Source organism: Luteimonas sp. TWI596 (genome assembly GCF_039674105.1).
In the GTDB taxonomy this organism is placed as follows: Bacteria; Pseudomonadota; Gammaproteobacteria; order Xanthomonadales; family Xanthomonadaceae; genus Luteimonas.
In genome coordinates this window covers 1-57,671 of the sequence record NZ_JBDJMU010000004.1, presented here as the reverse complement: position 1 = coordinate 57,671, position 57,671 = coordinate 1, and the positions used below count along the sequence as shown (strand labels likewise).

The window sequence follows — 57,671 nt, the reverse complement described above, 5'->3', positions numbered from 1 at the left end:
TGGGCGATGCTGCGTCCGGTCGCCCAGCCCGAGCCGTTCGAGCAAGGTCCGGGCACGAGCGTGGCGCGCTGCGGCATCGGTGCCGACATAGACGGCCGGCAGTTCGACGTTGCTCTGCGCGGACAGGTCGGCAAGCAAGTGGTAGCGCTGGAAGATGAAGCCGAAACGCTCACGGCGCAGCGCGGCCAGTGCGTCCGGCGCCAAGTCACCGGTTTGCTGGCCGGCGATCCGGTAACTGCCTGCGCTCGGGCGATCCAGGCAACCGAGGATGTTCATCAGGGTCGATTTGCCCGAGCCCGAGGCGCCGACGATGGCCACCATCTCGCCGGCGTCGATGCGCAGGTCGATGTCCTTGAGCACGGTGACCACGCCTTCGCCGGCAGGAAACTCCCGGCGCAGGGCACGCATTTCCAGTAGCGCAGCGTTCATGCTCAAAAGCCCATCAGGCCGGGGTCGGCCGTCACGGTCTCGGGCTTTGCCTCGCCGATGATCACTTGCTCGCCCGGTTCCAGCCCGGCCAGGACCTGCGCTTTGGCGTTGGTGCGCAGGCCGATTCGGACCTGCCGCTCGGAGACCTGGCCGCGCGGGTCCATCACCCGGACGCGATGGGTGTTCTCCGCCACCTGCTCACCCAGCGCAGCGGTCGGCATCAGCACCGCCCGTTTGACCGCGGCGATCTGCACCGAGACCTGCGCGGTCATCGAAGGCCGCAGCGTGCCCTCCGGGTTGGGCACGTCGAACAGCGCGTCGTAATAGATGGCCTTGGCGGTATTGGCCGTGCCTGCCGCGGATGCCGCACCTCCCACCTCGTTGACGATGGACTCGGGGGCGGGCTCGATCTGCTGGATGCGTGCCTGGTAGCGTTGACGGCGATTGCCCAGCGTGGTGAACCACACCGTCTGGCCGGGCTGAATCTTGTCCACGTCGGCCTCGGCGATCTGGGCGCGCACCGTCATCACGTCCAGCTTGGCCAGCATGACGATGGTCGGCGTGGACTGGAACGAGTTGAGGGTCTGGCCCTGCTTGGTGACCACCGCCACGATGACGCCGTCCATTGGCGCGACGATGCGGGTATAGCCCAGGTTGATGCCTGCGGTCTCGACCTGGGTACGCGCTTGTTCGAGCTGCGCCTGTAGCGAGGCGATCTCCGCACCGGCGGTATCCAGCGCGGCCTTGGCGGCCTCATGGTCAGCGCGCGAAGTCGCATCGGCCGCCAGCAGTTCCTGCTGACGCTGGAAGGTGAGTTGCGCTTGCATCAGCGCCGCTCGCCGCGCGGCGAGCTGGGCTTGCAGCGCGTTCACCGACGCCTCGGCGTTGCGCAATGCGATCCGCTGCGGCTGGGCATCGACTTCGGCGATCAGATCTCCGGCCTTCACTTTCTGGCCCAGCGCCACGTGTAGCCGCTGGACCTGGCCCGACACCTGGGCGCCGACGGCGACCAGCTCCTTGGCGCGCAGGCGGCCGACCGCCAGCACCGTCTGCTCCAGGTCGCCCACAGTGACCGCGGCCGTGGCGTGCTCGACGGCCGGCTGGGCATAGATTCGCCACAACACGATGCCCGCGATGACGCAGGCAGCGACCACGGCGCTGACGGCCCATTTGCGATTCAAGATCATGTGTCCTCTCGTGGAGGCGCTGCGCCGTGGCCCAACCTGGCGCACACGGCAGCGCCCGATGCTCGAAGCACGGAAGGCTGACAGCGCCGAGTGGCGAAGCATTGGCGATCGTGTGGAGATTGGATGGGGACGGCTGGATGCCGCCAGCGCGCCGCCGGGCTAGGGCGGCCGCGTGCCCCCTGATTCTTGGCATCCAATCTCAGGGGGGAGGTTCAAACATCGCTTGCAACGCGACAGGCCCTTGGTGTGCGCGTGCTTGTGGGGGAGGGCGGGGGTGGGGCAGCGGCCCCGCTTCTCCGTGAATCGCGACGTTCCGGTGCCCATCGGCGCAGACGCTGGCGCTCCATCTTCCGATCTCGGCCGTCCGATGTTGGGCGACCGCGCTGCACCGTTCCGCGCGCGTTAGCGCCTTAACGTCCCAGTGCAGGCTCAACCCTGCCAGGCGCGAAAATCGGCGGCCAGGTCCGCGACAGACACGCTGCCCAGATGGGCCTCGAACTGCTGTTGCGCATGGGCCAGCGCATGGGCGGTGGCCGCGTTCGCGGCGCGGGCCAGCAGGCAGGTGGTCTGCTCGTCATCGCTGCCGATGGCGAACAGCGTGGGTGCACCGAGCGCGCGGTAGATCTCGAGCAGCGAGACGTCGGTCAGTGGCTTGGCGAGCGACCAGCCGCCGCCATGCCCTTTGACGGAGACCACGATGCCGGCCTCGCGCAGTCCCCCCATCGTGCGGCGGACCACGGACGGATTGGTGCCCAGCATCTGGGCAATCAACTCCGAGGTCGCCGGGCCCTCCATGTGCTCGAGATGCAGCAGCGCGTGCAGGACCCGGGGCAGACGGCTGTCTCGACGCACGGTGTGACTCCTTCTGTAACAAATGAACGCACGAGGGTTGACGCTCGCACACTTACGGTACATCGTATGTTACATGACATCCTCAAGCCGACATGCAGCGCCCCCCGAGGGGGGACACGCCGAAGACACCGCACGCGCTTTTTGGGAGCGCATCTACGCTGGCAGGACCACACCGCCGAGTGGGCGGCCGTCCAAAGTGTTGACGCGCTTTGCCGAAGGAGGCACGCCGGGGCGCGCCTTGGAACTGGGCTGCGCCCGCGGCGATGATGCGATCTGGCTGGCGCAGCGCGGCTGGATGGTCACCGGGGTCGATATCTCCGAGACGGCGCTCGAAGCGGCGCGAGTCGCGGCCAGCGCCGCGGGCGTGGCCGGCCATGTCCAGTTCGAACGTCACGACCTGGGCGAACGCTTCCTGCCAGGCACGTTCGATCTGGTGACGGCGCTGTTCCTGCAGTCGCCGATGCCCTTTGGCCGCACCCAGGTGTTGCGCCGCGCCGCGCAGGCGGTCGGGGCAGGGGGCTTGCTGCTGCTCGTCACCCATGGCTCGCGCGCGCCGTGGTCGTGGAGTGCGCCGGACACGGTGTACCCGAGCGCCGCCGACGAACTGGCCGCACTGGCACTGGCGCCAGCGCAGTGGCGGGAGGTGTTCGTCGGTTCGCTTTCGCGTACGGCGTTCGGCCCGTCCGGCGAGCAGGCGAGCGTGCTCGACACGATCGTGGCGATCGAGCGTCGCTGAGCATGTTCGAACCGGCGCCGCGTCGATGACGGGATCCATCAACTTTGTGCGCGTTGTCCTGGCCTCGCTGTTCGGGGTCGCGCCGGCGTCGACCCACACGCGATTGCATTGACGACATCTCTGAGGACACCGCGATGACCGACTCCAATCCAGGCGTGCGCGCCAGCTGTCACTGCGGTGCGGTGGTGATGCAGTTCAACCACGCACCCGTCGAGGTCATCGACTGCAACTGCAGCCTGTGCCGGCGCTACGGCGTGCTGTGGGTCTATTACGAGGCCGCCGACATCGCCGGGCTGCCGGTGGACGGTGGCACCGACACTTATGCCTGGAACGGGCGCCATGTCGACTTCCACCGGTGTCGGACCTGCGGGTGTGTCACCCATTGGGCGCCGCGTGCCTCCAGCCGCACGCGACATGGCATCAATGCCCGACTGCTGGCGCCCGAGCTGCTGGCGCAGTTGCGCGTCCGCCATAAGGATGGGGCGGGCTCGGGGAAGTACCTGGACTGATGCTCGATCGCGGCGAGGGGCCGCCCTCGGCCTTGGGCATGCCGGCTCCGGTCATTGCGGGCGTGACCAATGGCACCTGTGACGCCCCCGCGCCGGCCGAAGAATCCGATCTTCCCGTCGGAGTCGCCCATGGCCGTCCGCTACGCAGTTCTTCCTGGCCTTCTTGCTGCGCTGCTCGGCCTCCACGCGACGACGGCGACTGCGCAGACGTCCGCTGCGTCCGCCGCACATGCAGACAGCGCGCCGATCGACGCCGAGATCCAGCGCCAGATGGCCGAGGGCCACTTGGTCGGGGTTGCCGCCGCGGTCATTCTGGATGGCAAGGTGGTGTGGCGGGGCGGTTATGGCCAGGCCGACCTGGAATCGGGGCGCCCGTTCACCCCCGATACCGTGATGAACATCGCCTCCATCAGCAAGACCGTCGTAGGCGCGGCAATGATGCGGGCGCAGGAGGAGGGGCGGTTGTCGCTCGATGCCGACGTGAGCGACTACCTGCCATTCGCGGTCCGCAACCCGCATCATCCGGATCAGCCGATCACGCTGCGACAGCTGGCGACCCACACGTCCAGCATCAGCGATCGTTGGTCGCTGTATGCCACCAGCTATCACTTCGGACGCGACGCGCCGCAGCCCTTGGGAGAGTTCCTGCGGGGATATCTGGTCGCCGGCGGGGCAGACTACGCGCCCGAGAATTTCCTGTCCGCGGCCCCGGGCGCGGCGCGTGACTACTCCAACATCGGGGCCGGCCTGGCCGGCTACATCGTCGAGCGCGTCACGGGCGAGCCGCTGGCGCGCTACACGCAAAGCCGCTTCTTCGAGCCGCTGGGCATGCACAGCACGCGTTGGCACTTGGCCCCCGCCGGGTCGACGCCAGACGCGACGCTGTACCTGGCGCAGGACGAGATGGCGATTGCGATCCAGCCCTACACCGTGACCACCTGGCCCGATGGCGGCCTGCGGACCTCGGTCGAGGATCTGTCGAAGTTCTTCATCGCGCTGCTCAATCGCGGACAGGGGAACGAAAATCGCGTGTTGCAGCAGAACTCGGTGGACGAGATGCTGCGCCTGCAGTTCACGCCCACCCACAAGCCCGGCAATGTCGACATCGCCGAGAAGAACTCGGGCTTGTTCTGGCAGACCAAGTTCAACACCAAGTATGTCGGGCACGGTGGCAGCGATCCGGGCATGAAGACCGAGATGCTGGCCACGCCCGACCTGCGTACCGGGATCATCTTCTTCACCAACACCGCGGGCGCGGACACCGAGAAGGCCTATGTCGGCATTCTCAAGGCCCTGCTCACCCATGCGGAGGCGCTGCGTCACGGGCAGGCGCATTGATGCGCTATCCATGGCGTGGATGACGCCTATCGATTGCAGCGGGCTGGTTGGATGACGGGGCGGCGCCTACGATGGGGCATCCCTTCTCCAGAGCGTATTGCACATGTCTCTGTCCAGGACGCCGCTCACGGCCGCGCTGCTGCTGGCCGCCGCGTTGTTCCAGGTTCCCGCCATCTCCGCCCACGCCGATCCCCCGTCGCAGGTGCTGCAGCAGCAGGCCGGCGGCTATCGCGTGCGTGTCGGCGAGGTCACCGTGACCGCATTGACCGATGGCACGGTGGCGCAGGATCTGCACCAGTTGTTGCAAGGCACGACGCCGCAGGCGATCGACGATCTGCTGATGCGCAATTTCGAGCGCAATCCGATCGAGGCGTCCATCAATGTCTTCCTGGTCGAACTGCCCGGCCATCGCGTGCTGGTCGATACCGGCGCCGGGCAGGCGTTCGGGCCTGGCAATGGCGGCCGTCTGGTCGAGAGCCTGGCCGCCCAGGGCCTGCGCCCGGAGGATGTGACCGACGTGCTGCTCACGCACGCCCATTCCGACCATGCTGCCGGGCTGGTGCGCGATGGCGAGCGCGTCTTCCCCAACGCCGTGGTGCACATCGGCAAGCCCGACGTGGACTTCTTCTTCGACGATGACGCCCGGCGCGAGAGCGGCTACGACGCCCAGTACTTCGAGGGTGCCCGGATGAGCTTGAAGCCGTACCTCGAGGCCGACCAGGTGGTCACCTTCTCGGGCACCCAGCAAGTGCTGCCGGGCATCACCGGTACGGTGCCCCCCGGGCACACGCCCGGGTCCGCGTTCTATCGCCTCGACAGCGCCAGCGAAAGCGTGACCTTCGTGGGCGACCTGATCCATGCGGCGGCCGTGCAGTTCCCCGAGCCCGGGGTCACGATCGCCTACGATCAGAATCCTGCCGGTGCGGCTGAGGTGCGTCAGGCGCAGTTCGCCATGTTCGCCCGCGAGCGCAGGCTGATCGCCGCGCCGCATCTGCCGTTTCCGGGCATCGGCCACGTCCGGGCTGCTGCAGGCGGTGGCTATGATTGGGTACCGGTCACCTAGACCAATCGTCAGGCTCCCTAGCGTTGTCGATGCGCGCCGCCTTGCCCTCCGGTCTGGACATGGACCTGCTGCTGACGCTCGATGCGTTGCTGGTCGAGCAGAACATCACCCATGCCGCGCAGCGACTGGGCATCAGCCAGCCGGCGATGTCGGCTCGGCTGGGGCGGTTGCGGCAGGTGTTCGATGATCGGCTGTTCGTCGCGGCGCCCAGTGGCCGCGGTGTGGTGCCGACGCCGCGGGCGCTGGCGTTGCGGCCGATGCTGGACGATGTCCTGAGCGGCCTTGCAGAGCTGGTGGCGCCGGCGACGTTCGATCCTCGAACCAGTCAACGGACCTTTGTCGTTGCGTTGCACGAGAATCCGGCCTTGATGCTGGGATCGGACCTGATCAACCGCTTGCGGGCGCAGGCACCGCAGGTGCGCATCCGTTTCGCGCTGCCGGACATGCAGGTCCTGCCGGGGCAGATGGAGCGCGGCGAGGTGGATGTGTTCGTCGGGCTCAGCGATGTCGCCGAGCACGGCTGGGTGGGGCGGCGGTTGTTCAGCGACACATTCCTCACCGCCCAACGCAAGGGGCATCCACGCGGTGGACGCAAGCCGAGCCTGCCGGCCTTCTGCGCAGCGGCGCATCTGGTGGTCTCGTCCGCCGGCGATCCGTTCTCCGGTGTCGTGGATACGGCGCTGGCCAAGCTGGGCCGTCGCCGCCAGGTCGTCATGTCCACCGAAAGCTACGCGACGGCGCCAGCCCTGGCGGCCACACCGACCTGCTGTGCACGCTGCCCGGGCGCTTGCTGCAGCGCTTCGGTGCCTCGTTGGACCTGTTCGCACCGCCGCTCGCGTTGCCCCAGTTCACGATCAGCGCCGACTGGCATCCTCGCAGCCGCGAGGACGCTGCCAGTGTCTGGTTCCGCAAGCTGTTGTTCCAGGCGGCGGGTGCGACCTCGAGCGGCTGAAAGACCGGTGAGTTTTAGTTGAAATCCAGGTATTTTGCGTTTACCCTGAATCCAGCTAAATTGCATTTACCTCGATATCGGGTATCACGATGCCGACCATGCCTCATCCCTTGCTGACGAGTGCGCAACTCGGGGCCCTGCTGCAGGCCGCGCGTAAAGCGCAGGGGCTGACCCAGGCGGCGCTGGCGTCGAGGCTGGGCCTGAGCCAGTCGCGAGTGTCGCACCTTGAACTCAATGCGCACGAGATGAGCGTGGCGCAGTTGCTTGCCTGGTGCGCGGCACTGGGCCTGGAGTTGGGTATGGGGCGGCGGGGCGCCCCTGCATCCTCGTCGGCAACCACGGACTGGTGAGATGGGACGTCGATCGCACAGCCGCAGCTTGTCCATCTGGACCAACGGTGTCCGCGTCGGCAGGTGGACCATCCCCGCGCGCGGGGAGATGGAGCTCCAGTACGACGCCGACTGGCGTGACGCCGACGTCGGCCGACCACTGTCCTTGTCGCTGCCGTTCACGCTGCAGAACCTGCCACTCAAGGGCGAGAAGGTCGCCCATTTTTTCGACAACCTGTTGCCTGACAGCGACGCCATCCGGCGCCGGGTGGCCGAGCGCTTCAGGACGGGCTCGACCGAACCCTTCGACCTGCTCAAGGCCGTCGGCCGTGACTGCGTAGGTGCTGTCCAGCTCCTGGACGAGGACGAGGCGCCCATCGGTTTCGATCGAATCGAGGGGACATCCCTGTCCGAGGACGCGATCGAGCGGCACCTGATCGAAACCGTGTCGCCATCAGCGTTCGCGGCGGCGCGAGACCCAGATGCAGACTTCCGCATCTCGCTGGCCGGCGCGCAGGAGAAGACGGCCTTCCTGTGGTGGGATGGGCAATGGCTGGCCCCGCGTGGCGCCACCCCGACGAGCCACATCTTCAAGCTTCCGCTTGGTCTGATGGGGGGGCGGCGCGCGGACTTCAGTACCTCTGTCGACAACGAATGGCTGTGCCTGCGCTTGCTCAAAGCCTACGGATTGCCCGTGGCCGAGGCGCGCATTGCGACATTCGGCCGCCAGCGCGTGCTGGTGGTGACACGCTTCGACCGGCGCGTCGCCCCCGATGGCCAATGGCTGATGCGTCTGCCGCAGGAGGACTTCTGCCAGGTCGAGGGCTGCTCGCCTTTGCGCAAGTACGAGAACGAGGGCGGTCCAGGGCTGAAGGCGTTGTTTGGGACGCTGCGGCAGTCCGTGAATGCCGAGGCCGACATGAAGACGTTGATGGCCGCGCAGGTGCTGTTCTGGTTGCTGCGTGCACCCGACGGCCATGCCAAGAACTTCAGCCTGCAGCTTCTGCCTCGCGGCCGCTTCCAACTGACGCCGCTGTACGACGTGATGTCGGTCTACCCGGTGCTTGGCGATGGTCCGAACCAGTGGTCGCCGTATGACATCAAGTCGGCGATGGCGTTGCTCGGCAAGAACCGGCATTACGCCATGCAAAGCATTCAGCGCCGGCACTTCAGTAGCACCGCGCAACAGGTCGGCTATGCGGCGACGGCCGAGCCGATCATCGAAGACCTGCTCGCGCGAACGCCAGCTGCCATCACTGAGGTGCAAGCCGATTTGCCGCACGACTTCTCGCCGCGCGTCCTCGACGCCATTCTCGGCGGGCTCGAGCAGGCAGCCAGATCGCTCGGTGAGATGTCGCCGTAAGACGCAGATCGTGTGCGCGTTCAAAACGTGGTGGCCGCGTCGGCGATGCGGATCGAGGTGTCGAAGCGTCCATGTCATCGGGGCGGGGCCCCAGGAGATGGCTTAAGTCCTTACTTACTCCAAGCGGATCAGACCGTCTGATCTGACGTCTGCGGCCGTGTGCATGACGGTCGATGTGTTTCGAGCGCTCGCATCCAGCAGTCTGTAGAGCCAGAACGCCTCGTCCTGCCAGGTCTTGTCGCGCAGCTGCCGCGCCGACAGTCCGGTCACCCGCTTCACTTCGCGCCCCAGATGGGATTGGTCGCTGTAGCCCGCGTTCGCCGCGACTGTGGCCAGATCCTGTGCGTGGCGAGCGGCCTACTCGAAGGCGCCCTCAATGCGGGCATACAGATCCAGATCGCGTTGGCTCTGTCCGGTCAGATGCTTGATCCGGCGCTGCACCTGGCGCATGCCCACGCCGAGTCGGGTGCGTGCGCCCCGCGCAGTCAGTGAGGTGAGCCAACTGCGGATGCCCACAATGTCAGTGGCCTGCTGGGCGTCCTGCCACAGCGGCGTCAAGCGGGCTTCCAGCGCGTCGAGCGGTGCATCGGAGGCGCCGATGCCCGACAGTGCGGCCAGCGCTTCAGCGGGCAGCACCTGTTCGGCAGGGATGACGGTGTCCACGTAGTCCTGCAGTCGGATACCCCATAGCCGCGCCAGCGCATCGGGGTAGAAGCTGACCATCAACGCGTGGATCGGGCCGGGCGACCAACTGGCGGCGGGCTTGCGGAACGGGCCGGCGAACACGAGGGTCGGCAGCGGCTCGGCGCGGACCTGGACGGGCGCGCCGCCCTCGATGTCGACCATATGCAAGTGTCCGTCGAGGATCCAGGAGACGGAGGGCAGGGGCGAGGCGGGATACATGTTGATCCGCTCGGCGGATGTGAGCGCCAAGCCGCGCGTGTCCCGCTCGATCGCGATATGGACGCAACCGGTCAAGGCAGAGGGCGGGAGGTGCAACCGGGCCGCTTCCGACGGCCGCCCGACGTGTCGCTTGCGTTCTATACCGGCGCTTCTCATGCCTTCGACAATCCCAACGTCATCCACCGGACCTGTCGAGCAAGACGCCATGACCAGAACCGTATTCCAGGGGAAGCTATCACATCGATTGCGGAGCGCCTGGGTGCTGCTGACCACCTCGTTAACGGTGCTTGCGCGCCGGGCGATCGGCAAACCATTGGTGGCCGAGTGGTCGGTGCCGTTTGAAATCGGGACGTTGTTCTATCGCCGCCAATTCAACCACGCCTTTTCGCTGGACCAGATCGCAGAGGGGCGCGCCTACTTCGACAGTTGCTTGACGATTGCCGGCTCGCCGCCGCCCGTGGACATTCGGCAGAGCGGGGCAGGCGAGCCGCCCGGTGCGTGGTTCACCCCGAAGGGGTACACGGGCGCGCTGACGATGCTGTACTTCCACGCGGCGGCTATACCTTTCATGCGGCGGTGACGCGCAACTTCATTGCGATGTTGGCGCATAGGCTGCAGGTGCGGATCTTCTCGCTGGAATACCGGATGACGCCTGAGCACGCGCATCCGGCGCAGCTCGACGATGCGCTTTCTGCCTACCGGCGTCTGGTGACGACGGGGATCGCGCCGTCGGACCTGATCCTCTGCGGCGATTCGGCGGGTGGGCATCTCGTGCTGATGACGCTGGCTGCGCTGCGCGCGGCGGAACTGCCGCAGCCGCTGCTGGCGATCGCGATCAGTCCGTGGACCTACATCGGGCGATTGGGCGAGAGCCAGTTTGGAAACGACCGCTACGACATGGTGCAGGGCTATCAGACCCTGCAGTACGGCAAGTGGTTGAAGGGCGGTGCGGACTACACCGATGCGGCGCTTTCGCCGATGGGACAGGACTTCGGCGGCACTGCGCCGCTGTACATCCAGGCGGATGACAAGGAGATTCTGGTGGACATGATCCGGGCGTTCGCCAAGCAGGCCGTCGGCCAGGGGGCAGGCGTGCGCCTGGATGTCTGGGCGCACATGACCCACGAATTCCATGCCTACGGCGACACCGAGCCGGCAAGCCGGCATGCCATTGCGCGCATGCGGCAAGCGATGGACTGGGCGGTGGCACAGCGTCGTGCCGATGGTGCGCGCCCGCACGGCGACACGACGCAGGATCATGCATTTGCCGAGGCGGGCCAGACGGGTGGGGGTCTGTTTCCGGCGGTTGACGAGACCGAGGTCGATGCCTGGCCCGACGCGCGCTCGACGGCACCGGCGAAATAGCGCTGCGTCGTCTCGCATCGACGTGCCTCGTTGTCTTGCCGGGCTCGGATCGACTCAACGATGCAGCGACCGCAATACCTTCGCCAATGTCTTGACCCCGGCTTCGAGCTCCTGCGGCGCATGGGCGGCAAAGCCCATCAGAAAGCCCGATGTGGGGGCCTCCGAAGCACAGAGCGTGCTCAGGCCGAGCAGGTCGATGCCTGCGCGTTGGGCGGCGTCCACGGCCTCAGGCTCGGACAGGGCGCGGGCGAACACGCAAGGCATCTGCATGCCGCCGCCCGGGACCCGGGGTTCCAGGTCATCGGACAGATGTTTGCGGACCAGCGCGGCCAGGCGGTCCCGCCGTTCGGCATAGACGGCGCGCATGGTGCGCACATGCGCGCCGAAGTGGCCGCCTTCGATGAAGCGGGCCAGCGTGAGCTGAGGAATCGGAGCGCTGTGGCCGTCGAGCAGGGTGCGGGCCGCGGTCATCGGTGCGACCAGGGACGGGGGCAGCACCATGTAGCCGATGCGAAGGCCGGGGAACAGCGATTTGGTGAAGGTGCCGATGTAGAGCGTGCGTTCGTGCGGATCGAGCCCCTGCACACAGGCGGTCGGCTTGCCCGCGTAATGGAATTCGCTGTCGTAGTCGTCCTCGATGATCCAGCCTTGCTGGTCGCGTGCCCAGTCGATGATCGCCAGGCGGCGGTCCAAGGCCAGCGTCGCGCCGGTCGGGAACTGATGCGAGGGCGTCAGGAACACCGCCCGCGCGGGGGCGCCGGGCTGCCGGCTGGCTTCGAGCAGGGGGGCGACCTGCAGGCCGTGCGCATCGACCGGTACGGGCACGCATTGCAGGCCCGCGGCCTCGAATGCCTTGCGGGCGCCGTGGTAGCCGGGGTCTTCGAGCAGGATCCGCTCGCCGGCATCGAGCAGCAGCGTGGCGCACAGGGTCAGGGCTTGCTGGGAGCTGGTCAGCACCAGTACGCGATCGGGCGTGGCGCGCGCGCCGCGTTCGAGGTTGACGTAGTCGGCGATGGCCTGCCGCAGCGGTGCCATGCCCTGGGCCGGGCTGTGCAGCAGCGCGCGGGTGCCGTACGCCTTCAAGACCTGGCGCTCCAGACGCTCCCAGGTCTGCAGAGGGAAGTTGCGCGTTTCCGGCACGCCGGGCGCGAATGCGCGTGGCGCCGGGAAATCGCGCACGCCGCCGCGCTGGAACAAGGCGCTGCCGCGTTGGCTCAGGCGCGGGGCGGTGCGGTCGGTGCGCGCGCGGCGCGCCTGGCCACGGCCGGGCAGGCGCTGCGCGCGTTCGGACACGAAGCTGCCGCTGCCCACGCGCCGTTCGATGAAGCCTTCGGCGTGCAGTTGGCCGTAGGCAGTCTCGACGGTGTCGCGCGAGACCCCGAGCGATGTCGCCAAGGCCCGCGATGCCGGCAGCGGCCTGCCCACATCGAGCATGCCGTCGAGGATCAGTTGGCGCACCGCGCGTTGCACGCGCAGGTGCAGTGGCAAGGCGCGCTGCGCGGGGTCGCCGATCGCGGCCTTCACCGACTCGAGCTGGGCGTGCTTGAACAAATGGTCTGCTCCATCGCCGGAAAGTGGCTGGGCAAATCGGGCCATTCTGCGCCTATAAATGCAGGCCGCAAGTGTCTGTCGTTTCAGGAGTCGTCCGTTCCACATGGCCCATGCCCCCACGTCTGCGTCCGTTCGCTGGAAGGACCTCCCGCACCCGGTCATCGCCGGGCTGATTTCCGTGATCGTCAACTACGGCGGCACCTTCATCCTGGTGTTCCAGGCGGCCAAGAGCGCTGGACTGAGTCCCGAGCTCACGGCCTCGTGGGTCTGGGCGGTCTCCATCGGGGTGGGCGTCACCGGCATCGTGCTGAGCTGGACGACCCGCGAGCCGATCATCACCGCCTGGTCGACGCCGGCCGCGGCGTTCTTGGTCACCGCCTTGGCCACGACGCCGTACGCCGAAGCCGTGGGCGCCTACCTGATCTCGGCCGCTGCCTTCGTGCTGCTGGGCGTGTCGGGGTGGTTCGAGCGTGTGATCCGGCTGATTCCGCCGGGCGTGACCGCCGGCTTGCTGGCCGGCATCCTGCTGCAGTTCGGCATTGGCGCCTTTGCCGGTGTGAGCCTGGACCCGCTGCTGGCGGGCGTGCTGATCGTCGCCTACCTGGTGCTCAAGCGGGTGTCGCCACGCTATGCGGTGGTGGGCATCCTGGTGTTGGGGCTGATGGTCCTGCTGTTGCAGGATCGGGTCGATGTCTCCGGGCTGCGTCTGGCGTTGGCCGCGCCGGTGTTCACGATGCCGGTGTTCTCGTTCAACGCCTTGTTGAGCGTCGCCTTGCCGCTGTTCTTGATCACGCTGACCGGCCAGTACATGCCGGGCATGCTCGTGCTGCGCAACGACGGCTTCAAGACCAGCGCCAATCCCATCGTGACGTTGACGGGCTTGGGCTCGTTGCTGATGGCGCCGTTCGGCTCGCACGCCTTCAACATCGCCGCCATCACCGCGGCGATCTGCACGGGCCGTGAGGCCCACGAACAGCCGTCCAAGCGCTGGATCGCCGGGGTGGCCGCAGGCGTGTTCTATCTCCTGGTCGGGGTGTTCGGGGTGACATTGGCGACGCTGTTCATGGCGTTTCCGGCGACCTTCATCGCGACGCTCGCCGGTCTGGCCTTGCTGGGCACCATCGGCGGCAGCCTGGCCAGCGCGATGGCCGAGGCCAGGACCCGCGAAGCGGCGCTGATCACGTTCCTGGCCGCGGCGGCCAACATCAAGCTGCTGGGCATCGGCGGGGCGTTCTGGGGCCTGGTGATCGGGCTGGTGGCCTACGCGGTGCTCAACGGCCGCTTGCCGCGGGCCGAGCCGACGGCCGCACCCACGTCGATGCCTTTGAATGGGAGGTCCCCCTGATGTCGTCCACGTTCGACACGCCCACCGGCCACGACCAGCACGGCCGCTATCCCGAAGCGACCAGCGTCGAGGACTTCCGCCGCAACTTGGCGACGGTGCATGCGCGCATCGAGGCCGCCTGCCGCCGCGCGGGCCGCGACCCGGCGACGGTGCGCCTGTTGCCGGTCAGCAAGACCAAACCCGAGGCCAGCCTGCGTCTGGCGCATGCGGCCGGGTGCCGGTTGCTGGGCGAGAACAAGGTGCAGGAAGCGCACCGCAAATGGGAGGCGATGCAGGATCTGACCGACCTGCACTGGTCGGTCATCGGCCACTTGCAGACCAACAAGGCCAAGCTGGTGGCGCGGTTCGCCAGCGAGTTCCAGGCGCTCGACAGCCTGCGCGTGGCCGAGGCGCTGGAACGGCGCCTGCAGATCGAGGGCCGCTCGCTGGATGTCTACGTGCAGGTCAACACCTCGGGCGAGGCCAGCAAGTACGGGCTCGCGCCGGGCGAGGTGCCGGCCTTCCTCCAAGCGCTGCCCGCGTTCTCGGCGCTGCGCGTGCGCGGCTTGATGACCTTGGCGCTGTTCTCCAGCGACGCCGAACGCGTGCGCCGGTGCTTCGTGCTGCTGCGGGGGCTGCGCGAGCGGCTGCGGCAGGACGCGCCTGCCGGCATCGCGCTCGACGAGCTGTCGATGGGTATGTCCGGCGATTTCGAGATCGCCATCGAGGAAGGCGCGACCGTGGTGCGGGTGGGGCAGGCGATCTTCGGTGCGCGCCCGATGCCCGACAGCTACTACTGGCCCGATGCCGCAGGCACCGAGGCGACGCCGGCATGAAGACGGCGTTGGCCATCCGCCATCTGGGCTTCGAGGACCTGGGCACGCTGGCGCCGCTGCTCATCGCCCGCGGCTACACCGTGCGCTATCTGGATGCCGGCAGCGAACGCCTCTGCACCGAGGCCGTGGCTGCGGCCGACTTGCTGGTGGTGCTGGGCGGCCCGATCGGCGCCTTCGACGAGGCGACGTATCCATTCCTCGCCGACGAGCTCAACGTCGTTGCCCAGCGGCTGCAGTACGCTCGGCCGCTGCTGGGCATCTGCCTGGGCGCGCAATTGATCGCCCGCGCGCTCGGCGCCGATGTCGCCAGCATGGGCCACAAGGAGATCGGTTTTGCGCCGCTGATGCTGACGCCTGCGGGCGAGGCGTCGCCGCTGGCGGCGCTGGGCGATGTGCCGGTGCTGCATTGGCATGGCGACCGCTTCGAGATCCCGGTCGGCGCTGTCCGCCTGGCGGGCACCGAGGCGTGCGCCCATCAGGCCTTCGCCATCGGACGGCACGTGCTGGCGCTGCAATGCCATCTGGAGGCCGAGCCGCAGCGCATCGAATCCTGGTTGATCGGTCATGCCTGCGAACTGGCGCAGGCCGGTCTCGATCCACGCGCCTTGCGCGTCGAGGCGCACGCCTTGCAGAGCGCATTGCCGTCGGCGGCGCGGGCGGTGTTCGCGGCCTGGCTCGACGCGCTCGAGACCGATGACGCGGCGGACGCGGCACGATGACCGCAGCCGGCTCGCCAGGCCTTCGGCCGCTCGCCCTGGACGTGGTCTCGGTGCAGTCGCAGGTGGTCTACGGGCGGGTGGGGAATGCGGTCGCGGTGCCGACGCTGGATGCACTCGGACTGGCGGTGGCCGCGGTGCCGACGGTGGTCTTCAGCAATACCCCGCATTACCCGACGATGCACGGCGGTGCGCTGCCGGCGGACTGGCTCGAGGGCTACTTGCAGGATCTGACGGCGCGCGGCGCGCTGGCGGGCCTGCGGGCGGTGCTGCTGGGCTACTTGGGCAATCCGCAGCAGGCTGCGGTCGTGGCGCGCTGGGTCCGGGCGCGTCTGGCAGAACGCGCGGCCCTGTGTGTCGTGATCGACCCGGTGATCGGCGATCACGACCACGGCGTCTATGTCGACGCCGGTCTGGTCGAGGCCTACCGCCGGGATCTGCTGCCCTTGGCTGACGGCGTGACCCCGAACGGGTTCGAGTTGGCGCAGCTGACCGGACGGTCCGTGCACGACGTCGACAGCGTGATCGCCGCTGCACGGGCGCTGCTGACCGGCCACACGCAATGGGTGGCGGTGACCAGTGCCGCCCCCGACACCTGGGCGGAGAACGAAACCCAGGTGGTGCTGGTCACGCGCACCCGGGCCGAGGTGATCGCACATCCGCGCATCGGCATCACCCCCAAGGGCACCGGCGACCTGTTCTGCGCGGCGCTGACCGGGCACTGGCTGCGCGGGCGGGGCCTGCGGGACGCGACGACGCGGGCTTGCCGGCATGTCGTCGAGGCGCTGCGGCGGACCGAGCAGGCGCAATGCGCCGAACTGTTGCTGCCGTTGCCGGGCCACCTGCGTGGCGACGCCACGCTCTCGCCACGTCGGCATACGACCGCGGTCGCGCAGCAGGCGCGCCAGCCCACGGACACCCGCGCGCCCGCGCGCGCCTCCTCATTCCCCACGCCATAGGCCATTGCCATGTACGACGCCACCCTGACCCTGACCGAGTTCGACCCGGAGCTCGCCCAGTCCATCCAGCACGAAGCGCGCCGGCAGGAAGACCACGTCGAGCTGATCGCCTCCGAAAACTACGCCAGCCCGCTGGTGATGGCCGTCCAGAACTCGGTGCTCACCAACAAGTACGCAGAAGGGTATCCGGGCAAGCGCTACTACAGCGGCTGCGGCTACGTGGACGTCGCCGAGCGTCTGGCGATCGAGCGCGTCAAGGCGCTGTTCGATTGCGACTACGCCAATGTCCAGCCACACGCAGGCGCGCAGGCAAACGCGGCGGTGTTCCTGGCGCTGGCCCAGCCAGGCGATACGGTCATGGGCATGAACCTGGCCCAGGGCGGTCACCTGACGCATGGCAATCCGGCCAACTTCTCCGGCCGGCACTACAACATCGTGCCGTACGGGCTGGATCCTGAGACCGGGCTGATCGACTACGACGAGATGGCACGCATCGCGCATGCAACGCGGCCCAAGCTGTTGATCGGCGGCTTCTCTGCGTATTCGCGCCACAAGGATTGGGCGCGGATGCGGGCGATCGCCGACGAGGTGGGAGCGATCTTCTGGGTGGACATGGCGCATGTCGCCGGCCTGGTCGCCGCGGGCGAGTATCCCGACCCGCTGCCGCACGCCCATGTGGTGACCAGCACGACCCACAAGACGCTGCGCGGGCCGCGTGGCGGCCTCATCCTGGCCAAGGGGCAGGGCAGCGAGCTCTACAAAAAGCTCGACTCTGCGGTGTTCCCCGGCACCCAGGGCGGGCCGTTGATGCATGGCATCGCGGCCAAGGCGGTCGCGTTCAAGGAAGCGCTGCGCCCCGAGTTCAAGACCTATCAACGCCAGGTGGTGACCAATGCCCGCGCCATGGCCGCGGTGCTGCAGCAGCGCGGCTATACGATCGTCTCGGGCGGCACCGACAACCATCTGATGCTGATCGACCTGTCCGCTAAGCCCTACACCGGCAAGGACGCGGACGCGGCGCTGGCCGATGCCTACATCACCACCAACAAGAATTCGGTGCCCAACGATCCGCGCTCGCCCTTCGTCACCTCGGGGCTGCGCATCGGCACGCCCGCAGTGACCACGCGCGGCTTCGGTGTGCCCGAATGCGAGCAGTTGGCCGGTTGGCTGTGCGACGTGCTCGATGCGCTCGAGATCGGTGACGATGCGTCAGCGAGTATCCGCGACCACGTGCGCACGCAGGTGGTGACGCTGTGCCGGCGCTATCCGGTGTACGGCTAAGCCGGTCGAGCGCCTCACGCGTGCGCTGCGCGGCGCCGCACGTGCCCTCTTTCTGTCAGGAGTTCCTCCATGCCTTCTCTCCGTTTGCCCTACCAGACGCTTTCGCCCGAGGCCTATCGCGGACTCGGGATCGCGAAACTGGCCCTGGACAAGAGCCCCTTGGGCAAGCCCCTGGTCGAGCTGGTCTATCTGCGCGTCTCGCAGATCAATGGCTGCGCGTTCTGCCTGGAGATGCACGCCGCGGCGCTACGCGCGGACGGCATGCCGCAGGCCAAGCTGGACGCGCTGGCGGGATGGCGGGTCAGTGCCCATTTCAGCGAGCGCGAGCGTCTGGCGCTGGCCTGGACCGAGGCCTTGGTGGACGTGGCGCGCAGCCATGCGCCGGATGATGATTTCCTGCCGCTCACGTCCGTCTTCAGCGACGCCGAAATCTCCGACCTCAGCTTCGCGGTCGCGCTGATGAGTGCGTTCAACCGTCTGGCGATCGGCATGCGGCAGTAGCAGCACGGCATCGGCCGGGTTGGGGCACCCAGGCCGCCCGGATTGCTGCCTCCCTGACATTGCTGCTGGCCTATGATTGCGTTTGGCTCACGCATCAACCGCCCATGGCACGCCCTGACCTCAACCTGCTGCTGGCCCTGGATGCGTTGCTGGAGGAGGGCAGCGTCGTCGGCGCCGCGCGGCGCATGCATCTGAGCCCGCCGGCGATGAGCCGGACGCTGAGCCGTATCCGCGATGCGCTCGGCGATCCGGTCTTCGTCCAGGTCGGGCGCAGACTCGTGCCCACGCCCAAAGCGCTCGCGATGCGCGAGCAGGTCCGCATCGCGCTCGATCATGCCACGCAGGTGTTCGCGTCGGATGCGGCGGTCGACCTGGCGTCGCTGGACCGGCGCTTCAACGTCCGCGCGACCGACGAGTTCGTCAGCATCCATCTGGGCCGGCTGCTCGATGCGATGGCCAAGGAAATGCCGCGGGCGATGTTGCGGTTCTCGCCCGAGAGCGACGACATCGATGAGGAGGCGCTGCGCAGCGGTCGCATCGATCTGTTCGTCAGTGCATCGCGCACGCTGGGGGCGGAGATCCGCGTGCAATCGTTGTTCACCACGACCTTCGTCGGCGTGGCGCGCGCCGGGCATCCGATCTTCGATGAGGAGATCACCGCCGCCCGGTTCGCCCGTTGGGAACACATCCATGTGTCGCGGCGCGGCAAGGACCACGGCCCGGTCGACGACGCGCTGCAGGCGCAGGGCCTGCGCCGCCATGTCGCGCTGGTGGTGCCGAATCCATACACGGCGTTGTTCGCCTTGCAGGATTCGGATCTGCTGCTGTCGTTGCCGCGGCACCTGGCCCGCACCGCGCAGGCGGCGGGCTTGCGCCTGCGTGTATTCGAGCTGCCGGCGCCGATGGAGACGGTCTTGCTGACGCAGGCCTGGCATCCACGCCTGGACAGCGACCCGGCGCATCGCTGGCTGCGGCAGACGATCCATGCACTATGTTGCGCAATTGACCTCCCCCCCTGAAGAGGGAGGTACTGCGCCATCCAACGCGCGCATCGATCCGATCGACGTCGCAAAAGCCCCCCGCGTGCGGGGGCGGGTTGGGAGAAGGGGCATGGCGAGCGAGGAGATGGGGAGCCCTCCGCAGCGCGCGGGGGAGGGTTGGGTGGGGGGCTGGCCGGTCGATGCGTTGTCTTTGGGCTTGGTGCCAACGCCCATGCCCCCACCCGACGCCGTCGGCGTCGACCTCCGCCCGCAAGCGGGGGAGGTATTGCGCGGTCGACCTCCTGCTATGAACGGGGCGGTATTGCGCGGTCGACCTCCTGCTACGAACGGGGCGGTGTCGCGCGGTCGACCTCCGCCTGCGAACGAGGGGGGAGGTGTTGCGCGATCGATCCCCACGCGCGAAGCGGGAGGACTGCGCTGGCAGACACGCGCATCGATCCGATCGACGTCGTAAAAGCCCTCCCCCGCGTGCGGGGGCGGGTTGGGAGAAGGGGCATGGCGAGCAGGAGATGGGAGCCATCCCCCGCGCGCGGGGGAGGGTTGGGTGGGGGCGGCCAGGTCTGCTTAATGCGTGCGTCTAACGCAATCGTTGGATTGCAATCATTTCACTTTTTGAAATGACGACGCCTCCCTACAGTGCCTACCGGTCGGTCACTGCGTAGCGTCCAAGGTGCAAGCCACGCCCACATCCAAGACATCGCCACGCGTGCCCACGCGGCAGGCCTGGTTCCGGGATGCGCTCGCAAGCGGGCTGTCGGCGCTCGATCTGACCACGCCGCGTGCCGCCTACGTGATGCGCTCGTTGCTGGCCGCGGGGCTGGCGCTGGCGGTCGCCTATCGGCTCGATCTGCATGCGCCGTATGCGGCGGCGTCCAGCGTGCTGCTGGTGATCCACCCGGTGCAGGGGGCGGTGATCGGCAAAGGGGCCTGGCGGGTGTTGGGCACCTTGGCCGGCATGTTGGCGGCGTTCGTGCTGATGGGCGCGTTCGGGCAGATGCCGTGGTTGTTCCTGATCGGTTTTGGCCTGTGGCTGGGGCTGTGCGTGGTGGGCATGACCCTGCTGCGGCACTTCCGCGCCTATGCCGCGACGCTGGCGGGCTACACCGTGGGCCTGGCCGCGTACGGCGCGATGCAGCATCCGGAACTGACGTTCGACCAGGTCATCGGACGCGGGGCCTCGGTGCTGGTCGGTGTGGTGTGCCTGGCCGCGGTGTCGGCGGTGTTCAGTGCCCGCAGCGTGCGCAGCCGCCTGGCTGCGCAACTGCATCACCTGGCGGCGGCCACCGCGGGCGTGCTCGCCACGCATCCGCAGGCGATCCACCGGCGCGATGCGCCCGGCGGCAGGCCGCTGGACCCGGGCAGGCGTGCGCTCATCCTCGAGGTGTATGGCGTGGACGACCTGCTGGCGCTGGGCAAGGCCGAGTCGGCGGATCTCGCGCGTCGCGCCGGCGCGGTGCGTCAGGCGATGGTGTCGCTGTTCTCGGCGTTGGTCGGCGGTGCGCCGCCGATGGGCGGGCACGGCGGCGCCCTCGATGCGCTGCGCGCCGTGCAGCCGGACTGGGAACAGACCTGGCGGCAGGCGTGCGATGCGCTGGCGCAAGCGTCGAATGCGTCCGGTCTGGCGCAGGTCGCGCGGATGCTGTCCGGGCTGCGGGCCCGGGTGCGCGATGCGCTGGCCGCGGTGTCGCTCGAGTCGGCCAACGCGCAGGCCTCACTGACGATCGCGGGCGACCGCTTGATCGAGCAACTCGACGATTATCTCGACGCGCTTGCCAGCATCGCCCATGTCCACAGCGCACGGCCGATGACCGGCGGGGTGTCGGTGCCGTTTCACCGCGATATCGGGGCGGCGATCGAGAACGGGCTGCGCGCCCTGCTGACCGTCGTGCTCGGCGGTGCGTTCTGGATCGCGACCGGCTGGACCTACGGCCACATGATGCTGGCAGGCCTGGCGGCGGCCTGTGCGCTGCTGTCCACCGCGCCCGATCCCGCACGCGGCGCGGTCGCGTTCCTGCAGGGCACGGTGGCGGCCGCGGCGATGGCCTTCGTGTGCGTCTTCGTGGTGTTGCCGCACGTCTCCGGGCTGCCGCTGCTGCTGGTGGTCCTGGCCCTGTTCTGGTGGCCCGGCATCCACGCGACCACGATGCCGCGGCATGCCTTGGCCGGGGTCGCCTATCTGGTGGCCTTCACCAGCCTGGCGGCGGTGGACAATCCGATGCGCTACGACATCGCGCTGTTCCTCAACGGCGCGGTGGCCTGGATCCTGGCGGTGTGCTTCACCTTGTTGGGGTTCCGCACCGTGCTGCCGCGCAATGCGTCGCGCGATGTCGACCGCCTGCGCCAGCGTATCCGAGGCGACGCGCTCGCGACCTTGTCCAGCGCGCGCTCGGATACAAAAGCCTGGCAATGGCGCCAGCAACATCGCATTGCGCAACTCGGCGCCTTGCTGCGGGCGCAGCCCGAGGCGATGGACCGCGCCATCGCCGATGCGCTGGCCAGTCTGCACCTGGGCCGCGAAGTGTTGCGCCTGCGCGAATGGCTGCGCCGCACGCCGGACACCGCCCCTGCACATCGCGGGGTCGCCGTGGCACTCGCGCGCATGCGGCGACGCGCGGCCGCGCCGGCGGTGGCGGCCCGACACGCGCGACGCGCGGCCGCGTCGTTGTCGCGCGCCGCCGCATCCTCGGGCGCGGCGACGATCGAGATGCAGCGGCTGACCGGCGCGCTGCTGGACGTCGCGGCGCTGCTCGAGCGCCATGCCGATGGTGTGCCGCCACGCGAACGAGGGGCCGGCCATGTTGCATGAGGTCGCAGTGGGCGGCCTGTACCTGCCGCCATTCTTCGTCTACGCCTGCGCCGCGTTGCCGCTCTACTTAGGACTCCGCCTGCTGCTCGTGCGCTGTGGGGTGCTGCGCTGGGTCTGGCATCCGGGCCTGTTCGAATTCGCATTGTCCGTCTGTCTCGTCTCGGTGTTGATCCTCCATGTCTGATCGTCCGCATCCCGCCGCGCGCATCCTGCGCGTCGCTCTCACGCTCAGTGTCGTCATCGCGGCCTGCCTGCTGGTCGGTGCGCTGTGGCGCGCCTATGTGCTGGCGCCTTGGACGCGCGACGGCCGGGTCGCGGCCCAGGTCGTGCGCATTGCGCCAGACGTGTCTGGCCCGGTCATCGACGTCGCGGTCGTGGACGGCCAGGTCGTGGCGCGGGGCGAGGTGCTGTATCGCATCGACCCGGCGCGCTTTGCGTTGGCGCTGGCGCAGGCCGAAGCGCATGCAGCCGCGGCGACCGTCTCGCTGCGCCAGCGGGCCGAGGAGGCCCGGCGGCGCCAGGGCATGGAGCGCCTGCTGCCGGCCGAGGACATCCAGCGCGCGCAGCAGGCGCTGGCACTCGCCCGGGCCGATCTGCGGATGGCGCAGGTCGCGGTCGATCGGGCGAAGCTGGATCTCGAGCGCACGGTCCTGCGCGCGCCGATGGATGGGGTGGTTACCCGCCTGCGCCTGAGCGTCGGCGATTACGCCGCGGCGGGCCAGCCGACGATCGCGCTGGTCGATGCCGGCGGCTTCTGGATCACCGGTTACTTCGAGGAAACCAAGCTGCGCGGCATCCGGCCGGGCGCCGCGGCGCGGATTCGGTTGATGGGGTACGACGTCGAGCTTCAGGGCCGGGTGGCGAGCATCGGGCGCGGCATTGCCGACCCCAACCAGGAGGCCGATGCGCAGGGCTTGCCGAACGTGGCGCCGAGTTTCAGCTGGGTGCGTCTGGCGCAGCGCATTCCGGTGCGTGTCGAGTTCGAGCAGGTGCCGCCTGAGGTGGTGTTGGCGGCGGGCATGACCGGCAGCATCGATGTGCTGCCGGCTGACGGCGCGCCGGCCGCACGGGGGCGGCTGGTCGCCTGGCTGCAGCGCTGGCTGTGAGGCGCGCCATGCCCACGTCATCCACGTCGTGCACATCTGCGCGAGCGCGGCACCGCGGCGGGTGGTTGGCCGCGCTGCTGGCCGGCCTGTCCGGCTGCACGACGGTCGGTCCTGACTATCGCGCGCCGACGATGGCGGTGCCTGCGGACTGGATCGCGCCCGGCGCGCCTGTGCGCGACGATGATCGCGAGGCGCCAGGTCCGTGGTGGCGCACGTTCCAGGACACGCTGCTCGAATCCCTCATCACGCAGGCCTTGGCGCACAACCAGGATCTCGACATCGCGTTGGCGCGGCTGCGGCAGGCGCGGGCCGAACGCGCGCAGATCGCCTCGGCATCACGGCCCGAAGTTTCGATCGGCGGGGCGGTCGGGGCGACGCGCAGCGACGGGCGCAGCGCGCAGGCGTGGCAGTTGGGCATCGACGCCAGTTGGACGCTGGACCTGTTCGGCGGCACGCGGCGGGCGGTCGAGGCCGCCGATGCCGGTATCCAGGCGCTGGCGGACGATCACGATGCGCTGCAGGCGAGTCTGGTGGCCGAACTGGTGACCGACTACGTGGGATTGCGTGCTACGCAAACGCGGCTGTCGATCGCGCGCGACGAGGTCGCCACGCTGATCGACAGCGCGCGATTGGCCGAGCAGGCGCATCGCAGCGGCCTGGGCACGCTGGCTGATGTGGCCCAGGCCCGGGCCGAGCGCGCCACGGCGCAGGCACGGCTGCCGGTGCTGGAGGCCGACATCGCGCGCTTCAGCCATGCGCTGGGCGTGCTGGCCGGTGGCTTTCCCGGCGACTGGCAGGCCGCGCTGCGGGTGCCTGCGCCGATACCGCCCAGCCCCGCGTATGCGGCGCGCGCACTGCCTTCGGACGTGATCCGCCAGCGCCCGGACCTGCGCGCGGACGAACGGCGCCTGGCGCAAGCCACCGCGCAGATCGGCGTGGCCCAGGCCCAAGGCTTCCCTGCGTTTCGTATTCCGCTGGGCATCGGCACCACGGCCGGCACGATCCGCGAGCTGTTCTCGGCGGCGACGCTGGCATGGTCGGCCGGCATGCAGGGCCGCCAGGTCCTCTACGACGCCGGACGCGCGCGCGGGGCGACTGCCGCTGCGCAGGCCAATGCCGACGCGGTTCGCCGGATCTACGAGCGCGACATCCGCGTGGCACTGCGCGAGGTGGAAGACGCGTTGATCGCCTGGACCAGCGAACGCGAGCGGCAGGCCTCGTTGCAGTCGGCGGTCGTCGACAGCGAACAGGCGCTGGACGATGCGACGCGGTTGTATGCCCAGGGCCTGCGCGGCTATCTGCCCGTGCTCGTCGCGCAGCGCACGGTGCAGCAGGCGCGTGACGCGCAGGTGCTCGGCCGATGGGCGGAGCTGCGGGCGGCGGTTGCGCTGCACACGGCGCTGGGAGCGCAGGTGGCGGTTGCCGGGGCGCCGGCCGTCGGGGCGGACGCGTCGCTGGCGGCCTCGGCAGCGCGATAAGTTGCGGGCCGCCCTGCGCTCAGGCGCGCGGGGACGGCGCCGGGTCCGAGACGCCCGCCGCGCGCAGGCACACTTGGCGGATCGAGGCGACCAGTTGCGACGGGCCAGCGGTTTTCTCGCGCAGGATCGGCGCGACCGGCCCGACCAGCGCCTCGGTGAACGCACCGACGATGCAGGCCGCGGTGACGTCGGCGTCCTGGGCCGGGAACTCGCGGCGTTCGATGCCGGCGCGCAAGATGTCGCGGAACACGTCGCCGAAGCGCCGGCGGCCGCGGATACGCTCGGCATCGACTTCCGGATCGACCGGTTCGGCGATGAAGGCGTAGGCCAGGGCGGGGCCGGCGAGGGCGCGGCGCACGAAGGCCTCGATCGCCGCGCCCAACTGATCGCGGGCGTCGGCGTGGCCGTCGGCCGCCGCGCGCAGGACCACGATTTCGGCATCGATCGCGGCGGTGAGCACTTCGACGAACAGTTCGGCCTTGGACGGGAAGTAGCGATAGATCAGGCCGGTCGAGACCCCGGCCTCGGCCGCGACTGCGGCGACCTGCGCCTCGCGGAAGCCGCCGACCGACACCAGGGTGCGCGCAGCCTGGACGATCCGCTCGCGGTTGCGGGCCATCCGTTCTTCCATCAGATCGGAGCGTCGGTAGCTCAAAATTGTGATCCTTGGTTCAATTTGTGAATCCTAGTTCAATTCTTGTCCGGAACCCGCTAGGCTGTGCGTCCGGACCCAACTGCGACGCTTCGCCGCACGGTCCGCGCCCCGGGGAACCTTGGAGTCCAGCATGCGTATTCCGTCCATCGATTTCCAACTCGGCGAAGAGATCGAGATGATCCGTGAGTCCGTCCAGGACTTTGCCGCGCAGGAGATCGCGCCGCTCGCCGCCCACGCCGACGAGACCAATCAGTTTCCCCACGCGCTGTGGCGCAAGCTCGGTGGGCAGGGGCTGCTGGGCATCACCGTCGAGGACGCCTACGGCGGCACCGGCCTGGGCTACCTGGCCCATGTGGTCGCGATGGAGGAGATCTCGCGGGCCTCGGGCGGCATCGGCCTGTCCTACGGCGCGCACTCCAACCTGTGCCTCAACCAGCTGCGCAAGAACGCCAGCGAGGCACAGAAGCACCAGTACCTGCCGAAGCTGTGCAGCGGCGAGCATGTCGGCGCGCTGGCGATGAGCGAGCCGGGCGCGGGCTCGGACGTGGTCGCGATGAAGTTGCGCGCCGAGCTGCGCGGCGACCGCTACGTGCTCAACGGCAACAAGATGTGGATCACCAACGGGCCGACCGCCGACGTGTTGGTGGTCTACGCCAAGACCGACCCTGCGGCCGGCCCGAAGGGCATCACCGCCTTCATCGTCGAGAAGGGCTTCAAGGGGTTTTCGACCGCGCAGAAGCTCGACAAGCTCGGCATGCGCGCCTCCGACACCTGCGAACTGGTGTTCGAGGACTGCGAAGTACCGGTCGAGAACGTGCTCGGCGAGGTCGGCGGCGGCGCCAAGGTGCTGATGTCGGGCCTGGATTACGAGCGCCTGGTGTTGTCGGGCGGCCCGCTCGGGCTGATGGCCGCCGGCCTCGATGTCGTCCTGCCCTACGTGCACGAGCGCCACCAGTTCGGCGAGGCGATCGGCAACTTCCAGCTGATGCAGGGCAAGATCGCCGACATGTACGTGGCCTTCAATGCCTGCCGCGCCTATGTCTACGCGGTGGCCAAGGCCGCCGACGCCGGGCGCATCACCCGCCAGGACGCCGCGGGCGTGATCCTGTACGCCGCCGAGAAGGCCACCTGGCTGGCCGGACAGGCGATCCAGGTGCTGGGCGGCAACGGCTATATCAACGAGTACCCGGTCGGCCGGCTGTGGCGCGACGCCAAGCTCTACGAGATCGGCGCCGGCACGTCGGAGATCCGGCGCATGCTGATCGGCCGCGAACTGTTCCGCCAGACCAGCTAAGAGGAGCGCGTCGATGGCTGTCCTGCAGAGCCGGATCGATCCGGCCAGCGAGAATTTCCAGACCAATGCGGCCGCGATGCAGGCGGCGCTCGACGACCTGCGGGCGACCCAGGCCCGCATCGCGCAAGGCGGCAGCGAGGCGGCACGCGAAAAGCACCGCAAGCGCGGCAAGCTCCTGGTGCGCGACCGTATCGATGCGCTGATCGATCCGGGCGCGCCGTTCCTGGAGGTCGCGCCGCTGGCGGCGCTGGGCCTGTACGGCGACGACGTGCCGTGCGCCGGCGTGGTGGCCGGTATTGGCCTGGTCAGCGGCGTGGAATGCATGATCGTCGCCAACGATGCGACGGTGAAGGGCGGCACCTATTACCCGGTCACGGTAAAGAAGCATCTGCGCGCGCAGGAGATCGCGCAGCAGAACCGTCTGCCGTGCATCTATCTGGTCGATTCGGGCGGCGCGTTCCTGCCGATGCAGGACGAGGTGTTCCCCGACCGTGATCACTTCGGCCGGATCTTCTACAACCAGGCCAATCTGTCGGCGCAGGGCATCCCGCAGATCGCCTGTGTCATGGGCTCGTGCACCGCCGGCGGCGCCTACGTGCCGGCGATGAGCGACGAGACGGTGATCGTCAAGGCGCAGGGGACGATCTTCCTCGGCGGCCCGCCGCTGGTGAAGGCCGCGACCGGCGAGGAAGTGGATGCCGAGTCGCTGGGGGGGGCCGACGTGCACACGCGCGTGTCGGGCGTGGCCGATCATTTCGCCGAGGACGACCTCGATGCGCTGGCACGCGTGCGCGACATCGTCGCCTCGCTCAACTGGCGCAAGCAGGGCGAGCTGCGGATGCAGCCGCCCGAGGATCCGCTGTATCCGGCCGAGGAGCTCTACGGCGTCATCCCGGCCGACACCCGCAAGCCCTACGATGTGCGCGAGGTCATCGCGCGGCTGGTCGACGGCTCGCGCTTCGATGAGTTCAAGGCGCGCTACGGCACCACGCTGGTGACCGGTTTCGCGCACCTGCACGGCCACCCGATCGGCATCGTCGCCAACAACGGCATCCTGTTCTCCGAGAGCGCGCTCAAGGGCGCGCACTTCGTCGAGCTGTGCGCCAAGCGTGGCATCCCGCTGCTGTTCCTGCAGAACATCACCGGCTTCATGGTCGGCAAGAAGTACGAGAATGGCGGCATCGCCCGCGACGGCGCCAAGCTGGTGACTGCGGTTGCCTGCGCGAAGGTGCCCAAGTTCACCGTGGTGATCGGCGGCAGCTTCGGCGCCGGCAACTACGGCATGAGCGGGCGCGCGTATTCGCCGCGCTTTCTGTGGATGTGGCCCAACGCGCGGATCGGCGTGATGGGCGGCGAGCAGGCTGCCGGCGTGCTGGCGACCGTGCGCCGCGACGGCATCGAGGCCAAGGGGGGCAGTTGGTCGGCCGAGGACGAAGAGGCGTTCAAGGCGCCGATCCGCGCGCAGTTCGAGCAGCAGGGGCATCCGTACTACGCCAGCGCCCGACTGTGGGACGACGGCATCATCGATCCGGCCAAGACCCGTCGCGCGCTGGCGCTGGCGCTGTCGGCGGCCATGAACGCCCCGAACGAAGACACGACGTTCGGCATCTTCCGGATGTGACCGGGCGCGACGAGGACACGCAATGACCGACACACCGAACATCGCGATCGCGCGTCAGGGCGCCGTGGCGACCCTGTGGATGGATCGCCCCGAGCGCCACAACGCCTTCGACGAACACCTGATCGACGCGATCGATCGTGGCCTGCAGACGCTGGGGGCCGACGATGACGTGCGCGTCGTCGTGCTGGCCGGCCGCGGCCGCAGTTTTTCCGCAGGCGCAGACCTCGACTGGATGCGCCGCGCTGCCGACTACGACGTCGCCCGCAACCACGATGAGGCCGAGGCGCTGGCGCGCATGCTGCGACGCCTGGCCGAACTGCCCAAGCCGACCATCGCACGTGTGCACGGCGCAGCGATCGGCGGTGGGCTGGGCCTGGTCGCCGCCTGCGACATCGCGATCGCCAGCGACAAGGCCGTGTTCGCGACCTCGGAGGTCAAGTTCGGCCTGATCCCGGCCACGATCGGGCCGTACGTGCTGCGCGCGATCGGCCCGCGGCAGGCGGCTCGCTACTTCCTGACCGCCGAACTGATCCAGCCGGCCAAGGCCCGCGACATCGGGCTGGTGCACGACGTCGTCGCCGACGATGCGCTCGATGCCGCGGTCGACACGCTGGTGCAGGCGCTGGCCCAGGGCGGCCCGAAGGCGCAGGCCGAATCCAAACGGCTGATCCGAGACCTCGACGGCCAGACCATCGGCGATGCCTTGATCGCCGACACCGCAACACGCATCGCCGATATCCGTGCCACCGACGAAGCGCGCACCCGTTTGGACGCGTTTCTGTCTGCACGCCGCGCAAAGGACGCTCGATGAGCACTGAGATCTCCGAAGGCACGCTGTTCGACAAGGTGCTGATCGCCAATCGCGGCGAGATCGCCTGCCGGATCATCGCCACCTGTCGCCGTCTGGGGATCCGCACGGTCGCGGTGTACTCCGATGCCGACCGAACCGCGCGCCACGTGCGCCTGGCCGACGAGGCCGTGCACATCGGGCCGGCGGCCGCGCGCGAGAGCTATCTGCGTGGCGATCGGTTGCTGGACGCCGCGCGCCGGACCGGCGCCCAGGCGATCCATCCCGGCTACGGGTTTCTGTCCGAGAACGCCGCGTTCGCCCAGGCCTGCGCCGATGCCGGCGTGGTGTTCATCGGCCCCAGCCCCGCCTCGATCCAGGCGATGGGCGACAAGCGCGAAGCCAAGGCGCTGATGCAGGCGGCCGGTGTGCCGGTGACGCCGGGCTATCACGGCGCGGACCAGGACCCGGCGTTGCTGCAGCGACAGGCCGACGGTATCGGCTATCCGGTGCTGATCAAGGCCAGCGCCGGCGGTGGCGGCAAGGGCATGCGCCTGGTCGAAAAGCCCGAGGACTTCGCGGCGGCATTGCTGTCGTGCCAGCGCGAGGCCGAGAGTGCCTTCGGCGACGCGCGCGTGCTGATCGAGCGCTACATCGTGCGGCCGCGCCACGTGGAGATCCAGGTGTTCGGCGACCGCCACGGCAACGTCGTGCATCTGTTCGAGCGCGACTGCTCGGTGCAGCGCCGTCACCAGAAGGTGCTGGAAGAAGCCCCCGCACCGGCGCTGGGCGAGGCGCAGCGCGAGGCGATGGCGCAGGCCGCGATTGCCGCCGCGCGTGCGGTCGACTACGTCGGCGCCGGCACGATCGAGTTCATCGTCGGCGAGAGCCGCGGGTCGGGCGACGGCACGGGCGAGTTCCATTTCATGGAAATGAACACCCGTCTGCAGGTCGAGCACCCGGTCACCGAGCTGGTCACCGGCATCGATCTGGTCGAATGGCAGTTGCGGGTGGCGGCCGGTCAGCCGCTGCCGCTGCGCCAGGACCAGATCCGGCACCGCGGCCATGCGATCGAGGCCCGGCTCTATGCCGAGGACGCACTGAAGGGGTTCCTGCCCTCGACCGGGACCCTGCAGGTGATGCAGTTCCCGGAGGCCAGCGCCCACGTGCGCATCGACACCGGGGTGGAGCAGGGCGACGCCATCAGTCCGTGGTACGACCCGATGATCGCCAAGCTCATCGTCTGGGACGAGGATCGGCCGCGAGCGCTGCAGCGCCTGCGCCAGGCGATCGACGCGGTACGCGTCGTCGGCGTGACCACCAATGCGGTATTTCTCGGGCGACTGGCGCGGCAAGCGGATTTCTCTGCGGCACGCCTGGAGACCGGCCTGGTCGCGCGCGAGATCGACAGCCTGCTGGCGCCATTGCCCGAAGCCGACGATGCGGCGTGGATGCATGCCGCGCTCGGCGTCTGGGCGCAGCGCCGCGCGGCGTCGACGGACGCAGACGCCTCGCCCTGGGCGCGCGACGGTTGGCGTCTCGGCGCGTCCGCGCCGCAGTGGATCGAGCTGTCGGCAGGCGGCCGGACCCGCCGGCTTGCACTGCACCCGCATGCCGACCACGTCGACATCGGCGTCGACGGGGGCCCGATGCTAACGGCCACGGTCGACTGGGCTGCGCCGACGCTCACCGCCACCCTGGACGGCGTGCGCGGGGCCGTCGATGTGTGGATGGCGGGGGCGCAGGTCGTGCTGTACCGCGGCGCCGAGCGGTTCGTGTTCGAGCACGTCGATCCACTGCATCGGCACACCGGCGCCGAGACCCATGCGGGCGCGGTGGTCGCGCCGATGCCCGGACGTATCGTCGAACTGCTGGCGCCCGTCGGGGCGCCGATCGCCAAGGGCACGCCGCTGCTGGTGATGGAAGCCATGAAGATGGAGCACACGCTGCAGGCACCGCACGACGGTGTGGTCGAGGCGTTTCTCGCCAAGCCGGGCGATCTGGTCGCCGATGGGGCGGTGCTGGTAGATTTCGTGACCGCTGACGAAGAGACGCCCTAATGCGCGATGTTGTCCGTGTCGTCGAGGTGGGCCCGCGCGATGGGCTGCAGAACGAGAAGGCGATGGTGCCGACGGCGACCAAGATCGCGTTGATCGATCGCTTGTCGGCCTGTGGCTTCCCGGTCGTCGAGGCCACCAGCTTCGTCAGCCCGAAGTGGGTGCCGCAGCTGGCCGACGCCGAGGACGTGCTGGCCGGGATCACCCGGCGCGAAGACGTCGCCTATCCGGTGCTGGTGCCCAACGACAAAGGCCTGGCCCGGGCGCTGGCGACGGGCGAGCGCCACATCGCGGTGTTCACCGCGGCCTCGGACGCCTTCAATCTCAAGAACACCAACATCGATGTCGACGGCTCGCTGGCGCGCCTGGCGCCCGTGGTCGAGCAGGCACGCGCGGCAGGGGTGTCGGTGCGCGGCTATGTGTCGACGGTGCTCGGCTGTCCCTATCAAGGCGCGGTGCCGGTGCGCGACGTCGTGCGCGTGGCCGCTGCGCTGCACGCGATGGGCTGCGATGAAATCTCGCTCGGCGACACCATTGGGGTCGGCACGCCGGCCAAGGCCCGCGAGATGCTGCTGGCCTGCGCGCAGGACGTCCCCATGGCGCAGTTGGCCGTGCATTTCCACGACACCTACGGACAGGCGCTGGCCAACGTCCACGCCTGCCTCGAGGCCGGCGTGCGCGTGGTCGACAGCGCGGTCGGCGGCCTGGGCGGTTGCCCGTATGCCAAGGGCGCCAGCGGCAACCTGGCGACCGAGGACCTGCTGTACATGCTCGAGGGGCTGGGGCTGCAGACCGGCGTCGATCTCGACGCGGTGACCCGGACCGCACTGTGGATCGGCGAGGCCTTGGGGCGGCGGCCGGCGAGCAAGCTCGCGGCAGTCGCACTGGCCAACCGCGCCGCCGACTGAGCGATTCGCGATGCGTATCGCGACCGGCGCGGCCTCAATGGGCAGCCCCTCGTCGCGGCGTACGCCACCGAACGGCAATGCCTGATTGTCTGATCGGAAAATCATTTGACATATCGGAGAATGGCTTGCAATCCTGCAGGCCTTGTCCGCCAGGAGCGTCTTCATGTCTGTGATCGCTGTCTGCCGCATGTCGGCGTCCGCACCGTCTGGAACGACGCGCGCGCAATGCGGGCGGGATCTGGCATGAGCGCGCCCGCGCCGATGCCGGGCCTCGCCCGCTGGTCGCTGCCGTTGCTGCTGCTGTGCGTCGCGGTGGCGGGGGTTGCGGCTTGGCGCGCGACGCAGACGCCAGCGCCGCGGCCGGCCGACATCCCGGTTGCTGAGTTCTCTGCAGCGCGTGCGCTGGTGGACCTGCGCTGGATCGCCGCCGAACCCCATCCCACCGGTTCGGCGGCGGCGGCACGGGTCCGCGACCGATTGGTCGCACAACTCGCGCAGGCCGGCCTGGAGGTCGAGGTGCAACGCACGCATGCGTTCGCCGAGTACCGCAACCCGCGGCTGCGCAACCTGCGCGGCGGCAATGTCGAGAACGTCGTCGCCGTGCTGCCGGGGCGCGACCGCAGCCTGCCCGCGGTGATGATGATGGCGCACTATGACAGCGTCGCCAATTCGCCGGGCGCGGCCGACGACGGCCTGGGCGTGGCGGTGATGCTGGAGGTCTCGCGTGCGATCGCGCGCGACGCGCGGCAGCGCGACGTGGTGTTCCTGTTCACCGATGCCGAGGAAGCCGGGCTGCTTGGCGCGCGGGCGTTCTTTGCCGAACACCCGCTGGCGCAGCGGATCGGCACCGTGGTCAATCTCGAGGCGCGCGGCAGCCGCGGTCGTGCCCTGTTGTTCGAGACCGGGCCGGGCAACGCCGGCCTGATCCGCACGTTCGCGGCCGGTGCACCGCTGCCGGCCGGCAACTCGCTGACCGGCTTCGTCTATCGCTACATGCCCAACGGCACCGATTTCACGGTGCCGGCCGAGCGGGGCATTCCCGGCCTCAACTTCGCGATCCTCGGCGGCCTGTTCGACTACCACGCCGCGAGTTCCACGGTCGACAATCTCGACCCGGGCAGCGTCCAGCACATGGGCGCGCAGGTGCTGCCGCTGGTGCGCACCCTGGCCGTGTCGCCCACCTTGCCGGCCGCCGATGTTGACCTGGTCTACAGCGATTTGCCGGGCGGGTGGATGATCGCGCTGCCGGCGTGGTCGGGCTGGGTCGTCTGGCTGCTGGCACTGTTGCCGATGGGCGTCGTCGCGCGCCGCGCGTCATGGGCCGACGGCGGCTGGCGCGGCGCCCTCAGCGGCCTGGCGCTCGTGCCGCTGACGCTGCTGTCGGTCGCACTGGCGGTCCGGCTGGCCTATCGGCTGCTCGGCGGCGGCGACGCATCACTGCTGCTCAACCGCGATCTATTGGCCGTGTTTCCGACCCTGGCCGCCGGCCTGGGCCTGCTGTCGATCGGCACGGTGCTGGTGGTGGGCGGCTTGGTCGCCGGCAGCCTGGGCCGGCGGACGTTCGCGCTGGTCGCGCTGGTCGTGGGTGTGGCCGCGTCGCTGCGCGGCGGCTTCGATCCGGTCGCGTTGGTGCTCGGCGTCGTCGTGGCCGGTCTGGGCTGGACCGTGGCTGGCACCCTGCGCCGTGGCGAGACGGTGCGCCTGGGCACCCTGGCCTTCTTCGGCCTGCTGGGCGCGGTGGTGCAGGCGCTCGCGCCGGAACTGGCGCCGTTGCTGCTGTGGCCGCTGCTGGGCGTGGGTGTGGTCGCGTGGTGCCTGCCGGCCAACGCACCGCTGCAGGCGGTGCGCGTGGCCGTGGCTGGGCTGGCGACGGTCTATGGGCTGGCGCATGTCTTCGGTCTGGCGCTGCAGGTCTTCGACGCCGTCGGCTTCGGCACGCCCGAGGTGCTGGCCGTCCCCGCGGTATGGCTGACGGCGCTGGCGCTGCCTTGGCTGCGGGTCGCCCACGGCAGGCGTGCGCCCGCAATTGCGCCGCTCGCCGTCGTGCTGCTGGCCAGCGGCGTGTTGGTCGCCGCGGCGTTTCCCCGGCTGGACCGGCAACGCTACCCGGCGCTGTCCCAGGTGATGTTCGTCGCCGATCCGGGGCAGGGCGAGTACCACCGTGTCAGCGCACTGCCACCGTCGTCGGCGTGGAGTCGCGCAGCGCTGCACGCCGATCGCGAAGCGCCGGTCCCGCGTCCGTTGCTGGCGGTGGACCTGGCCAGCGTCTGGGCGACGCCCGCGGCGCCGATCGCGGTGGCCGAGCCGATCCGGTTCGAGCAGTCGCGCGATGCGGCGACCGGCGAGGCGGTGCTGCGCGTGCAGGCGCCGGCTGCGACTCGCGACCTGCGAGTGCTGCTCAAGAGCGCGGCGGCCGTGCCCGGCGTGACCCTGCAGGGCGAGCCGGCCCCGTTGCTCGACACGCCCGATACCTGGTCGCGGCTGCGCTGGCATGCGCCGGGGGCCCAGGGGATCGAATTGCGCTGGCCGGACGATGCCGGGCCGGTCGAGATCCAGGCCGCCGCGGGTATCGATGGCTGGCCGCACGATGCCGAGCCGCTGCCGCCGCGCGCGCCGGACGTGATGCCCTGGTCCACCTCGGACATGACCTGGGTGCTCGGACAGACGCGCGTCGAGCCCTGAGGGCAGCGCGGCCGCGGGCGCGTCGGCCCCCGCGGCGCCCACCCGCCGGCCACCATGGCAGTGCGCGGGCATGCGAACGCCGGCCACGGGGCCGGCGGATCATGCGGACTTCGCTTGCCGACGCGAAGGATGCCGACGCGAAGGATGCCGGCGATACGGGCGGGCCTGCGGCGCAGGCCCGCTGTGCCGCGACACGCGGTCAGACCAGGCGGGTCAGCCAACCGTGGCGGTCGGGCGTACGGCCGTACTGGATGTCGAGCAGGTCCTTGCGGATCGCCATCGTGACCGCGCCAGGCCCGGCATCGGCATCGCCGACGCTGAAGTCGGCGCCCTTGAGCACGCCGATCGGGGAGATGCTGGCGGCGGTGCCGCAGGCGAACACCTCGGCGATCTCGCCCGAGCGCACGCCGTCGATCCATTCGGCGATCTCGACCCGGCGTTCGGTCACGGTGTGGCCGTGGTCGCGCAGCAACTGGATCACGCTGTCGCGGGTGATGCCTTCCAGGATGCTGCCGGTCAGCGACGGCGTCACCACGCTGCCGTCGCGCTGCACCAGGAACACGTTCATGCCGCCGAGTTCCTCGACGAAGGTGTTGGTCTCCGCGTCCAGGAACAGCACCTGCGCGCAGCCGTTGTCGTAGGCCTCGCGCTGGGGCAGCAGCGAGGCGGCGTAGTTGCCGCCGCACTTGGCAGAGCCGGTGCCGCCGCGGCCGGCGCGGGCGTAGTCGCGCGACAGCCAGATCGAGACCGGCTTGATGCCGCCCTTGAAGTAGGCGCCGGCGGGGCTGGCGATCACGTAGTAGGCCACGCGACGGGCAGGGCGCACGCCGAGGAAATCCTCATTGGCGATCATGAAGGGCCGGATGTACAGGCTCGACTCGCCGCCGCCTGGCACCCAGACCTGGTCGGTACGCACCAGCTGGCGGATCGACTCGACGAACAGGTCCACCGGCAGTTCGGGCAGGGCCATGCGGCGCGCCGAGTGCTGCAGGCGGCGGCCGTTGGCCTCGGGCCGGAACGTCCAGATCGAGCCGTCGGCATGACGGAACGCCTTCATGCCTTCGAAGATTTCCTGGCCGTAGTGCAGCACCGCGGCGGCCGGCGAGAACGTGAGCGGGCCATAGGGCCGCACATGCGCGTCGTGCCAGCCGTCCTCGACGGTCCAGTCGATCGCGACCATGTGGTCGGTGAAATGGGTCCCGAACCCCGGGTCGGCGAGGATCGCTTCGCGGTCGGCCTGCTGGCGGACCTGTTGCGAGGGGACGATGCGGAAGGTGTGGATCGACTCGGTGGTCATGCGCGAACTCAGATGTGCAAAGCGTGGCCGAGTGCGCGCAGCGCCGCTTCCTGCACGGCTTCGCCCAGCGTCGGGTGGGGATGGATGGTGCCGGCGATGTCCTCGAGCGTGGCGCCCATCTCGATGGACTGCACGAAGGCGATCGACAGTTCGGAGACCTGCACGCCGACGGCCTGCCAGCCGACGATGCGGTGATCGCTTGCCCGTGCGACCACGCGCACGAAGCCGTCGGTGGACTCAAGCGACATCGCCCGGCCGTTGGCGGCGAACGGGAACAGCGCGGTCTTGGCGTCGATGCCCTGGGCCTTGGCCTCGTCCGGCGACAGGCCGACGACGACGACTTCCGGATCGGTGAAGCACACCGCCGGGATCGCGGCCGGCACGAACCGGCGCTTCTTGCCGCTGACGATCTCGGCCACCAGTTCGCCCTGGGCCATCGCGCGGTGCGCGAGCATGGGTTCGCCGGCGACATCGCCGATCGCCCAGACATGACGCATCGAGGTGCGGCACTGGTCGTCGATCTTGATGGCCTTGCCGGCGAGGTCGAGGCCCAGCGATTCGAGGTTGAAGCCGTCGGTCTTCGGACGCCGGCCGACCGCGACCAGGATCTGATCGCCGTCGAGCGTGCGCTCGGTGCCGTCCGGGTCGCGGACGCGCAGTGCGCCGTCGTCCGACAGTCCCAGCACGCTGTGGCCGGTCAGCACCTGGACGCCGGACTTCTGCAGGTGGGTGGCGACCGGCTTGGTCAGCTCATTGTCGTAGGCGGGCAGGATGCGGTCCTGCGCCTCGACCACGGTGACTTCGCAGCCGAGCTTGCGATAGACGGTGCCCAGCTCCAGTCCGATGTAGCCGCCGCCGACGACGATCAGGTGCTTGGGCAGCGCGGTCGGCGACAGCGCTTCGGTCGAGGAGATCACCTTGCCGCCGAACGGCAGGAACGGCAGTTCCACCGGCACCGAGCCGGTCGCCAGCAGCAGGTGCTCGCACTTGATGCGCAGATTGCCGCCGTCGTCACCGGCGCCAGCGACATCGACGGTCTTGCCGTCGACGATCGTCGCCCAGCCCTTGATGAGCTGCGCGCCGTTCTTCTTCAGCAGCGCGCCGACACCGCCGGTGAGCTTCTTGACGATACCGGCCTTCCATTCGACGGTCTTGGCCAGGTCGATCGTCGGCGCCTGCACGGTGATGCCGAGCGGCGAGTTGCCGGCGGCGAAGGCGGCGACCTTGGCGAATTCCTCGGCGGCATGGATCAGCGCCTTGGACGGAATGCAGCCGATGTTGAGGCAGGTGCCGCCCGGGTTCACGCCTTCGACGACAACGGTCTTGACGCCGAGCTGGCCGGCGCGGATGCCGGCGACGTAGCCGCCCGGGCCGCCGCCGATGACCAGCAGCTGGGTTTCGATGGTCTTCGACATCAAGGGCTCACTCCACGAACAGCAGGGCAGGGGTTTCCAGGCGACGCCGGATCGCCTGCACGAACTCGGCCGCGTCCATGCCGTCGACGATGCGATGGTCGAACGACGAGGACAGGTTCATCAGCTTGCGCGCGACCACCTGGCCCTCCTTGAACATCGGCCGCTCGATGATGCGGTTGACGCCGACGATCGCCACTTCCGGATGGTTGATGATCGGCGTGGAGACCACGCCGCCCACCGGGCCGAGGCTGCTGATGGTGATCGTCGAGCCCGACAGCTCCTCGCGGGTGGCCTTGCCTTCGCGCACGGCCGTGGCCAGGCGCGCGATCTCGCCCGCGGTCTGCCACAGGTCCAACGACTCGGCATGCGCGACCACCGGCACCGACAGGCCCACTGCGCTTTGCGTGGCGATGCCCAGTTGCACGCCTTCGTAGCGCGTGACGACGTTGGCATCGTCGTCGAAGCGGGCGTTCATCTGCGGGTAGTCACGTGCGGCGAGGATCACCGCGCGGGCCAGCAGCGGCAGCAGGGTCAGCTTGCCGCGTTCCTTGCCCCAGCGCGTGTTGAGCTGGGCGCGCAAGGCCTCGACCTCGGTGACGTCGATTTCCTCGACATAGGTGATATGCGGAATGGTCGACCACGACTGCTGCATCTTCTGCGCGATCTTGCGGCGCAGGCCGATGATCGGGATCTGCTGCTCGCCGGTGCGGCGCGCATAGCCGCCACCGGAGGCGGCGCCGCCGACCGGCTGGGCCTTGCCGCCGGCCGCGGCGTAGGCGTCGAGGTCGGCCTGCAGGATGCGACCACCCGGGCCGCTGGCCGGCACAAAGCGCAGCTCGATGCCCAGGTCCCACGCGCGGCGGCGCACGGCCGGCGAGGCCAGCGGTTGCTCGCCGGCGGCGAGCACGCCGTTGGTCACCGGGCCGCGCGCATCGGACGTCGTCGCCGGCGCGGCACGCTTGGCAGGGGCCTGCGCGCGCGGTGTCTCGACCGCCGGCGCGGGCTTGGCGGCCTCGACCTTCGGCGTGTCGACCTTCGGTTCGGCCGGCTTGGCGGCCGCTGCCTCCGGCGCCGCGGCGCCGGCCTTCACATTGCCGGCGCCTTCGACTTCGAGCCGGATCAGCTCGCTGCCGACGGCCATCATCTCGCCGGGCTGGCCGCCCAGCGAGACCACGGTGCCGGCGACAGGCGAGGGGATCTCGACCATCGCCTTGTCGGTCATGACCTCGGCCACGACTTCGTCTTCGGCGACGGTGCCGCCGACCTCGACCTTCCAGGCGATCAGTTCGACTTCGGCGATGCCTTCGCCGATGTCCGGCATCTTGATGACGTGGTGTCCCATCGCTCAGTCCTCCAGCACGCGATGCATCGCGTCGATGACCCGGGCCGGGCCCGGGAAGTAGTCCCATTCCTGCGCGTGCGGGTAGGGCGTGTCCCAACCGGTGACGCGCTCCACCGGCGCCTGCAGGTGGTAGAAGCAGTGCTCCTGGACCAGCGCGACGAGTTCGGCGCCGAAGCCGCAGGTGCGGGTGGCCTCGTGCAGCACGATGCAGCGACCGGTCTTCTTGACCGAGGCGACGATCGTGTCGAGATCCAGCGGCCACAGGCTGCGCAGGTCGATGACCTCGGCGTCGATGCCGGCGTCTTCGGCCGCGGCCTGCGCCACCCACACCGTGGTGCCGTAGGTCAGGATGGTGACCGCCTGGCCTTCGCGCACGACGGCGGCCTTGTCCAGCGGCACCGAGTAGTAGCCTTCGGGCACCTGGTTGTCGGCATGCTTGGACCAGGCCACGACCGGGCGGTCGTGATGGCCGTCGAACGGCCCGTTGTACAGGCGCTTGGGCTCGAGGAAGATCACCGGATCGTCGTTCTCGATCGAGGCGATCAGCAGACCCTTGGCGTCATAGGGGTTGGACGGCATCACGGTGCGCAGGCCGGCGACGTGGGCGAAGATCGCCTCCGGGCTCTGGCTGTGGGTCTGGCCGCCGTAGATACCGCCGCCGCAGGGCGTGCGGAACACCAGCGGCGAGGTGAACATGCCGTTGGAGCGGTAGCGCAGGCGCGCCGCTTCGGAGACGATCTGGTCGTAGGCCGGGTAGATGTAGTCGGCGAACTGGATCTCGGCGACCGGGCGCAGGCCGTAGGCGGCCATGCCGATCGCCGCCCCGGCGATGCCGCTTTCGGAAATCGGCGCGTCGAACACGCGCTGCTTGCCGTACTTGGCCTGCAGGCCGTCGGTGCAGCGGAACACGCCGCCAAAGTAGCCGACGTCCTCGCCGAAGATCACCACGGTGTCGTCGCGCTCGAGCATGACGTCCATCGCCGAACGCAGCGCCTGGATCATCGTCATCGGCGCGCTGCCGGTGGTCTGGAGTTCGGTTTCGCTCATCTCACACTCCCAACTGCTGGCGCTGGCGGCGAAGGTGGTCGGGCATGTCCTTGTAGACGTCGTTGAACATGTCGGCCGCGCCGGGACGGTTGTCGCTGCCGAGCAACCCATGGGACTCGGCTTCCTTGAGTGCGCGCGAGATCTCAGCATCGAGTTCGCTGCGCACCTGTTCGTGCTGTTCGTCGCTCCACAGCCCGCGCTTGATCAGATGCCGCTTCAGGCGCTCGATCGGATCGCCGAGCGGGAAATGCTGCGCGTCGTCGGCGGGGCGGTACTTGGAGGGATCGTCGGAGGTCGAATGCGGACCGGCGCGATAGGTGACCCATTCGATCAGCGTCGCGCCCAGATTGCTGCGCGCGCGCTCGGCGGCCCAGCGCGAGGCGGCGTAGACGGCCAGCAGGTCGTTGCCATCCACGCGCAGCGACGGAATGCCGTAGGCGGCGCCGCGTGCGGCGAAGGTGGTGTTCTCGCCGCCGGCGATCGCCTGGAACGTCGAGATCGCCCACTGGTTGTTGACGACGTTGAGGATCACCGGCGCGCGGTACACGTGGGCGAACACCAGGGCGGCGTGGAAATCGCCTTCGGCGGTCGCGCCGTCGCCGACCCAGGCGGTCGCGATCTTGGTGTCGCCCTTGATCGCCGAGGCCATCGCCCAGCCCACGGCCTGGATGTACTGCGTGGTCAGGTTGCCGGAAATCGAGAAGAAGCCCGCGTCCTTGTACGAGTACATGATCGGCAACTGGCGGCCCTTGAGCGGGTCGGCTGCGTTCGACAGCACCTGGCACATCATCTCGACCAGCGAGACCTCTTTGGTGATCAGGATGCCTTGCTGGCGGTAGGTCGGGAACTGCATGTCGCCGTCGCGCAGCGCCAGGGTCTGGCCGACCGCGATCGCTTCCTCGCCCAGGCACTGGATGTAGAACGAGGTCTTCTTCTGGCGCTGGGCGATCAACATGCGGGCGTCGAAGGCGCGGGTCTTGAGCATCGCGTGCATCGCGCGCAGCAGCACGGCGTCGTCGATGTCGGCCGCCCACGGGCCGACCGCGTCGCCGTTGTCGTCGAGCACGCGGACCAGTTGCGTGGTCAGCGGCGCGGTCTGGCCGGCGGTTACATCGAGCGCGGGCTTGTCGACCGCGCCGGCCGGGCTGAGCTGCAGATAGGAGAAATCGGTGGCCTGGCCCGGGCGGGCACTGGGTTCGGGCACGTGCAGCCGCAAGGGGGCGGTCGTGGCCGGGGTCTGGGACGTGGACATGTCAGGAGCCTCGCTGGACATGGGACATGGAAGAACGGACATGCCGGCGGCGGGGGGCGTCGGCGAGGGCGCGGCCGATGCCCGGACGGGCGATCGACGCGAGGGGGCACGCGCGGGGCGCGTGCCGGGACGGGGCACAGGACAAGAAACGCTTCTCCCGGTCGGGGCGGGCTCGGCCCGCGGCACTCAGGCGGGCGCGGCGCGCCGCATTCCGCCAGGCGTGAAGTCTACGGCGCCGGCCGGCTATCGTAAATTTGTTTAATTCTTTACGAGGTATCGTAAAATCCGATGCCTGCCGCTGTTCGGAGTGTGACATGCAGATTCCGGCCAACCTGTCGTTGCGGCAACTGCGCTACTTCGCCGAAGCGGCCGAGTTGGGCCAGTTCTCGCAGGCGGCCCGCAAGCTGCACGTCTCGCAATCGGTGATCACCACTGCGGTCGCCCAGCTCGAGACGATGCTGGGCCTGCGTCTGTTCGACCGGATGCCGCACGGGGTCGCGCTGACCGCGGAAGGCCATCGCTTCCACCAGCACGTGCGCCACGTGCTGGACACGCTGCAGGACGCGCTCAGCGAGCCGACGCTGCTGGCCAATGCGCTCACCGGGACAGTGCGGGTCGGCGCTTCGTACACGGTGCTGGGCTACTTCCTGCCCAGCCTGCTGGCGCGTTTCAAGCGCTCCTACCCACTGGTGGAGATCGATCTGATCGACATGGACCGCGCCGAGATCGAACGCGGCGTGACCGACGGCGCGCTCGATCTGGGACTGTGCATCATCTCCAACATGGTCGAGCCCTATGTGCTCCGGCGCCAGGCGCTGATCCGCTCGCGCCGCCAGTTGTGGATCGCCGAATCGCATCCGCTGGCGCAGTTGCCGACCATCGGGCCGGCCGATGTGGCGCCGTATCCCTACATCATGCTGAAAGTGGACGAGGGCGAGGCCTCGGCGATGCGCTATTGGCACTCGGTGGGCCATGCGCCGAACGTGGCGTTTCGTACCTCGTCGCTCGAAGCCCTGCGCGGCCTGGTCGCCTACGGATTCGGCGTCAGCATCCTGTCGGACATGGTCTACCGGCCCTGGTCGCTGGACGGCCGCCGGATCGACGTGCGTACGCTCGAGGTGGCCGTGCCGCCGATGGAAGTGGGGCTGGTCTGGCGCCCCGACGCCCCGTTGTCTGCGCCCGCCCATGCGCTGCACCAGTTCCTGGTCTTCGCCTGCGACGGCTGAGCGCACTGCTGCGTGCGCGTTGATCAAGCCCTCCGCCCGCGCGTCGGCGGCTTGCGTCAGGTCGGGCAGGACCAGGCCCTTCCCACGTGTGGGGGCGGGTTGGATGGGAACGACACGTGGCTGCGACGCCACGCCGATCGGCCCATAGCTTTGGGTTATGCATGACCCAAGTATTCGCAATGGAGCCGGGCCATCGGGCCCGGTTAAGTTCCCATCAGAGAATTTCATTGCATTTTCTCGGATCAGGCCAATTCTTCGCGCGATCGGATCGAGATGTCCGCCGTGAAACCGGCCGCCGCGGGATGGACCCCCTCACTGTGTGTTTCCCACCGCGCTCCTCCCCCAAGAACCGGGTTCTGTCCGTCCTTTCAGGGGCCTCCCCACTTGTCGAGACTGAACACGATGCGCAACCACACACTCCGTCCCTCCCTGCTGACACTGGCCTGCCTCTGCGGGCTCTTGGCATCCGGCACCACGTTCCAGACATTGGCGCAGGACGCGCCCGAAGACGCCGAGGCGTCCCCGTCGGCCCCGCGCACGCTCGATGTGATCCAGGTCACCGCACAAAAGCGTGTGGAATCGCCCACTGAAATCCCGATGTCGATCAGCGTACTGGGCGAGGAAGCCCTCGACCGCCTGCAGATCAACAACGTCAACAACCTGGCCGGTGTGATTCCCGGCCTGCAGGTCAACAACCTGGGCTGGCCCGGCCGCGCGCAGGTGTCGTTGCGCGGCATCGTGCCGATGGGCAACACGGCATCGACCGCGATCTACGTCGACGACATCCCGCTGACCCCCAACGGGTCGCTGTCGGGCGGCACGTCGGGCATGTTCGATCTGCTGCCCTATGACCTGCAGCATGTCGAAGTGCTGCGTGGTCCGCAGGGCACGCTGTATGGCGCCAGTGCGCTGGGCGGTCTGGTCAAGTACGTCACCCGTCGCCCCGAACTGGACTACTTCGAAGGCCGGGCCGGTGGCACGGTCAGCGTCATCGACGACGGGGGGCACGTGGGCTACGCCGGACGCGTCTCGATCAACGCGCCACTGGCCGAGGGCAAGCTGGCAATGCGCGCCAGCTACGCCGAGCAGGCGACGCCGGGCTGGATCGACAACACCGTGCTCCAGCGCCGCGACACCAACGACGTGCGCCAGAAGGCCGGGCGCCTGTCGCTGCTGTGGCAGCCGATCGACACGCTCGAGGTGGTGCTCAGCGCGATCACCCAGCAGAACCGGGCCGACAACCTTGGCGTGGTCTCGCTCGATCCGGTGACGCTCGAGCGCTCGCTGCCGGGCTACGCCAGCGACTATCTGCTGCTGCAGCCGAGCACCATCGATGCCGATGTCTACGGGCTGAGCGTCGACTGGGATCTGGGCTGGGCCGATTTCAATGCATCGAGCAGTTGGCTCGACTCGCGCACCTGGCGCGTGCAGGACCTGTCGGCCGAGTACGTGCCGCTGCTCGGGGGCACGCCCGGTCGTGGCCCGCTGGCCTACGCGGCGCTCGACACCAAGATCGGTCTGCGCAAGTTCACCCAGGAAGTCCGCCTGACTTCCAAGGACACCAGCAGGCTGGCGTGGCAGATCGGCGCGTTCTACACCGACGAGGACGCCGACTACATCGAGTTCGGCGACGTCATGAGCGCGACCATGACGCCGGTGGCCTCGCTGTTCACCGCGGATGTGCTGACCACGTATCGCGAGAAGGCGCTGTTCGGCAATACGACCTGGAAGTTCAGCGACCGCTTCGACCTGGCCCTGGGCCTGCGCCATGCACAGAACGACCAGGTGTTCGACCAGAGCCTGGGCGGCCTGCTGGGCGGCGGACAGGCTTACAACGGCACCTCCTCGGAAAGTGTGACCACCTGGAGCGTCAGTCCGCGCCTGTTCTTTGGCGAGGACAGCATGGCCTATCTGCGGGCCGCCAGCGGCTATCGCGCCGGCAGTCCCAACCCGCTGATCGCCAATGCGCCCGATGTGCCGCGACAGGTCGACGCCGATACGCTGGTCAACTACGAACTGGGGATCAAAAGTCATCTGTGGGACCGGCGTGCCCTGGTCGAGGCTGCGGTGTTTCGCATCGACTGGGACGACATCCGTCTCAACCTGGCAACGCCCAGCGGCATTTCCTATGGCCTCAACGGTGGCAGCGCACGCAGCCAGGGTGTCGAGTTCAGCGGCTCGATCGCGGCGAGCGACGGCCTGCGCCTGAGCGGGACGCTGACCTATACCGATGCCGAACTGACGGCGTCGATTCCGGGTCAGGCGCCGGCGGGCACGCCGCTGCCGCAGGTCCCCGAGTGGAGCGGCAGCGTGCAGGCGCACTACCAGTTCCCGACCCGGGGCGAGTGGGCCTGGAGCCTGGCCGGCGCCTTGCGTTACTACGGCAGCCGTCCGCTGTCGGTGGCGGCGTCGCAGTCGATCGATCTGTCCAGCTACAGCCTGCTCGATCTGAGCGCCGAACTGGGCAGCACCGACGCCTCGTTCCGCTTCTTCGTCAACAACGTGACCAACGAAGATACCTTCACCGCGGCCAGTCGGACCCTGTTGGGATCGGCGCGTCTGACGCGCTGGAATGGCGTGATGCTGCAACCGCGTACCATCGGCGTGTCCTTCGATTACCGGTTCTGATGCCATGCCCGTTCCATCGCGCGCGCGGGTCCTGAAGTCCTTGTCGTGGTCGCTGCCCTGGCTGCTGTTGGCATGCCAGGTGCAGTCGGCCGAGCCATCGCCGGCGACGGCAGTGGCCGTCGACGGCATCGCGGCGGACGGGCCCGGGTGTGCGATCACCGCCTCGCGCGCAGGGCAGGTGATCCTGGCGGCGTCCGCGGGTCTGGCCGATCTCGATCGCGGTCGCCCGATCGACGGTGACACGCTGTTCTACGCGGCCTCGGTGTCCAAGCAGTTCACCGCACTGGCGGTCGCGCAACTGGCGGCGGCCGGCACGATCGAGTTGGACGGGGATGTGCGGCAGTACATCCCCGAACTTCCGGGCCAGTCGGGCACGATCACGCCGCGGATGCTGATGCATCACACGTCCGGCCTGCCGGACTGGCTGATGCTCGCGGCGATGGCCGGCGTCTCGGACTGGGGCGTTCTCGACCAGGCAGGCGCGGTCGGGCTGGTGACCGCGCGCCCGGACACCGCGTTCGCGCCGGGGACACGCTTCGAGTACTCCAACGGCGGCTACCTGCTGCTGGCCGAGATCGTGGCGCGCACCACCGGCTTGCCCTTCGCCGAGTATGTCCGCAGGCACATCTTCGAGCCGCTGGGCATGCGCGATGCGTTCTTCCTCGCCGGGCAACGCCCGACGGGTGCCGCCGTCGCCCACGGATACGTGCCTGCCAAGGGCGGTTTCCAGGTGCGCGACACCTATCCGCTGATCGGCGGCTCGGGCGGGCTGATGCTCACTGCGAAGGATCTGGCCCGCTACGAGTACGACATCGAGGTCGGCCATCGAGTGTGGACCGATGCGGTGCGCGAGATCATGTGGACGCCGGCGCAGCTGTCCGACGGTGGCTTTGCCGGCGTCCCGGACGGGCTGGGCTATGCGGGGGGGCTGCGCGTGGGCGAGCGCAACGGCCAGCGCGTCATTGAGCACGCGGGCGCGGCTGAAGCCTTCCGCCTGCAGTACCTGCGGCTGCCCGAGCACAGGCTGGGCGTCGCGGTGCTGTGCAACCGCGGCGACCAAGACCCGATTCCGCGTGCCGATGCGATTGCTGCGGCGCTTGTGCCCGCCGGTCTGTGGACCGAACCGGCAGTGGCCGCGGTGCATCCGGGCGAGTACGTCGATGCTGCGCTCGGCCTGCGCTACCGCGTGCCCGCACCCGAAGGCGATCGGCTTGCGGTGCGGATCTTCTCGGCGCTGACGCCTGCCGACGGCACGATGCAGATGTTCCGGCGCGACAGCAGTGGCGGCTTCATCGCCGAGGACCCGGTGCGGCCGATCCGCCTGCGCATCCCGCCTGGCGGCGCCACGCTCGAGGTCTCGATCAACAGCAGCACACTGTCCCTGCAGCGGAGTCCTCACTGATGACCAATCCCCCCAAGTCCCCGCGCCGTCGCCGGCGTTGGCTGCGGATCCTGCTGGCGGTCGGGGCCTTGCTGCTGGTCGGCGCGGTGCTCACCTTGCACCTGCAGATCCGCAAAGGCAGCTGCAGTGCCTCGCTGCCGTTCGCGGCGACGTTGCGCAACGCCGATGTCGATGGTCTGCGCATGCGCTGGTCCATCAGCGGCGATCCGGACGACCGACGTCCGACGCTGGTCATGATCACGGGGCTGGGCAGCGGCCAGGCAACTTGGGCGTCGGTGCTCGAGGGACTGCTGCGACATGGTCGTGTGTTCACCTACGACAGACTGGGCTACTGCGAGAGCGATGCCGCACCGCCGGGACCGCGCGATGTGGTGACGATGGCCGACGAACTGCACGGGCTGCTCGAGACGACGCAGATCGCGCCGCCGTATGTGCTGGTCGGCCATTCGCTCGGTGGCCTGGTGGCCGAGGCCTACGCCGCGCGCTATCCCGATCAGATCGCCGGTCTGGTGTTCGACGATGCCCGCGCCGCCGATTTCATGCTGCGCTGCCTGGATGCACTGGGCGAGTCGCGGTGTGCCGATCCGTGGTGGGTGGCGCCCCTGCTCAAGCTCGCGCCGATCCAGGCGCGCGAATTCACCGCGCTGCAGGCCAGCGAGGCGCAGGTGCGCAGCCTCGAACCTGTCTCCGGTGTCCCCGCACTGGTGTTGTCGGCCGGCGTGCTGCGGCTCGGCGACGATGTCCTGGAGGTCTGGCTCGACAGCCAACGTGGGCTGGCGTCGCGCTATGGCGCCCAGCAGATCACCTTCGAAGGCAGCTCGCACTTCCTGCATACGCAGGACCCCGCGCGCTTCGTCAGTCTGGTCGGCGCATTCGTCGATGCCTTGCCTGCGCAGGACGGCGCCGGGGCGCCGCACGGCGACTCAGAGGCCGAGCGGGGGGCCGCGCCCCTCCAGCGCGATCGAGAACTGCTTGAGGAATCCCTCGATCAGCCGTGATGGCGGACGCTCTTCGAGGAACATGCACTGCACCTTGAAGCCGAGGGCCGGAGACAGCGGCCGCCATGCAAGCCCGGGGGCGGCGAAGGCCTGGGCGGTGAACTCGTCGACGATCGACATGCCCGCGCCGCACCGGGTCAGCCCGGCGGCGATGTAGAAGGTCTGGTTGGAGACGACTTCGCGCACGCGCACCTGCAGGCGCTGCAGCTCGCGATTGAACAGATCGCCCAGCGGGCCGCCGGTCGTCATACCGAGCAGCTCGCGGTCCTGCAGGGCTTGCAATGCAATCCGCGCGCCGACGTCGGGCATGTCCGCCTCGCGGAACATCAGCACCAGCTCGCCGTCGGTGAGGTCGCGACGCTTGAGCCGTGGATGGGTGGGCGCGTCGTAGCCGATGGCGATGTCGCAACTGCGCTCGTAGAGCGCACGGAACAGGTCGTCGTGGTGCAGGGTCTGCACTTCGAAGGTGGTGTGCGGATAGCGCGTGCGGAATCGGGCAATCGCCAACGGTGCCACCTGCAGGCCCAGCGATGGCACCACCGCAAGGCGAATGTGGCCATCGGTCATGAAGCGCAGGTTGCTGGCGGTCTTCTGTAGCGAGGTCAGGCGCCGGAAGACTTCCGCCGCTTCGTTGGCCAGCGCATGCGCTTCATCGGTCGGCACCAGACGGCCGCGCACACGCCGGAACAGCGCCATGCCGAGCTGCTGCTCGGTGTGCGCCAGCACCTTGCTCAGCGCCGGCTGCGAGACGTGCAGGGTGCGCGCGGCGCCGCTGATCGAACCGGTGGTGTAGATCGCATGGAAGACTTCGATCTGGCGGAAACGCATGGTCGGCTCCGGGATTGCGATCGGCCCACCGTTCGGATCGGTGCGGCCGGCCGTGGCGGCTCAGGCGGTCAGCGGGGAGGGCGCCACCCTGGGCGGCTGCGCCGGGGCGATCGGCGTGGGCGTCCGGTCCTCGACCTCGATGCGGCGGCCGCCGCCCCACAACATGGACGCGGGTGGCTGCAGCAGGCCGCCGACCAGGTGCATGCCACCGGGGTGATCGTCGCGCAACCACAGCGGGCCGTCCAGGTCCACGAAACGCGCGTGCCGGCCGACATGCAGCGCCGGCGCGATCGCCAGCGACGAACAGCCCATGCAACCGACCATGATCTCGAAGCCCTGCGTGCGCGCGGCATCCAGCAGCGTCAGCGCACCGGTCAGGCCGCCGGTCTTGTCGAGCTTGATGTTGACCACGCCATAGAGGTCCTGCAGGCGCGGCAGGTCCTCGGCGACATGGCACGACTCGTCCGCGCACAGCAGGGTTGCCGACTGGAAGCCACGCAGGCGTTCGTCCTCGCCTGCCGGCAAGGGCTGTTCGACCAGTTCCACGCGCGTGGCCGCCAGCAGCGGCTGCATGGCCTGCAGCAGGTCGATCGTCCAGCTTTCGTTGGGGTCGACCATCAGGCGGGCCTGCGGCGCGGCATCGCGGACGGCCTGGATCAAGCGCGCCGGATCGTCTGCACCGACCTTGATCTTGAGCAGGTCGAGATGCGCATGGCCGCGCGCCGCTTCGGCCATGCGCTCGGCCGTGTCCAGACCGATGGTCTGGGCGGTCGGCAGGCAGGGCAGATCGGTCTGCCCGAGCAGCGTCGAGACCGGCACACCGCGGCGCTGCGATTCCAGATCCCACAACGCGCTATCGACGGCATTGCGCGCCGCACCGGCCGGTAGCATCCGCTGCAACTGCGCACGGTCGAGCGCGGCCGGTGGGAGGCGGGCGAGTGTTTCGACCTGCGCGATCACCGAGTCGATCGTCTCGCCATAGCGTGCATAGGGCGTCGATTCGCCGCGTCCGATGCGGCCGCCGTCGCGGATATGGACTTCGACCACCTCGGCCGTGGTGCGCAAGCCGCGCGAGATGCGGAACGGTGTGGCCAGCGGCCACGAGCGCGGGACGGCGCTCAACCAGGGAAGCATGCGTGGATCCTGTCGATGATGGCGTCAGTGCCGTGGCGCAGGGGGTCCTGCGTGGGAAGTCCGAATGCCTGCTCGATCTCTCGGCACAGACGCAGCGCGTCGGCATCGGGCAGGTCGCAGGTATTGAGGGCGATCCCGACCGCCTGCACAGCGGGATTGGTCAGGCGTGCGGCTGCGAGGTTCGCGTCCAACGTGGTGCGCAGGTCGGGCAGCGGGTAATGCGGCAGCCCGCGCATATGCGTGCGCCCCGGTGCGTGGCACAGCACGAGGGCGTCGGCCTGGGCGCCATGGAGCAGCCCCAGCGACACACCGGCAAAGGACGCGTGGAACAGCGACCCCTGGCCCTCGATGACGTCCCAGCCCCCATCGGTGCGTGCCGGGGACAGCCACTCGACGCCACCGGAGATGAAGTCCGCGACCAGTGCATCGAGCGGCAATCCGCCACCGGCGATGAAGATGCCGGTCTGGCCGGTCGCGCGGAAGTCGGCGCGCCTACCGCGTGCGCGCAGCGCCTGTGCGAGCGCGAGCGCGGTGTACATCTTGCCGCTGGAGCAATCGGTGCCGACCGTCAGCAGACGCAGGCCCGCGCGTCTCAGACCGGTGCCGACCGGGACCGCGGGCGGCGTGCGTGCATCGAACAGATGACGGCCGTTGCGCCGCGCGGCTTCGACGATCGACGGATGCGCGGTGAGCCGCTCGTGCAGGCCCGATGCCACGTTGAGGCCGGCATCCAGCGCGGCAATGACATCGGCGACGATCGCCGGTCCGAGCCGGCCGCCGGCATTGGCGACGCCCACGACCATGGTGTTGATGCCGGCGGCCCGGGCGTCGACGACGCCCATGTCCGGCAGGTCCACGCTGGTGCGGCATTGCGGTCCGCGGAACTGGGCCCGGCACCACTGCGGACGGAACTGGGCCAGGCCGCGCGCGGTCTTGGCCGCGAGTGCGTCCTGCGCATCGCCCAGATAGAGCAGGAAGGGCGGCGGCCACAGCGCGGGGGCTTCGGGATCGGGCGACATGCGGGACCTGGGCTTGCTGGCCAACACCGGACGGCCTCCATCTTCGATGGCGCGTCCTGGCCGGGCTATTGAATTCACGCCGCCGGTCTATAGCCAGGGATTATGGGTTGGTGACGACGGGCCATCCCGATCAGCCCGCACCCGGCGCGGTCGGCGGCGCGGCAGATGGCTCGAATGCATCGCCGCGACGCCTCCAGAGCTGCGTCAACGCGTATAGCAGCAGGGGCACGACATAGGTCGCCAGAATCGCGTAGGCCAGCAGGCGGTAGCCCTGCGCAATGAGCGCGACGAGTCCGATCGCGTCGGCCATGAACACCGCGCCGAGCAGGATCGCGGCGATGATCGCCGTGCGCAGGCCCGGGCCGGGTTCGGTGCCGGTGCGCTCGCGCCAGTTGATACGCAAGCGCGCATCGACCGATGCCATCAACGCCACACCCGTCTCCACCAGGGCGACCAGAATCATCAGACGGAACAGCCACTGGAACCATGGCAGCTCCAGCTTGCCGAGCATCATGTCCGACGGCAGCGGCGCGTCGGCGATATCGGGCAGGAAGGCCAGCATGCAGACGTAGAACACCATCGCCGGCACGATCGCCAGCGGTCCGGCGAGTGCACCGGCAACGACGGCATCGCGCCGACGCAGCAGGTGCCTGACGACGATCAGGGTCGAGACCGCTGCGAACACGTTGTACCCGGCGTAGGTCAGCCCATCGAGTGCCCAATGCGGGCCGAGGCCACTGCTGCCGGACATGCGTGCCATCGAACCATCGCCGAAGCGCAACAAGATCAGACACGCCGCCAGCGCGTAGACCACGTACATGAACAGCGACATCAGCTTGAACAGCCGCTCGACGGCCGTCGTGCCGGCCTGCACGACGGCCGTGATCACCACCACCAGCAGCAGCGTGCCGACCAGGCGCGGCCAGTCGAACATGGTGGCGGCCAGTTCACCGGCCGCCGCCCCGAACACCGCCAGCACGACGACGATCAGAGCCAGATAGGCGACTTCGAACGTCCACCAACCACGGCCGAGAAGATGCCGGAAGAAACTGCGGTAGTCGTAGGCGCGGATCTCCCGCGCCAGAAGGAAGGTCAATATGCATACGACGCTCCACACGACCATCGACAGGGTCATGGCGGCCAGCCCGCCCCATGGGCCCGAAGGCAGGAAGAACTCCGCCAGTTCGCGCCCGGTGGCGTAGCCGCCGCCGATGACCGCCGACTTGAAGGCCAGGCCCGGTAACAGATAGCGCTGGAACCGGCTGGCCTGCGTCGTCATCGTGCGGCGTCCGCCGATTCGAACAGGTAGAAGTCGCGGACGGTGCGTGCGATTTCGGCAATCACGCGTTCGCGTTCCGGCCGGGGCGCGTTGCTGGCCTTGACGAACGCGGCGATGACAAACTGGCTGCCGTCCGGCAGGGTGACCACGCCGACGTCGTTGACCGTGCCGCCGACGGTGCCGCTCTTGTCGGCGACCACGGTGCCTGGTGGCATGCGACCGCGCAGACGCGCATCGCAGGTCCGGCAGCGTTCCATCACGCTGGTCAGCACGCGTGTGCTCGCTTCGCTCAGTGCCTGGCCGCTGAAGATGCGCTGCAGCAGCGTGGCCATCGCCGGCGGTGTGGAGGTGTCGCGCGGGTCGTTGTCGTAGGGGGCATACGCACCCGCGCCGCGCGTGGCCAGTTCGGGGTTGGCCTTGACCAGTTCCACCACGTCGGCCTTGCTCAGACCGCGGGTGTCGACGCCGTAGAACTCCCTGAGCAGCGTGCGGGTGTCGCGATCCAGACGCTGGTCTTCGATGCCCTGACCCCGCAACCAGGCAGTCACCGCCGCGGGCCCGCCGGCCTGCTCGACCAACACGTCGGTCGCCGTGTTGTCGCTGTTGGTCATCATCACTTCGATCAGGTTATGGATCGACAGGCTGACGCCGGGATGGATGAAATGCTCGGCGATCACCAGCGAATCGACGTACTTCTCCGGTTCCACGGCGACCAGCGTGTCCAGTGCGAGCTCGCCAGCATCGACCTTGGCCAGGATCGCCGCAGCGACCGCGATCTTGAACGTGCTCGCCATCGGGTAGCGCTGATCGGCGTTGAGGTGCACCGGCGTGCCGGTCCCGTCCAGTCGCCATGCCGAGACGCCGACGGTGCCATCGATGGACGAGGCCAGGCGTTCGATTTCCTTCTCGACCACGCGGCTGTCGGCCGATGCCGACAGCGGGACGGCGCCCAGCGCGAAGGCCAGACCGAGGACGAGGGTGTTCTTCAGACTCTTCATGCGATGCAAGCCTCTACGACGTGTTCAAAACCGGTTTCAGCGCGCATCGGATCGCCCGCAGGCAGACCCAGACGCGAGGACACTTCAGCGCAGGCCGCCAATGCGGCCTCCGGACTCATGCCATGCGTGTTCAAACTGACCCCCACACAGCGGATCGCCGGGTTGGTGCGGCTGCCCAGACGCACCGTCAGGTCGATCACGTCCTCGATCGAGGGCAGGGGATAGTCGGGGTACCCGAGCACGTGGGCACGCCCGGGTTGGTGGCAGACGACGAACACGTCTGGCTGACTGCCATGCAGCAGTCCCAGGGTCACGCCGGCATAGGCGGGATGAAACAACGAACCCTGTCCTTCGATCACGTCCCAATGGTCATGCGCGGCGTCTGGACTGAGCTGTTCGGCGGCGCCGGCCGAGAAGTCCGCGACCATCGCATCCATCGGCAGGCCGCCCCCGGCGATCAGGATGCCGGTCTGCCCGGTGGCGCGGAAATCGGCATCGACGCCGCGCGCGCGCAGGCCCTTGACCAGCCCCAGCGCGGTGTACTTCTTGCCCAGGGCGCAGTCGGTGCCGACCGTCAGCACCCGCTTGCCGCTGCGCTTGCGGCCATTGGCGACCGGAATGCCCGGCGGCGGCACGCGCACGCTGATCAGGCGGCGGTCGAGCCGGACCGCGGCCTCGGCCAGTTCCGGAATGTGGGCGAGCACCTGGTGCATGCCGCTGACCAGGTCCAGGCCCTGCTCCATGGCCTCGAGCAGCGACGGGATCCAGCTCGGCAGGATCGTGCCGCCCTGGTTGGCGATACCGATCACCAGCGCGCGTGCACCGGCGGCGTAGGCCTGTGCAGGCGTCATCGACGGCAGGCCGGTACTGACGGTTGCTGCGGGCAGGGCCCACTCGCCGACGCAGTGTTCCGGCGCCCAGTCGCGCAGACCGATCGCAGTCTTGGCAAAGCCCGGTTCGGTCACATCGCCGAGAAACAGCAGGTACGGCTGCGGCAACGCGATGACCGCGTGCGCCGCGCCGTTCGAAGAAGGTGTCATCAAGGTCAAGCTCCAGTGGGGCGTGGACAGCAGGGGAGAGCAGGCACGAGGGCGCGCCTGTAGAGGCAGGAGGGGGGAGGGGGGAGGGGCTGCACGCATCGGTGGGACCGAGCGTGCAGCGGACCTCAGAAGCGGTAGTCGATCGACACGCCGACCGTGCGCGGTTGCAGCGGTACGCCGACCACCGCAACGTCGCGGTTGAACACATCGCGCACGAGTCCGGTGGACACGTAGGAGCGCTCGTCGGTCAGATTGCGGGCGTACAGACGCGCGGTCCAACGCAGATTGGTCAGCTCGGCGTGGAGGTCGACGGCGCGGTAGCTCTCGATCTCGTAGCCGCCGATGCCGACCCGGTTGCCGGTGAAGCGGAAGCCGCCGCCGACGCGCCCGTGCCAATGCGGCCCGGCCTCGAAGTCGTAGTCGATGGTGCTCGACCAGCTCAGGCGCGGCGTCAGCGGCATGCGGCTGCCCGAGGTCAAGCCGCTGGCGGGCGGCACGTCGCCCAGTTCGGAATCGGTGTAGGCGGCGTTCAACCCGACGGTGATCCGCTCGGTCGCGCGGACCAGCGCCGCAAGTTCCAGGCCCTGGCTTTTCGCGCTGCCGGCGTTGCCCATCCGCGAAATGCCGTTGACGGTCTCGCGCAACTGGATGTCGTCCCAGTCGATACGGAACACCGCCACGTCGAGCATCGCGCGCCGGTCCCAGAAGTGCGACTTGTAGCCCAGCTCGAAGTTGCCCAGCGTGTCGGAGCGCGTCATCGGCACCGAGCCCGTCACCGAGACGTTCGGGCCGCCGGGCCGGTAGCCGGTCGCATAGCGCGCATAGAGCATCGACCGGTCGTCGAGATGCCAGCGGGACGCGAGTTTCCAGGTGAACACGTTCTCGTCGATCGAATCGACCAGGTCGAGCGTGCCGCCATAGAGCGCACCGGTGGTGTGCTGCTCGAAGTCCTGTTCGTTGCGGGCGTAGCGCACGCCGGCCGACACGTCGAAGCGCGGACTGAACTTGTAGGTCGCATCGGCGAACAGCGCCTGCTCATCGTAACGGCCGGGCAGGGTGCCCGACGCGGCCTCGAACGGCAGCGGATTGCCGTCGCTGTCGTAGGGGCTGACTTTCTGACGGTTGCCGTGCTTCTCGCCGGTGAGGAAGGTGCCGACCAGCCATTCGAAGCGGTCGTCGGCCTTGGAACTGAGCCGGAACTCCTGGGTCCACTTGCGGTTGCCCAGGAACACGTCGAACTGCGCCTGACCGGCCGGCACCGCGCCCCCGGTCAGCAGCGGCCAGGCAACGCCGTAGACCAGCGTGGCGTCCTGGGTCTCGTCCATCCGCGTCTCGGAGAAACTGGTCGCCGACACGAAGTCGAGGTTGCCCAGGTCCCAGTCCAGGATCGCGGAGTGGTAGTTGGTCTCCATGCGATAGGGCGTGGGACGGAACAGGATGCCGTCGAGCTCTCCGCGCAACGGCGCCAGCGTCGTAGGGGTGAGACCGACCTGCCCGGTGTTGTCGGCGTCGACCAGCTGGTGCAGCGTCTGCAGGCGCAGGTTTACGTGGTCGGTGAGGCGCCAGGTCAGCGCCACGCGCGAGGCGAGTTGCGAATAACCGTTGCTGTCCTTGGCGTCGTCGCCGGTGAGATCGGGCTGGTCCACGTAGCCCGGCGTCACCTGCCTGGAGAAGCTGGCGCGCAGGCCGACCCGCCCCTCGACGATCGGCGCGTTGATCGCCGCGCGCAGGCCGGTGCCCAGGTCACCGGCTTCGCTGGTGGTGTTGACGTCCATGCCGGCGCGGAACTCGATCGCATCCGGATCGGCCGCCTTGGTGATGTACTTGAACAACCCGCCCATCGCCCCGGCGCCATACAGTGTGCCCTGCGGACCGCGGAGCACCTCCACGCTCTGGATGTCGTAGGGCAGCAGGTCGAGCGCGTAGGTCGTCGCACGCTGCTTGTTGGTGCTGGGGCCGATGGGCGTGTCGTCGATGTAGGTCCCGATGATCGAGCCGCCGCCCAGCGGGGCCACGCCGCGCAGGGCCATCGCGGTCTGCCCGGGCGCGCCGCCGCTGTCGACCTGGAAGCCCGGCACATAGGCCGCGAAGTCGTTGAGCCGCGTCGCGCCGAACGCTTCGAGGCGTTCCTCGCTGATCACGCTGACCCCCGAGGCCACCTCCATGACGTTCTCGCTGCGCTTTTGCGCGGTGGCGACCACGCGGTCGAGTTCCACGGCGTCGGGCGCCTTGCGGCCGGTGTCGCTGTCGGCGTCCTGCGCGAACGCCTGGGGGATCTGGCCGGCACAACACATGGCCAGCGTGGAGGCGAGAATCGAACGTTTCATCGTGCGCATGCCGGGCTCCGCAATGGACGTGATCAGGTGGGAAGAACGATCGGTTTCCAGGTCTGGCCGAGCAGACGCCGGAAGTTGCCGCCGAGGATCTGGCGGATGTGCCCGTCGCTGTAGCCGCGACGGATCAGGACCTCGACGAGGTCGTAGGTCTTGCGGGGATGGTCGAAGCCGTCGGTGTCGATACGCTCGCGGAACGCGTAGCTGGCCTTGTAGCTGGCGCGTAGCGCCGCCAACTGGTCGCTGGGCATGTCGTCGTAGCCGTGCAGGTCGGCATCCGACCCGATGCCGACATGGTCGATGCCCACCAGCTTCACGACATGGTCGATGTGATCGACCATGTGTTCGATCGTCGTGGGCTCGCGGTCACGCACGAACATGCGCACACCGGTGATGCCCATGACCCCGTCCTTGGCGGCGAGCTTGCGGATCGCCTCGTCGGTCTTGACCCGCGGATGGTCGTTGAGCGCCCGGCAATTGGAATGGGTGATCGCGACCGGGCGCGGCGACAGCTCGATCGCGTCGAGCGTGGTGCGATCGCCGCAATGGGAGACGTCGATCAGCATGCCGGACGCGTTCATCGCTTCGATGATCTGCACGCCGAAATCGCTGACGCCGCCATCGACCCGGTCGGTGGCGCCCGACCCGAGCAGGTTCTGCGCGTTGTAGGTGAGCTGGGCGCAGCGCATGCCCAGGCGGTAGAACAGGGCGACATCGTCCGGGGTGCGGAAGTGTTCGGCGTTCTGGACACCGATCATCACCGCCACCTTGCCGTCGGCCTTGGCACGGTCGAGGTCTTCCGCCTCGCCGACCAGCGTGAAGACGTGCCCGTTCCGGCCGACGAAGCCGTTCCATGCGGCCATGTAGGCGAGCGTCTCCTGGAACGCGTCCGGACCGCCGAGGCCGATGGCGTGATGCAGGGCGGTGATGCCGCTGGCCCGCATGTCGGCTGCGTCCTGGTCGCTGATGCGGATGGCCGGGTACTCGGGGCGAAAATCGATCTTGATCACGCCGAGCATGTCGATGACCAGGGACTCGCGGACGAGATCGACTGCTCGGGTGGAGTAGTCGGTGGCCACGCCGGGGATGACCGCATGGCGGCCGCGCGCGATGGCGGGAAACGCGATCGCGCCCGCAGCCAGGGCGGCCACGCCACCGAGCAGACGTCGGCGGGTCAGGACAGGGGCGTGCGGTGTGGTGGACATGGCCATCTTCCGAGAATCCCGTTACGGCAATATTTATCCTGATCAGAGAATTGTCAAGGAATATCGGACGCATTGTCCCGAAAATGCGCTGCATTGCAGCATCAGGCGCGTCGCCATCCGGGGGCGACCGCACGGCGCACAGCACGCCGACGCGGTGCGGTGGCGGGCAAGGACCGCGGGGCTAGATGTGATCTTTCAGTAGGTTGTTCATCCGGGGCATCTCTGGAAGATGGGGGTTACCAAGCCAACCCAGCCCCAGGAGCCCCGGATGAACCTGCATAAACATGCCCGATTGACGCCCCATGGTCGAGCGCTGCTCGTGCGCCGGGTCCTGCAAGAAGGATTGCGGGTGGTAGAAGCTGCGCAGGCGTGCGGTGTCAGTCCGCGTACCGCCTACAAGTGGCTCGATCGCTTCCGCTGCGAAGGGGCGGCTGGGCTGGCGGACCGCAACTCCCGGCCCGCGCGGTGCCCCCATGCGACGCCCGCATCGGTGACGGTGCAAGTGCTGGCGCGGCGGCGCGAGCGCCAGACCTATCGTCAGATCGGCGATGCGCTGGGGTTGAGTCAGAGCACCGTCGCCCGGATCGTTCGACGGGCCGGTCTCAACCGGCTCTCGGCCCTGGAGCCACCGCGTCCCCA

The 57,671-nt window shown here is 68.9% G+C and carries 50 protein-coding genes (1 of these 50 running past the window's edge); 31 read left to right on the top strand and 19 right to left on the bottom strand.

What is annotated here, in order from left to right; all coding sequences use genetic code 11:
* The 3 genes from ABE487_RS04210 to ABE487_RS04200 all read right to left on the bottom strand — a co-directional run.
* A protein-coding gene (locus ABE487_RS04210) for a MacB family efflux pump subunit (RefSeq protein ID WP_346451400.1) crosses the window boundary here: on the bottom strand, nt 1-429 show its beginning. The gene continues 1,518 nt to the left of window position 1, outside the view; only the first 429 of its 1,947 coding nucleotides appear in the window; its start codon is at nt 427-429; its stop codon lies beyond the left edge, outside the window.
* A gap of 2 nt (nt 430-431) precedes the next feature.
* Nucleotides 432-1,616 carry an efflux RND transporter periplasmic adaptor subunit gene (locus ABE487_RS04205; protein WP_346451402.1) on the bottom strand — a complete coding sequence of 395 codons (1,185 nt, stop codon included), beginning with the start codon at nt 1,614-1,616 and terminating at the stop codon, nt 432-434.
* A gap of 429 nt (nt 1,617-2,045) precedes the next feature.
* Nucleotides 2,046-2,468 (bottom strand): Rrf2 family transcriptional regulator, encoded by a 423-nt coding sequence (locus ABE487_RS04200; protein WP_346451403.1) that lies wholly within the window; start codon nt 2,466-2,468, stop codon nt 2,046-2,048.
* A 22-nt stretch (nt 2,469-2,490) separates the two neighbouring features.
* On the opposite strand from ABE487_RS04200, the gene ABE487_RS04195 reads away from it, so the two are divergent.
* From ABE487_RS04195 to ABE487_RS04165, 7 genes are all read left to right on the top strand, one after another.
* The gene (locus tag ABE487_RS04195) at nt 2,491-3,204 is read left to right on the top strand and encodes a methyltransferase domain-containing protein (RefSeq protein ID WP_346452865.1); all 714 of its coding nucleotides are present in this window, start codon (nt 2,491-2,493) and stop codon (nt 3,202-3,204) included.
* Between the two features lie 134 nt (nt 3,205-3,338).
* Entirely contained in the window at nt 3,339-3,713 is a 375-nt protein-coding gene (locus ABE487_RS04190; RefSeq protein ID WP_346451405.1) for a hypothetical protein, read from the top strand.
* Nucleotides 3,714-3,842: 129 nt separating this feature from the next.
* The gene (locus ABE487_RS04185) at nt 3,843-5,051 is read left to right on the top strand and encodes a serine hydrolase domain-containing protein (protein ID WP_346451406.1); all 1,209 of its coding nucleotides are present in this window, start codon (nt 3,843-3,845) and stop codon (nt 5,049-5,051) included.
* A gap of 103 nt (nt 5,052-5,154) precedes the next feature.
* Complete coding sequence (locus ABE487_RS04180; RefSeq protein ID WP_346451407.1) at nt 5,155-6,114, top strand: MBL fold metallo-hydrolase; 960 nt, start codon at nt 5,155-5,157, stop codon at nt 6,112-6,114.
* Between the two features lie 29 nt (nt 6,115-6,143).
* Nucleotides 6,144-7,088, top strand: coding sequence for a LysR family transcriptional regulator (locus tag ABE487_RS04175; RefSeq protein ID WP_346451409.1), 945 nt, complete (start codon nt 6,144-6,146; stop codon nt 7,086-7,088).
* A 76-nt stretch (nt 7,089-7,164) separates the two neighbouring features.
* The gene (locus tag ABE487_RS04170; protein WP_346451410.1) at nt 7,165-7,416 is read left to right on the top strand and encodes a helix-turn-helix transcriptional regulator; all 252 of its coding nucleotides are present in this window, start codon (nt 7,165-7,167) and stop codon (nt 7,414-7,416) included.
* A gap of 28 nt (nt 7,417-7,444) precedes the next feature.
* Complete coding sequence (locus tag ABE487_RS04165) at nt 7,445-8,758, top strand: type II toxin-antitoxin system HipA family toxin (protein ID WP_346451411.1); 1,314 nt, start codon at nt 7,445-7,447, stop codon at nt 8,756-8,758.
* A gap of 357 nt (nt 8,759-9,115) precedes the next feature.
* On the opposite strand, the gene ABE487_RS04160 is transcribed toward ABE487_RS04165, so the two are convergent.
* Entirely contained in the window at nt 9,116-9,736 is a 621-nt protein-coding gene (locus ABE487_RS04160) for a hypothetical protein (RefSeq protein ID WP_346451412.1), read from the bottom strand.
* Between the two features lie 184 nt (nt 9,737-9,920).
* Here ABE487_RS04160 and ABE487_RS04155 point away from each other — a divergent pair, with 184 nt between their 5' ends.
* Nucleotides 9,921-10,241 (top strand): hypothetical protein, encoded by a 321-nt coding sequence (locus ABE487_RS04155; protein ID WP_346451413.1) that lies wholly within the window; start codon nt 9,921-9,923, stop codon nt 10,239-10,241.
* Entirely contained in the window at nt 10,160-11,026 is an 867-nt protein-coding gene (locus ABE487_RS04150; RefSeq protein WP_346451415.1) for an alpha/beta hydrolase fold domain-containing protein, read from the top strand. The genes ABE487_RS04155 and ABE487_RS04150 overlap by 82 nt, the downstream gene beginning before the upstream one ends.
* 54 nt (nt 11,027-11,080) lie before the next feature.
* Here the strand turns inward: ABE487_RS04150 and ABE487_RS04145 are convergent, their stop codons facing one another.
* Nucleotides 11,081-12,577 (bottom strand): PLP-dependent aminotransferase family protein, encoded by a 1,497-nt coding sequence (locus ABE487_RS04145; RefSeq protein ID WP_346451416.1) that lies wholly within the window; start codon nt 12,575-12,577, stop codon nt 11,081-11,083.
* 103 nt (nt 12,578-12,680) lie between these two features.
* Between ABE487_RS04145 and ABE487_RS04140 the strand changes: the two genes are divergently transcribed.
* The 11 genes from ABE487_RS04140 (at nt 12,681) to ABE487_RS04090 (ending at nt 24,585) form a co-directional block, all read left to right on the top strand.
* Complete coding sequence (locus ABE487_RS04140) at nt 12,681-13,922, top strand: benzoate/H(+) symporter BenE family transporter (protein ID WP_346451417.1); 1,242 nt, start codon at nt 12,681-12,683, stop codon at nt 13,920-13,922.
* Complete coding sequence (locus tag ABE487_RS04135) at nt 13,922-14,737, top strand: YggS family pyridoxal phosphate-dependent enzyme (RefSeq protein ID WP_346451419.1); 816 nt, start codon at nt 13,922-13,924, stop codon at nt 14,735-14,737. The genes ABE487_RS04140 and ABE487_RS04135 overlap by 1 nt, the downstream gene beginning before the upstream one ends.
* Nucleotides 14,734-15,456, top strand: a complete 723-nt coding sequence (locus ABE487_RS04130) for a glutamine amidotransferase (protein ID WP_346451421.1) — start codon at nt 14,734-14,736, stop codon at nt 15,454-15,456. The genes ABE487_RS04135 and ABE487_RS04130 overlap by 4 nt, the downstream gene beginning before the upstream one ends.
* Nucleotides 15,453-16,412 (top strand): pyridoxine/pyridoxal/pyridoxamine kinase, encoded by a 960-nt coding sequence (gene pdxK / locus ABE487_RS04125; protein WP_346451423.1) that lies wholly within the window; start codon nt 15,453-15,455, stop codon nt 16,410-16,412. Before ABE487_RS04130 ends, pdxK begins: the two co-directional genes overlap by 4 nt.
* 9 nt (nt 16,413-16,421) lie before the next feature.
* On the top strand, nt 16,422-17,693 hold the full coding sequence (glyA, locus tag ABE487_RS04120) for a serine hydroxymethyltransferase (protein ID WP_346451424.1): 1,272 nt from the start codon (nt 16,422-16,424) through the stop codon (nt 17,691-17,693).
* Nucleotides 17,694-17,762: 69 nt separating this feature from the next.
* A complete protein-coding gene (locus ABE487_RS04115; RefSeq protein WP_346442434.1) occupies nt 17,763-18,194 on the top strand; it encodes a carboxymuconolactone decarboxylase family protein in 432 nt (143 codons plus the stop codon).
* A 104-nt stretch (nt 18,195-18,298) separates the two neighbouring features.
* Complete coding sequence (locus ABE487_RS04110) at nt 18,299-19,213, top strand: LysR family transcriptional regulator (RefSeq protein ID WP_346449480.1); 915 nt, start codon at nt 18,299-18,301, stop codon at nt 19,211-19,213.
* A gap of 688 nt (nt 19,214-19,901) precedes the next feature.
* Nucleotides 19,902-22,001, top strand: coding sequence for an FUSC family protein (locus ABE487_RS04105; protein ID WP_346451425.1), 2,100 nt, complete (start codon nt 19,902-19,904; stop codon nt 21,999-22,001).
* On the top strand, nt 21,991-22,185 hold the full coding sequence (locus ABE487_RS04100) for a DUF1656 domain-containing protein (protein WP_346451426.1): 195 nt from the start codon (nt 21,991-21,993) through the stop codon (nt 22,183-22,185). Before ABE487_RS04105 ends, ABE487_RS04100 begins: the two co-directional genes overlap by 11 nt.
* Nucleotides 22,178-23,107 carry an HlyD family secretion protein gene (locus ABE487_RS04095; protein ID WP_346451428.1) on the top strand — a complete coding sequence of 310 codons (930 nt, stop codon included), beginning with the start codon at nt 22,178-22,180 and terminating at the stop codon, nt 23,105-23,107. Before ABE487_RS04100 ends, ABE487_RS04095 begins: the two co-directional genes overlap by 8 nt.
* A 65-nt stretch (nt 23,108-23,172) precedes the next feature.
* On the top strand, nt 23,173-24,585 hold the full coding sequence (locus tag ABE487_RS04090; protein WP_346452864.1) for an efflux transporter outer membrane subunit: 1,413 nt from the start codon (nt 23,173-23,175) through the stop codon (nt 24,583-24,585).
* Between the two features lie 19 nt (nt 24,586-24,604).
* On the opposite strand, the gene ABE487_RS04085 is transcribed toward ABE487_RS04090, so the two are convergent.
* A complete protein-coding gene (locus ABE487_RS04085) occupies nt 24,605-25,240 on the bottom strand; it encodes a TetR/AcrR family transcriptional regulator (protein WP_346442436.1) in 636 nt (211 codons plus the stop codon).
* Nucleotides 25,241-25,370: 130 nt separating this feature from the next.
* On the opposite strand from ABE487_RS04085, the gene ABE487_RS04080 reads away from it, so the two are divergent.
* The 6 genes from ABE487_RS04080 (at nt 25,371) to ABE487_RS04055 (ending at nt 34,589) form a co-directional block, all read left to right on the top strand.
* Nucleotides 25,371-26,534, top strand: coding sequence for an isovaleryl-CoA dehydrogenase (locus ABE487_RS04080; protein WP_346449260.1), 1,164 nt, complete (start codon nt 25,371-25,373; stop codon nt 26,532-26,534).
* Nucleotides 26,535-26,547: 13 nt separating this feature from the next.
* Nucleotides 26,548-28,155, top strand: a complete 1,608-nt coding sequence (locus tag ABE487_RS04075) for a carboxyl transferase domain-containing protein (RefSeq protein ID WP_346451430.1) — start codon at nt 26,548-26,550, stop codon at nt 28,153-28,155.
* Between the two features lie 22 nt (nt 28,156-28,177).
* Nucleotides 28,178-28,966, top strand: coding sequence for an enoyl-CoA hydratase-related protein (locus ABE487_RS04070; RefSeq protein ID WP_346451431.1), 789 nt, complete (start codon nt 28,178-28,180; stop codon nt 28,964-28,966).
* Complete coding sequence (locus ABE487_RS04065; protein WP_346451432.1) at nt 28,963-31,002, top strand: acetyl/propionyl/methylcrotonyl-CoA carboxylase subunit alpha; 2,040 nt, start codon at nt 28,963-28,965, stop codon at nt 31,000-31,002. Before ABE487_RS04070 ends, ABE487_RS04065 begins: the two co-directional genes overlap by 4 nt.
* Complete coding sequence (locus ABE487_RS04060; RefSeq protein WP_346449255.1) at nt 31,002-31,907, top strand: hydroxymethylglutaryl-CoA lyase; 906 nt, start codon at nt 31,002-31,004, stop codon at nt 31,905-31,907. Before ABE487_RS04065 ends, ABE487_RS04060 begins: the two co-directional genes overlap by 1 nt.
* A 243-nt stretch (nt 31,908-32,150) precedes the next feature.
* Nucleotides 32,151-34,589, top strand: a complete 2,439-nt coding sequence (locus ABE487_RS04055; protein WP_346451434.1) for a M20/M25/M40 family metallo-hydrolase — start codon at nt 32,151-32,153, stop codon at nt 34,587-34,589.
* A gap of 199 nt (nt 34,590-34,788) precedes the next feature.
* Here the strand turns inward: ABE487_RS04055 and ABE487_RS04050 are convergent, their stop codons facing one another.
* Genes ABE487_RS04050 through ABE487_RS04030 form a run of 5 tightly spaced genes read right to left on the bottom strand, consistent with a single transcriptional unit; the run spans nt 34,789 to nt 40,942 of the window.
* On the bottom strand, nt 34,789-35,886 hold the full coding sequence (locus ABE487_RS04050; RefSeq protein WP_346442443.1) for a branched-chain amino acid aminotransferase: 1,098 nt from the start codon (nt 35,884-35,886) through the stop codon (nt 34,789-34,791).
* A gap of 8 nt (nt 35,887-35,894) precedes the next feature.
* Nucleotides 35,895-37,301, bottom strand: a complete 1,407-nt coding sequence (gene lpdA, locus ABE487_RS04045) for a dihydrolipoyl dehydrogenase (protein ID WP_346442444.1) — start codon at nt 37,299-37,301, stop codon at nt 35,895-35,897.
* 7 nt (nt 37,302-37,308) lie between these two features.
* A complete protein-coding gene (locus ABE487_RS04040; RefSeq protein WP_346442445.1) occupies nt 37,309-38,643 on the bottom strand; it encodes a dihydrolipoamide acetyltransferase family protein in 1,335 nt (444 codons plus the stop codon).
* A 3-nt stretch (nt 38,644-38,646) separates the two neighbouring features.
* Entirely contained in the window at nt 38,647-39,690 is a 1,044-nt protein-coding gene (locus tag ABE487_RS04035) for an alpha-ketoacid dehydrogenase subunit beta (protein WP_346442446.1), read from the bottom strand.
* Nucleotide 39,691: 1 nt separating this feature from the next.
* Nucleotides 39,692-40,942: a 3-methyl-2-oxobutanoate dehydrogenase (2-methylpropanoyl-transferring) subunit alpha gene (locus ABE487_RS04030; RefSeq protein ID WP_346442447.1), complete on the bottom strand. Its 1,251-nt coding sequence runs from the start codon at nt 40,940-40,942 to the stop codon at nt 39,692-39,694.
* A gap of 314 nt (nt 40,943-41,256) precedes the next feature.
* Here ABE487_RS04030 and ABE487_RS04025 point away from each other — a divergent pair, with 314 nt between their 5' ends.
* The 4 genes from ABE487_RS04025 to ABE487_RS04010 all read left to right on the top strand — a co-directional run bounded on the left by ABE487_RS04025 (nt 41,257) and on the right by ABE487_RS04010 (nt 47,196).
* A complete protein-coding gene (locus ABE487_RS04025) occupies nt 41,257-42,168 on the top strand; it encodes a LysR family transcriptional regulator (protein ID WP_346442448.1) in 912 nt (303 codons plus the stop codon).
* 402 nt (nt 42,169-42,570) lie between these two features.
* Nucleotides 42,571-44,796, top strand: coding sequence for a TonB-dependent receptor (locus tag ABE487_RS04020; RefSeq protein ID WP_346442449.1), 2,226 nt, complete (start codon nt 42,571-42,573; stop codon nt 44,794-44,796).
* A gap of 4 nt (nt 44,797-44,800) precedes the next feature.
* Nucleotides 44,801-46,198 carry a serine hydrolase domain-containing protein gene (locus ABE487_RS04015; RefSeq protein WP_346442450.1) on the top strand — a complete coding sequence of 466 codons (1,398 nt, stop codon included), beginning with the start codon at nt 44,801-44,803 and terminating at the stop codon, nt 46,196-46,198.
* A complete protein-coding gene (locus ABE487_RS04010) occupies nt 46,198-47,196 on the top strand; it encodes an alpha/beta fold hydrolase (protein ID WP_346442451.1) in 999 nt (332 codons plus the stop codon). Before ABE487_RS04015 ends, ABE487_RS04010 begins: the two co-directional genes overlap by 1 nt.
* Here ABE487_RS04010 and ABE487_RS04005 read toward each other — a convergent pair.
* The 8 genes from ABE487_RS04005 to ABE487_RS03970 all read right to left on the bottom strand — a co-directional run bounded on the left by ABE487_RS04005 (nt 47,122) and on the right by ABE487_RS03970 (nt 57,032).
* Nucleotides 47,122-48,024, bottom strand: coding sequence for a LysR substrate-binding domain-containing protein (locus tag ABE487_RS04005; RefSeq protein ID WP_346442452.1), 903 nt, complete (start codon nt 48,022-48,024; stop codon nt 47,122-47,124). The genes ABE487_RS04010 and ABE487_RS04005 overlap by 75 nt on opposite strands.
* Before the next feature lie 60 nt (nt 48,025-48,084).
* On the bottom strand, nt 48,085-49,158 hold the full coding sequence (gene dgcA, locus ABE487_RS04000) for an N-acetyl-D-Glu racemase DgcA (RefSeq protein WP_346451436.1): 1,074 nt from the start codon (nt 49,156-49,158) through the stop codon (nt 48,085-48,087).
* Nucleotides 49,143-50,177, bottom strand: coding sequence for an N-acetyltransferase DgcN (gene dgcN, locus ABE487_RS03995; protein WP_346442454.1), 1,035 nt, complete (start codon nt 50,175-50,177; stop codon nt 49,143-49,145). The genes dgcA and dgcN overlap by 16 nt, the downstream gene beginning before the upstream one ends.
* Before the next feature lie 130 nt (nt 50,178-50,307).
* On the bottom strand, nt 50,308-51,456 hold the full coding sequence (locus tag ABE487_RS03990; protein WP_346442455.1) for a hypothetical protein: 1,149 nt from the start codon (nt 51,454-51,456) through the stop codon (nt 50,308-50,310).
* Nucleotides 51,453-52,454 carry a class A beta-lactamase gene (bla, locus tag ABE487_RS03985; RefSeq protein WP_346442456.1) on the bottom strand — a complete coding sequence of 334 codons (1,002 nt, stop codon included), beginning with the start codon at nt 52,452-52,454 and terminating at the stop codon, nt 51,453-51,455. The genes ABE487_RS03990 and bla overlap by 4 nt, the downstream gene beginning before the upstream one ends.
* Complete coding sequence (locus ABE487_RS03980) at nt 52,451-53,494, bottom strand: DUF1611 domain-containing protein (protein WP_346442617.1); 1,044 nt, start codon at nt 53,492-53,494, stop codon at nt 52,451-52,453. The genes bla and ABE487_RS03980 overlap by 4 nt, the downstream gene beginning before the upstream one ends.
* Nucleotides 53,495-53,619: 125 nt before the next feature.
* Complete coding sequence (locus tag ABE487_RS03975; RefSeq protein ID WP_346451438.1) at nt 53,620-55,830, bottom strand: TonB-dependent receptor; 2,211 nt, start codon at nt 55,828-55,830, stop codon at nt 53,620-53,622.
* Nucleotides 55,831-55,853: 23 nt separating this feature from the next.
* A complete protein-coding gene (locus tag ABE487_RS03970; RefSeq protein WP_346451440.1) occupies nt 55,854-57,032 on the bottom strand; it encodes a membrane dipeptidase in 1,179 nt (392 codons plus the stop codon).
* A 268-nt stretch (nt 57,033-57,300) separates the two neighbouring features.
* Between ABE487_RS03970 and ABE487_RS03965 the strand changes: the two genes are divergently transcribed.
* Nucleotides 57,301-57,671 (top strand): leucine zipper domain-containing protein (locus ABE487_RS03965; RefSeq protein WP_346451442.1); only part of this gene is annotated, 371 nt, incomplete at its 3' end.

Bases quoted from the DNA above. Each gene is read 5' to 3' on its own strand.
- ABE487_RS04140 (WP_346451417.1), top strand. From the start codon at position 12,681: ATGGCCCATGCCCCCACGTCTGCGTCCGTTCGCTGGAAGGACCTCCCG.
- ABE487_RS04070 (WP_346451431.1), top strand. From the start codon at position 28,178: ATGACCGACACACCGAACATCGCGATCGCGCGTCAGGGCGCCGTGGCG.
- ABE487_RS03990 (WP_346442455.1), bottom strand. From the start codon at position 51,456: ATGACGACGCAGGCCAGCCGGTTCCAGCGCTATCTGTTACCGGGCCTG.
- ABE487_RS04095 (WP_346451428.1), top strand. From the start codon at position 22,178: ATGTCTGATCGTCCGCATCCCGCCGCGCGCATCCTGCGCGTCGCTCTC.
- ABE487_RS04195 (WP_346452865.1), top strand. From the start codon at position 2,491: ATGAACGCACGAGGGTTGACGCTCGCACACTTACGGTACATCGTATGT.
- ABE487_RS04065 (WP_346451432.1), top strand. From the start codon at position 28,963: ATGAGCACTGAGATCTCCGAAGGCACGCTGTTCGACAAGGTGCTGATC.
- ABE487_RS04080 (WP_346449260.1), top strand. From the start codon at position 25,371: ATGCGTATTCCGTCCATCGATTTCCAACTCGGCGAAGAGATCGAGATG.
- ABE487_RS04060 (WP_346449255.1), top strand. From the start codon at position 31,002: ATGCGCGATGTTGTCCGTGTCGTCGAGGTGGGCCCGCGCGATGGGCTG.
- ABE487_RS04050 (WP_346442443.1), bottom strand. From the start codon at position 35,886: ATGACCACCGAGTCGATCCACACCTTCCGCATCGTCCCCTCGCAACAG.
- ABE487_RS04005 (WP_346442452.1), bottom strand. From the start codon at position 48,024: ATGCGTTTCCGCCAGATCGAAGTCTTCCATGCGATCTACACCACCGGT.
- dgcA (WP_346451436.1), bottom strand. From the start codon at position 49,158: ATGCTTCCCTGGTTGAGCGCCGTCCCGCGCTCGTGGCCGCTGGCCACA.
- lpdA (WP_346442444.1), bottom strand. From the start codon at position 37,301: ATGTCGAAGACCATCGAAACCCAGCTGCTGGTCATCGGCGGCGGCCCG.
- ABE487_RS04030 (WP_346442447.1), bottom strand. From the start codon at position 40,942: ATGTCCACGTCCCAGACCCCGGCCACGACCGCCCCCTTGCGGCTGCAC.
- ABE487_RS04100 (WP_346451426.1), top strand. From the start codon at position 21,991: ATGTTGCATGAGGTCGCAGTGGGCGGCCTGTACCTGCCGCCATTCTTC.
- ABE487_RS03975 (WP_346451438.1), bottom strand. From the start codon at position 55,830: ATGCGCACGATGAAACGTTCGATTCTCGCCTCCACGCTGGCCATGTGT.
- ABE487_RS04115 (WP_346442434.1), top strand. From the start codon at position 17,763: ATGCCTTCTCTCCGTTTGCCCTACCAGACGCTTTCGCCCGAGGCCTAT.
- ABE487_RS03980 (WP_346442617.1), bottom strand. From the start codon at position 53,494: ATGACACCTTCTTCGAACGGCGCGGCGCACGCGGTCATCGCGTTGCCG.
- pdxK (WP_346451423.1), top strand. From the start codon at position 15,453: ATGACCGCAGCCGGCTCGCCAGGCCTTCGGCCGCTCGCCCTGGACGTG.
- ABE487_RS04055 (WP_346451434.1), top strand. From the start codon at position 32,151: ATGAGCGCGCCCGCGCCGATGCCGGGCCTCGCCCGCTGGTCGCTGCCG.
- ABE487_RS04130 (WP_346451421.1), top strand. From the start codon at position 14,734: ATGAAGACGGCGTTGGCCATCCGCCATCTGGGCTTCGAGGACCTGGGC.
- glyA (WP_346451424.1), top strand. From the start codon at position 16,422: ATGTACGACGCCACCCTGACCCTGACCGAGTTCGACCCGGAGCTCGCC.
- ABE487_RS04035 (WP_346442446.1), bottom strand. From the start codon at position 39,690: ATGAGCGAAACCGAACTCCAGACCACCGGCAGCGCGCCGATGACGATG.
- ABE487_RS04190 (WP_346451405.1), top strand. From the start codon at position 3,339: ATGACCGACTCCAATCCAGGCGTGCGCGCCAGCTGTCACTGCGGTGCG.
- ABE487_RS04110 (WP_346449480.1), top strand. From the start codon at position 18,299: ATGGCACGCCCTGACCTCAACCTGCTGCTGGCCCTGGATGCGTTGCTG.
- bla (WP_346442456.1), bottom strand. From the start codon at position 52,454: ATGAAGAGTCTGAAGAACACCCTCGTCCTCGGTCTGGCCTTCGCGCTG.
- dgcN (WP_346442454.1), bottom strand. From the start codon at position 50,177: ATGTCGCCCGATCCCGAAGCCCCCGCGCTGTGGCCGCCGCCCTTCCTG.
- ABE487_RS04010 (WP_346442451.1), top strand. From the start codon at position 46,198: ATGACCAATCCCCCCAAGTCCCCGCGCCGTCGCCGGCGTTGGCTGCGG.
- ABE487_RS04205 (WP_346451402.1), bottom strand. From the start codon at position 1,616: ATGATCTTGAATCGCAAATGGGCCGTCAGCGCCGTGGTCGCTGCCTGC.
- ABE487_RS04075 (WP_346451430.1), top strand. From the start codon at position 26,548: ATGGCTGTCCTGCAGAGCCGGATCGATCCGGCCAGCGAGAATTTCCAG.
- ABE487_RS04180 (WP_346451407.1), top strand. From the start codon at position 5,155: ATGTCTCTGTCCAGGACGCCGCTCACGGCCGCGCTGCTGCTGGCCGCC.
- ABE487_RS04020 (WP_346442449.1), top strand. From the start codon at position 42,571: ATGCGCAACCACACACTCCGTCCCTCCCTGCTGACACTGGCCTGCCTC.
- ABE487_RS03970 (WP_346451440.1), bottom strand. From the start codon at position 57,032: ATGTCCACCACACCGCACGCCCCTGTCCTGACCCGCCGACGTCTGCTC.
- ABE487_RS04135 (WP_346451419.1), top strand. From the start codon at position 13,922: ATGTCGTCCACGTTCGACACGCCCACCGGCCACGACCAGCACGGCCGC.
- ABE487_RS04025 (WP_346442448.1), top strand. From the start codon at position 41,257: ATGCAGATTCCGGCCAACCTGTCGTTGCGGCAACTGCGCTACTTCGCC.
- ABE487_RS04185 (WP_346451406.1), top strand. From the start codon at position 3,843: ATGGCCGTCCGCTACGCAGTTCTTCCTGGCCTTCTTGCTGCGCTGCTC.
- ABE487_RS04175 (WP_346451409.1), top strand. From the start codon at position 6,144: ATGCGCGCCGCCTTGCCCTCCGGTCTGGACATGGACCTGCTGCTGACG.
- ABE487_RS04015 (WP_346442450.1), top strand. From the start codon at position 44,801: ATGCCCGTTCCATCGCGCGCGCGGGTCCTGAAGTCCTTGTCGTGGTCG.
- ABE487_RS04170 (WP_346451410.1), top strand. From the start codon at position 7,165: ATGCCTCATCCCTTGCTGACGAGTGCGCAACTCGGGGCCCTGCTGCAG.
- ABE487_RS04040 (WP_346442445.1), bottom strand. From the start codon at position 38,643: ATGGGACACCACGTCATCAAGATGCCGGACATCGGCGAAGGCATCGCC.